Source organism: Chryseobacterium sp. c4a, from assembly GCF_009900745.1.
Classification (GTDB): Bacteria; Bacteroidota; Bacteroidia; order Flavobacteriales; family Weeksellaceae; genus Chryseobacterium.
Genome location: NZ_WXVU01000010.1, coordinates 1 through 57,671, shown reverse-complemented (window position 1 = coordinate 57,671; position 57,671 = coordinate 1). Strand labels below are relative to the sequence as shown.

The following is a 57,671-nucleotide window of genomic DNA, read 5'->3' as shown; positions in this document are numbered from 1 at the left end:
CGTATTGCTTATTATTTGAATTTAAAAGGCCCTGCAGTAGCGATCGATACCGCATGCTCCAGTGCCTTGGTTGCCATTCACATGGCCTGTCAAAGTTTATGGACTGGCGAAATTGAGATGGCCATTGCCGGTGGCGTTTACATTCAAACCACGCCTTGGTTTTATCTTTCTGCGAACAAAGCCGATATGCTTTCTCCCAAAGGATATTGCCATAGTTTCGACGACGGAGCGGATGGATTTGTGCCAGGTGAGGGTGTGGGTGCTATCATTTTAAAACCACTATCTAAAGCAAAAGCCGATGGTGACCAAATTTATGGCGTTATAAAGGGTTCAGCAGTGAATCAAGATGGAGCAACCAACGGACTCACGGCGCCTAGTGCGGTATCCCAGGAAAAGCTCGAGTGCATGGTGTATGATAAGTTTAACATCAATCCAATTGATATTTCGATGGTGGAAGCACACGGTACAGGAACACGCTTGGGAGATCCTATCGAATTTAATGCGTTGACAAATGCATTTCGTAGATATACCGATAAGAAGCAATATTGTGCCCTAGGCTCAGTAAAAACCAATATGGGACATGCTGCGGCTGCGGCTGGAGTAGGTGGCTTGATAAAGGTTTTGCTATCGATGAAAAACAAGAAGATTCCGGCCTCCCTGCATTATGAAAAGGGGAATAGCAGCATAGATTTTGAAAACAGTCCATTTTATGTTAACACAACCTTACAAGATTGGGAGGTGCCAATAGGGAAGCGAAGATGCGCTGCCATTAGCTCGTTTGGCTTTAGTGGAACGAATGCACACCTCGTGCTCGAGGAAGTAATAGAAAATCGAAAACCTGCACCCATTCGCCCTGGCTATATGATTGTACTCTCCGGTAGAACATCAAATGAGCTTCGTCAACGTGTGGTCGATTTAGTAACCGCATTGGATGTTTCCGATATACCCGACTTGGCCGATATTAGCTATACGCTCTTGACAGGCCGAAAGCATTTATGGCATCGCTTAGCTTGTGTGGTGCGGAGTAAAGATGAATTGATCGTGTTTTTCCGAAAATGGTTAGAAAAGAAAAAAGTAGCACAATTGTATACTTCTGATTTGTCCGACACAGAAATTCGCGAGCAAACATTGTTAAAAAAGTATGGTAACGACTGCATTCAGCAATGTGCAACTACAGATGAGAGTAGTTTCTTTCTAGAGCATTTAGCCACCGTTGCCGAACTGTATGTACAAGGCTATAGCTTAAATTACGAACCATTATTTAAAGGTTGCTGCAAAGTTTCCTTACCAACTTATCCATTTGCAAGAGAACGGTATTGGGTAGAAGAAGACTCCAAATCAACTAGCTATTTGCAGAATAATGAAAAAGTATCGGTTATTCATCCGGTAGTACATCAGGATCATTCATCGCCGGAAGGACAGTTTTTTTCGACCACGTTTACCGGTAACGAATTTTTTCTGAAGGATCATCAAATACAAAAGGAAAAAATACTTCCGGGAGTGGTATATCTGGAAATGGCTAGAGCTGCTTTCGAATATACGAGTGGAGAAGGGGCAAGGGGAATAGAATTAACAGGTTGCACATGGTTAAAACCTACTAAAATAAACGGTAATCCAGTAAGCTTAACAACCGCGCTCACTCTTAAGCCTGATGGAAGTGTTTATTTTACTATTGGTGACCGTTCGGGGACTACTGAACACGATGGAGTAATCCACGCCGAAGGCCGTATCCAAAGAGAAATTCTACTTCCTACAGTAAAAAGTGACATTGAAGATCTGAAAAAACGTTGTGTAAACGATTTCATCGATTCAGAAGAATTTTACTCGATATATTCTGCTATGAATATAGACTACGGACCTTCACATCGAGCAATCAAAAACATTTATGTAGGCGACAACATAGCATTAGCGCAGATTGTATTGGATACCTATGTAAGCAATTCCCTTCATGATTTTGTGTTGCATCCTGCAATTATGGATGCTGCATTACAAGCTACCCTTTGTTTTGATCTGCGTTCAGCAAGTATTCCGTCCTCCTTACCATATGCCGTAGAAGAAGTACAAATATATAGCCCTTGTACAGAAAAGATGTGGGCGATTATAAAACCAACAACCGAACAAGTAGCCGAATCTAAAATAAAGACATTCAATATTGAAGTTTGCAACGAAACAGGTCAAGTTTGTATTAACATAAAAGGATTTGCAGTAAGAATGCTCGATCGGTCAGCAGAACAATTGCAAACCATCTTCTTTGAGCCGTATTGGGAGGAAGAAAAAGTAATTAGTACCCACGCGGCACACGCATATAATTCACATACTTTGGTGTTTTGCAATGTAGCTGAAACATTCGTTCAAAAATTATCTAGCCACATAGCACAAGCAGATATTCATATCATAAATCCTTTAGGCGATAATTTAGATGAGAAGATTATTTCTTGCTCGTTGCGTCTCTTCGAACTGGTGAAAGAGATACTTGCTGCAGGCGCAAAAAATAAAGTGCTTTTACAATTTTTCACTTCGGTTGATAAGGAATCCGCTCTCTATGTTGCCATGACGGCATTATTGAGGTCGGCGGAAATGGAAAACCCGATGTTGAAAGTTCAAGTAATCCAAACTGATAACGCCTTTCCTAGTTCGCAGATACTGCCCATAAGCCAATCAGAATATGTGAATGTTAAATACATGAAGAATAAACAATTGGTGTTAAAGTGGAGGGAGCTGGCAGTAAAGGTAGAAAACAACTCATTGCCTTGGCGGGATAATGGAGTTTATTTAATCAGCGGAGGAATCGGTGGAATAGCTTTACTTTTTGCAAATGAAATAGTAAAACAAGTTGATAAACCGGTGTTGATTTTATTTGGCCGCTCAGTCTTGAGTAGCGAAAAACAACATGAGATTGATCGCTTGATAGAACAAGGAGCTGTGGTAGAATACCACATGGTCGATATTACCGAAAAGTCTGGCGTACAACAATTAGTCAATCAGGTTGCATCAAGTTACGGCCAAATTAATGGGGTTTTGCATTGTGCGGGGATTGTAAAGGATGGTTTAATTCTTCATAAGAGCGATTTAACTTTTAGAGAAGTGTTAGAACCTAAAGTTAGCGGACTTGTTCATTTAGATGAAGCCACAAAATACCAAGCCTTAGATCTCTTTATCTGTTTTTCGTCGGTAGCCTCTATCATCGGGAACATTGGTCAAGCCGATTACGCTACGGCGAATGCCTTCATGGATGCCTATGCTGAATATAGAAATGCGCAATGTAAGTTAGGGGAAAAGAATGGCAGAACAATGTCCATTAGTTGGGCACTTTGGAAAGAAGGCGGTATGAAATTGGATAACAATACCCAAAAAGCAATACAATACAGCACCGGTATGGCAGCAATGTCGACACAAGAAGGGGTACAAGCATTTTATACCGCTTGGAACAGCAATCAAGATCACCTTTTGGTTGTAAATGGAGATAAAGAAAAATTACGCAATTCCATATTAGGTTCTTTACTGCCACGTTCAAATAAAATGCCTTCTGGTATGCATTCGCAGTGCTTAAACAACAAAATGCTGGAGGGGAAATCAACAGAAAAATCAATCGAAATTTTCTTAATAGGCGAATTATCCTCACTCATTAAAATTCCTCCACAACAAATTGTAGCCAGTGCTGCTTTCGAAAATTACGGTATGGACTCTTTAATGATTGTGCAGTTTACCAATCAGCTTGAACAATTTTTTGGTCCCCTTTCAAAGACCTTATTGTTTGAATGCCAGAATATTTTAGAACTGAGTACATTTTTTAGAGAGAATTATCCGGAGCAATTGGAAAAATTATTTGAAAAAAATGTTCAACAAGAAGAAAATAAAGTAAAATCATTTTCGGACCGTATACCAGAAGATAAGCCTATTCTAGAGCAGAGCCGTTACAAGGGTTCAGAAGAGGAAAAAGAACTGCCTGAATCAGCCTCCTCATGGCGAGAAGAGGATATCGCTATAATTGGCTTGTCTGGTACTTACCCCGGCGCAGAGAACGCGATGGAATACTGGAAAAATCTTTGCGAAGCGAAAGACTCAGTATCGGAAATTCCAGCGAATCGATGGGATCATTCCATATATTTTGATGAGGATAAAAATACCCCCGGAAAAACTTATGCTAAGTGGGGTGGATTTTTAGACGGAGTAGATAAGTTTGATCCTGCTTTTTTCAATATTTCACCCAGGGAAGCGGTGATAATGGACCCGCAGGAGCGACTATTCCTTCAATGTGTTTTTTCTACGTTCGAGGATGCAGGCTATACAAGAGCGCATGTATCAGAAGCGTATGCAAATGAAGTAGGGGTATTTGCCGGGGTTATGTATAGCGAATATCAGTTGTACGCACTATCCGAGGCTAAACAATCGACATTACTCCCCGGAAATTCGTCGTCAATCGCGAATAGGGTTTCCTATTTTTTCAATTTCAACGGGCCAAGCATGGTGGTTGATACCATGTGCTCTTCTTCACTAAGCACCCTACATTTAGCCTGCCAGAGTTTAAGGCAAGGAGAAAGTAAACTGGCTATAGCGGGCGGAGTAAACGTATCGGTACACCCAAATAAATTTTTAATGCTCGCTCAAGGGAACTTTGCTTCAACAAATGGTCGCTGTGTAAGCTTTGGAAGTGGAGGAGATGGCTATGTGCCTTCAGAGGGTGTAGGAGCGGTATTACTCAAGAAGCTGTCGCAAGCGGTAGCTGACAACGATCATATTTATGGGGTAATAAAAGGTTCTGCTATCAACCACGGAGGCAAAACAAACGGATTTACTGTGCCAAACCCTAAAGCGCAGGCCAACGTTATTAAAAAAGCGCTCGATAATGCAGGTGTATCGGCACGCGATATTAGTTATATTGAAGCACACGGCACCGGAACTTCTTTAGGCGATCCTATAGAAATAGCCGGGCTTATTAAAGCATTTAAGTTGTTTACAAAAGAGGAGCAATTTTGTGCTATAGGCTCAGTAAAGTCCAATATAGGGCATTGTGAAAGTGCCTCGGGAGTAGCCGGATTAACGAAAGTGCTCTTGCAATTTAAGTATGAGAAATTGGTGCCTTCTTTGCATTCAGAATCACTCAATCCAAATATAAACTTCAGTCAAACTCCTTTTAAAGTGCAACAACACTTAGAAGAATGGAAGAGTACTAAAAGAACGTTAAACGGTAAAACGAGCGTAGAAACAAGAAAAGCAGGTTTGTCATCTTTTGGTGCTGGTGGTTCAAATGCTCATGTCATTGTAGAAGAGTATATTCCCAAGCCAAAACCTTCAATGAATCACGATGATGTACCCCTGATAATCTTGTTATCGGCCAAGGATCATAGTCGTTTAAAAGAATGTGCTCAACAGTTGATTAGGTATATAGCAGAAGATGAATTAAAAGAAGAACAATTACTTGATATTGCCTTTACATTACAGACTGGACGTGAGGAAATGGAGGAACGCTTAGGCTTTGTCATTTTTTCACTTTCAGATCTGCAAGTCAAGCTTCAACAGTTTTTAGATAAAAATGAGTCATCAGATGGGTTGTTTGCAGGAAGAGTAACTGCTCTTGATAAGGAGGTAGTTCTTCCTCAGGGCTTTACCTCTCTTGAAGATTGGACACAAACATTAATACAAGAAAAGAAATTTGAAGCGCTTATTAAATTATGGATTCAAGGCGTTAAATTAAATTGGAACCTGCTGTATGGAGCAAATAAACCGATGCGCGTGAGTTTACCAACTTATCCATTTGCTCAAAAAACGTACTGGATTATTTCAAACAGGGAAGAGAACGATAAGAAAAGTTATAAATCATCGAATGGTGTCATCCAAGCATTGGATTCGACCAAAGGAATTCGACTGAGAGAACTTTCGGAACTAAGCGAAGAAAAATCGAAAACGCTTACCAAGAGAAGTCAATCTATAAACTTAACACCGTTAACCTTAAAACAAGAGCCGGAAGTTTTTGCAAGCCTTGAAGTTAAAGACGAACCTAAAGAGAAAGAGCTAAAGGAGAAATCAGAAACAAGTAAAGGACGAATACATTTAGCAGAAATTAGAAAGTACTTAAAGGAAAGTTTGGCAAAAGCGTTATTTATGAATGTTGATGAACTTCCGGATACTGCCGCATTTATAGAGCTGGGCCTCGATTCTATTGTAGGTGTAGAATGGATTAGCGATATAAATCAACATTTCAAATTGTCCATTCCGGCTACGAAGATATACGATACCCCTACATTGGCTGAATTTGCTCAATACATACAGACTGAACTACCGGAAAAGAGTTTAACGACTATACAAACGCCAAAAGTTGTACCCATAGAGGATAATAATAAAGAAGAAGAGATGCTTTTAACGTTAAAAAGAACCCTGGCAAAATCGTTGTTTATGTCGGAGGATGAACTCGACATACATAAAAACTTCGTTGAGCTCGGATTGGATTCAATCGTTGGAATTGAATGGGTAAATGAGATCAATGCTATTTATGGGATTTCCGTTACCGTTTCAAAACTTTACGATTACGCTACGCTCAAGGAATTAGCGAATTATTTCTATCAAACTGCAACCGTAACTGAGCCTGTTAAATCCGAAATGACCAAAATATCTCCAAAAATAGATTCACTCGACGAGCTGCTGCAACAGGTCAGTGATGGCGTATTAGATGTACAGAGCGCAGATCGAATTCTTAAAATAATGAACAATAGCTAAATATAAACAGATATGAATCAAGAAGAAATATTCCATTTAATAACCAAACATATAATAGAGGTAATACCTGAATTAGAAGACCATAATTTTAGCTACGAGGAAAGTTTAACAGATTTGGGGGCTAATTCGATGGATCGTGTCGAAATAGTTATTATGATTAAAGAAACCTTATCCATTGATATTCCTCAAACACAATTAATAAAAGTTAAAAATATCGGAGAATTAGCACAATTGTTTTATGAAAACTACCAAGCGTCATGAGATAGTAGTTACAGGAATAGGGATTACATCGGCCATTGGTCAAGGAAAATCGGCTTTTTTTGAAAACTTACTGCAAGGCCGCTCTGCCTTTCGTGTGATGGAGCGAGAGGGACGTCAAAAAGGAACTGCTTTTATTGGTGCAGAAATGCAGGAATTAATCCTTCCAGAACGCTTCTCAAAAAGGCTAATACGAAACACGTCATTGTCAGCAAAAGCAGCGCTCGTAACATTAGCAGAAGCTTGGGAAGAAGCAAATCTTCAAGACCTAGACCCCTATAACATTGGACTTGTAATAGGTGGATCGAATTTTCAACAAAGAGAACTCTTGCAAACCTTTGAGTCATTCAATAACAAACTACCATATTTAAAACCCAACTATGCACTTTCATTTATGGACACAGACGTTTGTGGAATGTGCACAGAACAGTTTGGTATAAAGGGTAGAGCTTATTCTGTTGGAGGAGCCTCCGCTAGTGGTCAAATGGCATTGATACAGGCGATTGAAGCAGTTCAGTCGGGTAGCCTGAAAGTTTGCATTGCAATTGGCGCATTGATGGACCTTTCCTATATGGAGCTGCAAGCTTTTAAAGTTGCGAATGCAATGGGATCAGAAGTATTTAAAAATGAACCACAAATGGCTTGTCGTCCTTTTGACAAGAAACACGATGGTTTTATTTACGGAGAATGCTGCGGTGCTATTGTAGTCGAATCCAAGGCGCATGCACAGGAAAGAAGCCAAGATTCCTACGCTCAATTTACCGGTTGGAGCATTGCGATGGACGCAAACAGAAACCCGAATCCCTCTTATGAAGGCGAATTGCATGTAATAAAAGATGCGCTAAAAATGGCAAAACTAAAAGCCGAAAACATCGATTATGTTAGTCCACACGGTACAGGATCTCCATTGGGCGATGAAACCGAACTTAAAGCGTTTATAGAGAGTGGTTTATCTGAGGCTTGTATCAATACCACAAAATCGATAATAGGCCACGGGCTTTCTGCCGCAGGGCTGGTAGAAATGATTGCCTTATTACTGCAAATGAAAGAAGGGCAACTACATCCCTCTTTGAATTTAGAGGACCCAATTAACACACATATGAAGTGGGTAAAAGAGAAGGCGATTCCCTGTTCAATTAAAAATGCCCTCAAGCTCAGTTATGGATTTGGCGGGATTAACACTGCGGTTTGCGTACAGAAAATAGAATCAAAAAAACTTAAAAGCTAATTAAAAGGCCTATAAATATGGGGTGTTCGAACCTTTTTTTCTATTAGTCGGGATTTTCGCTTCATAGCCAGCAAGCCTATTTTTAGCAGAAACCTCTAAATCGCTGTCATTGCGAACCGAAGGATTGGGCTTGTGGGAGGAAGTGAAGCAATCTATCATGCTATATTCATCTTTTATTTCTTAGTATGAAAGATTACTTCGTCGTGCCTCCTCGCAAAGACGGTATTTTTTTAAGCTCCGTAAGGTTTCGAACACTCCTACCTATAAATCTTAATCAGTTATCAATCGAGTATACCTAAAAATCAAAATCAAAATATGATCAATGTAGGAATAGAATCCATGAACGTTTATGCAGGGAGTGCTTTTTTAGATGTGAACAAGCTTGCCCTTCATAGACAGTTAGATACTAAAAGGTTCGTCAACTTAATGATGAAAGAGAAAGCAGTGGCAATGCCTTTCGAAGATCCCATATCGTTTGGGGTAAATGCGGCGAAGCCTATAGTGGATAAGTTATCCGAGGAAGAAAAACAAAAAATAGAATTGTTAATTACCTGTACTGAATCCGGAATCGATTTCGGTAAATCCGTCAGTACCTATATTCATAAATACCTAAACCTGAGTAAAAACTGTAGAATGATGGAGGTTAAACAAGCGTGTTATTCAGGTACGATTGGATTTCAAATGGCGGTTAACTTTATTCTCTCCAATACCTCGCCCGGTGCAAAGGCCTTGGTAATTGCCAGCGATATTTCCAGGTTTATGATTGTGCCGGGAATTTCTTTGGAAGAACAAGATTGGTCATTCGCCGAACCGAGTGGTGGAGCGGGAGCCGTAGCCATGTTGGTAAGTGATAGCCCTCATGTTTTTCAATTGGATCAAGGGGCTAGCGGATATTACGGCTATGAAATTATGGATACCTGTAGACCCGTTACCGATGGCGAAGCCGGCGATGTAGATATGTCGCTTTTGGCCTACTTAGATTGTTGTGAAAATGCATTTCTGGAATATCAAAAAAGAGTAATAGGAGCCTCGTATCGCGATAGCTTTCAATACCTGACTTTTCACACGCCATTTGGTGGAATGGTAAAGGGTGCACATAGAACCATGATGAGAAAGATGCTTAAAGCGGCGCCTTCCGATATAGAAAATGATTTCAACGAACGAGTGGTTCCGGGATTGAGCTATTGTCAACGCGTGGGAAATATTATGGGGGCCACGGTTTTTTTATCGCTATTGAGTACGATAGAAAAGGGAGCGTTTGAGCGTGCTAAACGTATTGGATGCTTTTCTTACGGCTCAGGTTGTTGTTCAGAATTTTATAGCGGCGTAGTTACATCCGCTGGCCAAAAACATGTTCAGCAGTATAACATTGAAAGGCAGCTCGATCAACGATATGAGCTATCCATGAGTGAATACGACGAGTTATTGAAGGGAAGCGATACGATAAAATTTGGAACACGCGATATTCAACTTAATTTAGATAGGGTACCTGAAATAATTTCAACCGACCAATCTGAACGTCTAATCTTAACAAATATAACGAACTTTCATCGCAATTATAAATGGATAACCTAAGGTATCAAACGCTCGAAGTTCAATTTCGCGGAACAATTTGCTTTATCAAATTTAATCGGCCGGAGGCAAAAAATACAATTGATGCAGTTATGGTGGATGAAATTGATCAGGTATTAGCCATATGCGAAGAAAAAAGTACAGTAGTTGTTTTCGAAGGAAGACCCGATATATTTTGTCTGGGTGCTGATTTAGATTCCATAGTATCAAATTTCGAGCAAATACCGATGTCGGATAAAATTCCCGATAAGCTATACTCAATTTGGCTAAAGTTAGCTACAGGACCTTACGTGTCTTTGGCACATGTAGAAGGAAGAGTAAATGCCGGAGGTTTAGGTTTTGTGGCCGCTTGTGATGTGGTACTAGCCAAAAATAGTGCTCAATTCGGTTTATCTGAGTTGTTATTTGGATTGTTTCCCGCTTGCGTGCTACCATTTCTTATTCGAAAAGTGGGTTACCAAAAATCGCACTATTTAACCTTAATGACCAAGTCCTTTTCGGCAGAAGTCGCTCAGCACTACGGCCTAGTGGATGCCTATGCGGCAGACAGCGATTCATTACTTAAAACACATATGCGTAGATTGGAAAAACTACCAAAAGAGGGAATTAGGAGATATAAAAAGTACAGAAAGGACTTAGATAATTTTCTTAGCGAGGTACAGGGATATGCCGTTAGCTCGAATCAAGCAATTTTCTCCGACCCCAAAATTCTGAGTGTTATTGCCGATTATATTCAAAATGAAAAGCTTCCATGGGAAAATAATTTAGGTAGTACGAGTTAATAACACCACGATATTTTAATACCGGAATATGGAAAAATCAGTGATTGAAACCTTAGAAATAACACCCAGCATTTTGCAGGTTGTGATGAAGGATGAAGAATATAAAAATGCATTTTCACCCGAATTAACGGATGCATTAGTCCGTGTATTTGAAAACATTGCTTCAAATGAGAAATACAAAGCCGTAATTCTTACCGGATATTCAAATTATTTTGCCTCAGGAGGGAGTATGCAGGGTCTGCTCGATATCTACGATAAGAAAATTAAATTTTCAGATTCCAATTTATACAGCCTGGCGCTTAATTGCCCCATTCCGGTAATATCGGCTATGCAAGGCCATGCCATTGGAGGAGGCTTTGTGATGGGGTTATTTGCCGATTTTGTTGTGTTAAGCAGAGAAAGTATATACACGACTAATTTTATGCGATACGGTTTCACTCCGGGTATGGGAGCCACCTATATTTTACCCAAAAAATTAGGATTAGCATTATCAGAGGAAATGCTCTTAAGCGGGAGCAACTTTCGAGGCGATGACCTCGAAAAAAGAGGAATTCCATTTAAGGTGTTGGCGAGAAGCGAGGTAGTGCCCTATGCACAACAACTCGCGAACCAACTCGCCGAGAAACCTCGATTGGCATTGGTAACCTTAAAGAATCATTTGGTGAAGCAAATACGCCAAGAACTTTCCAAAGTTATAGACGAAGAACTCACCATGCATGAAATAACTTTTCATCATCCCGAAGTGAAAGAACGAATTTTAAATTTTTTCGGAAAATAAAAACTATGAACGCACAGAACCTTAGAATATTAAAAGCTCTTCAATCTGGAAGCATTAGTGTAGAAGAGGCCAAACAACAGATCAGCAGCGCTGTAAACGTAAAAGCTTCGAGTAAAATAGAAGAAAAAAATAAAATCGCTATCATCGGCATGTCGGGTAGATATCCAGATGCGATGAATTTAGCGCAATACTGGGAGAACTTATCCGCAGGAAGAAATTCGATTAAAGAAGTACCTTCTTTCCGATGGAACATAGAAGACTATTACGATGCTACTCCATATAGAAAGGGAAAAACATATTGTAAGTGGTTAGGCGCAGTAGACGATATTGAGTATTTTGACCCATCCTTCTTTTCAATTCCGCCTGCCGAGGCAGAACTAATGGACCCTCAACACCGTTTATTTTTACAAGAAGCCTACAGCGCCTTTGAAGATGCCGGATATAACACGGAAACCCTTTCAAACAAGAAATGCGGCGTTTACCTCGGAATTATGAGTTTTGAATATGGGCTGATGCTTCACGGTAATAGTACCGGTATGTCGGCCACAATGGGCAATAGTTACTCCATTGCGGCAGCACGAATTGCCTACCATTTAAATTTAAAGGGGCCAGCCATTGCCTTAGATACCGCTTGTTCCTCTTCAATGGTCAGTATTCACCTGGCTTGTCAGGCTTTACTCAATAAGGAAACAGATATGGCATTGGCTGGCGGAGTGAGCTTGTACTTAACTCCAGATTCATACATAAGCATGTGTTCAGGAGGCATGTTGGCGAAAGATGGGCAATGCAAAACCCTGGATACCAGTGCTGATGGTTTTGTGCCCGGAGAAGGAGTGGGAGCGGTAGTACTAAAAAGGTTAAGCGATGCAATCAGGGATAAGGACAACATTCATGGGGTAATAATTGGCTCCGGAATTAATCAAGATGGAAGAACTAACGGCATTACTGCTCCAAGTGTTAAAAGCCAAACAGAACTTGAGCGCGATGTGTATTCGAGATTTAATATCCAACCCGAAAACATTCAATATGTAGAACTGCATGGAACGGGCACTAAATTAGGTGACCCAATTGAGTTGGAAGCCTTGTCTGCCGTATATACGGCCAATAGCCTGAAAAAGAATTATTGCGGTTTAGGTTCCGTGAAAAGCAATATCGGACATGCCTCAGCGGCGGCAGGTATAGCCGGTATACATAAAGTGTTGCTGTCAATGAAATACCGTAAAATAGCGCCAACACTTAATGTAGAAATCCCTACGCCGCATTTCGATTTTAAAGAATCACCTTTTTATATCAATAAAGAACTTAAAGATTGGAAAACAGATGATAACGTACCGATGAGAGCTGCCATTAGTTCTTTCGGGTTTAGTGGAACCAATGCCCATATGGTAATAGAAGCGTATGTGAATGGCAAGAAAAAAAATGATCAAGCCCAAAATTCGGAACTCATTATTTTATCGGCCAAAAGTTCAGCGCAATTGAATACACAGGCCCACAACATAGTAAGCTTTCTAAAAAAGGAAAATGAAATAGCGCTTCGCGATCTTGCCTATACCTTGCAAGTAGGAAGAGATGAAATGGAATATCGATTGGCATTTAATGCCCACACGATTAATGAAGTAGCTGAACATTTAACCTCATTTATACAAAATGATTCAGTAAGTCAGGTTAGTGTAGGAATGGTTGAATCGGCACTGAACGGACACGAAATCCTAGATGACAATTGGTATGCAAACATAGATAGACCCGATCGACTAGCAAAAATTGCGCAATTATGGCTGGAAGGCAAAAAAATAGATTGGTCACAATTGTATACCGATATTCCTCAGCGCATTAGTTTACCTACCTATCCCTTTGCACGAGAACGCTATTGGTTATCCACTGAAACGGCTAGTACCGTGCAAGAAAAGCCGTCAGTCAGTAGCACGAGGGAACCGAAATTTCTGGCCAAAAAATGGCTAGCCCTTGAAATGACCGAAAAGAACATAAAGGCGAACAAAGTGATTTTACTGTGTTCAACAGCAACCATGAGCTTGGCACAACAGATAGCCGAATATTTTAATGAAGCTGAAATTGTTGAATATAACCTTGCGGATGATTTTTGTACAAGTTGGAGCCGTTGGGTTGAATTTGATGGGTTGATTGATGTGCTAGGCTGCGGAGAAGAAAGAGATTATACATATAAACGGATACCCTTGATACAGCAATTAGTGGAGTTTGGTAAAAGGGAAGGACTAAAATTGATGGGCGTAACGCAAGGCTTAGAAGCTTTCGACGAAGCGTTTGGCTATTTTGCCGGAGCCGATACGGCCGCCTTATACCGAACCTTAGAACAGGAATACCGCCATTTAACCAGCCTTCATTTAGATGTAGCAGTAAACGAAGAAAGCTCCGTGTTGGCCAAGCAAATTGCGGATGAATTTTTTACTCCTAGCCATTCATCAGAAATAAGCATTCGCGAATCGATTCGTTACCAACCCATTTTAAAAGAGCAAAACATGGATATGGCTATCCGCAACATAACATTTTCTAGCGAGGATGTTTTGTGGATAACGGGAGGAACACGCGGGATAGGATTACAATGTGCATATCATTTTGTGAAGCACTCGGGATTGAAAAAAATAGTGTTAACAGGACGAGAAAAGATTCCACCTCGTACCGAATGGTCCTTGTATTTGAATGAAACTAGCTGTTTGTCCAATAAGTTGAAAGCAATTCAAGAATTGGAAGCCTTAGGAGCTCAAGTGCAGGTTGGCTCGGTACTGTTAACCGATAAGCAAGAGGTACAGAAGTTTCTAGTTGATGTGAAGCATACTTTGGGTAAAATCACTGCCTTTATTCATAGTGCAGGTGTAACCAATAAAAAGAATCCGGCATTTATTCGCAAGTCAAAACAAGAAATAGAAGAAATAACCAGCATAAAGACAATTGCCCTTGACACTGTATACGAATGTTTGAAAGAGGAAACGTTAAAATTCTTTATAATGTTTTCTTCGGTTGCCTCAGCCATACCTTCTTTGGGAACCGGACAAACCGATTACGCAATGGCCAACGCCTACATGGATTATTTTGCTACATCCTGCCAAGCTAAATTTCCGGTATTAAGCATACAATGGTCAAGTTGGCAAGAAACCGGATTTGGAGAAGTGAAAAGCAAGAGCTATTTACAAACGGGATTGCTTAGTCAAACAAATGAAGAAGGTCTTAAACTATTGGATATTTTACTTGCGAATAACATTCGTGGGGTAATTCTTCCGGCCATGGTGGATCGTTCATTATGGCATCCCGATAGCTTGTTAGAAAAATCGATCAAGTACCTTCCATTGACAATGGATAAAAATAGCTTGGTGCCTCCTTCTACCACAGCCCCATTTTCGAGTAAAACCTTAGAAGATGTTTTGGAGCTATTTGTCGATATATTATCACGAGAGCTAAAAATGGATAAGCTCAAGATTAAATTGGATACATCATTTCAACAACTCGGAATCGATTCCATTATACTGATACAACTGGTTGCCGAAATAGATAAAACCTTTGGTATAAGTTTAGATCCGACTACCTTTATAGAACAACCTACACCCCGCAGTTTTTGCGAGTATCTGGTTAAAACCCATTCAAAAGACATCGAGGAACAGTTTTTATCTTCAAAAGAAAAAGTGGAAGTTAAAACCTTTGCGAAAAAAGTGGCCATTGTTGGGATGGCTTGTCATTTTCCGGGAGCATCAAACATAACCGAGTTTTGGAACAACTTAAAAATTGGAAAAGATAGTATTAGTAAGGTGCCCGCAGGACGATGGAGCGAGGCCGAATTTTATCATCCTAGAGGGTATTTATCGGGGAAAAGTATATCCAATAGCGGAGGTTTTTTAGATAGAATCGAAGAATTTGATCCAGGCTATTTTAATATTCCGGAATCATTGGCTCCGTATATAGATCCGCTGCAACGACAATGGTTAGAGGTGAGTGTAGAGGCGCTAAACGATGCCGGTATAGAAAAAGAAACGTTGTCGGGAACAAGAGTAGGGGTATTTGCCGGAGCGAGAACATCGAATTTCGCAATGAAATATCCGGGAAGTGTAAAAGATCGAATCGTTGGAATTGGTCAGAATTTCATCACTGCACATTTAGCCCATATCTACAATTTTAAAGGGCCAAATATGGTTATCGATACAGCCTGTTCAAGCTCGCTAACAGCAATTCATCAAGCTGCCGCGAGTATTCTCAGTGGCGAGTCAGAAATAGCGCTTGCCGGAGGTGTCGATATCCTATTGGATGAAGGACTTTTTGTTGGCTTAAGCAATGCGAAAATTTTGTCTCCAGATGGTCGTTGCAAAACCTTCGATGCCGATGCAAATGGAATTGGAATTGGAGAAGGCTGTGGTGTGCTGGTTTTGAAGTCCTTAGAACAAGCTATTACAGACAATCAAAAAATCTATGCCCTTATAGATAGCTCGGTTATTAACAACGATGGAAATACCATGGGGGTAACCACCCCAAACCCCGAAGCTCAAACAGACTTGATTACGTCCGCAATCGAGAAAGCCAATATCAACCCTAAAACCATTACCTACGTGGAAACGCACGGTACCGGAACATTAATTGGCGATCCGATAGAATTGCGGGGCTTAACCAGGGCCTTAAACCACTCCGATTCAAAAGAACAATTTTGCGGTGTAGGAAGTGTAAAAAGTAATATCGGTCATTTATTATGCGCTGCAGGAGCAGCGAGTATTATCAAGGTCGCATTGTCTATAGTTAATCGGAATTTGCCGCCTACGTTGCATTGCGAAACTCCAAATCCCCGTTTCAATTTCAGTAACTCGCCGCTTTATCCTGTGCTCAAGTATCAGCCATGGGAGGCTGTAGAGGGCGTTTTAAGAGGAGGGATAAGTTCATTCGGTTTGGGAGGAAACAATGCGCATGTTATTATTAGCGACGAAGGGATACCGGAAACAAATCGAGCAGTAATGGATTCAAGAACTGAAACTGTGGTATTTAATAAACGATTTTTTTGGCCTTCATCTTCCAAAGAACAGCCTGCTTTAGATCTAGAGGCCAAGTCGTTAAAGACAACACAAGAAAATGATTTTATGCGATTTTTTATAATAGACGAAGATTAGCAATGATAAATTCAACTCAAAAAATTAAGAAATTTAAGCAATTAGTAACCCATACTAATTACATTGTTCGGGATCACCTTGTTTACGAAACGAGTACGCTTCCCGGAGTAACTTTTATAGATATTATTTACCGTTTGGCAATGAAATATCTGAATACTACCCAAATTGAACTGAGAGACATCCTGTTTAAAAAGCCCTTGATCACTTCTGTTGATTTTGACCAAATGCTAAGCATTACCATGATACTCGATGCAGCGCACTGGAGAGTTACGATTTCTAGCGAAAGAACCAAAAACGGACAGTCAATTTCTGAAGGATACGAAGAGAATATGGAGGCGCTAATTTATGTAAGCGACCATACAATCAGAACCAAGCAACTAGATATAAGCAACTTTATAGAAGAGAGCACGAACAAATCGGATGTGAGCAATTTGTACGCCATTGCCAAGCAAGGGGGGATTGAACATAAGGAATTCATGAAAACCCGAGGAGTGGTGTTTCATCAGGAAAAAGAGGTTTTAATGAATCTTCATTTAAGCGATCTTGCCGAAAAGCACCGAAATATGTTCCATGTGCACCCTGCCTTTTTGGATGGTTCTACACTCGCCGGTTTATCTTTTTATCATCAAGAAATGGAACAAGGGAACATTCAGGACGAGGCACCTTATATCCCCTTCATGATACGGAGAGTATGCGTATATCACCCATTGCCAGATTCCATTTATGTGCATAGCGTCAATGCTTTTTCCACTCAAGGAAACGTAAACCAAGATATTATTTATACCGATATCGATATTTACAACAAGGAAGGAGCGCTGTTGGTCGCTTTTGAACAGTTAACCGCCAAGCGAATTCGTCATCCAAAATTAATTACCCAACTGAAAGAAAGAACATCGGCAACACATAAAATACTCGGAACCGAAGGCAATGAACCTATTTCTCAAATCAATAAACTTGATTTGAACCAACGAGATGGGGATACAATGGCTACAGCAGATATTCTGACCGCAATTATTACCTATTTGCAAAACGAGTTGGGCAAAATTTTGCATAAGCAGCCTGCTGAAATAGTTGTTAACGATGGATTTTACAATCTTGGATTGGATTCTACAGATTTGATTACCATGGTCAATAAACTAGAGCAATATCTAAAAACAACATTATATCCAACACTATTATTCGAATATAGTACGATAAAATCGCTTGCCGAGTACATTAAAGAGAACTATTCCGCGAATTTTTTAGCGCAAGAACAGCGCCCTAAGAAAGCAGAAGCTGGTCAAGAAAAAAGTGCGTTAAATAATCAAATGGCAACCTTTCAGCCCCATTGGCAAGAGCAACCGTTCATTAAAATAACTGCTGAACAAAAAGAGATTACAAGATTGATAATCATGCTGAATGGCAGTGCCGGATTGAAGGATGCAATTCTAAATCATACGCCAGAGCAACAGTTTATTGCAATAGAATCTTCTCAAAATGAACTGGTAGAATGCTTTAAGGAGAATTTTATTGGCTTACTTTCCGAGGTGCAAAAGTTTGCAAAAGGGCCTGCATCTATCTTACTTCAAGTGCTGAGCGATTGTTCCGTAACCGGAAAATTTATTTTAGGTTATGCTGGATTACTAAAATCGGCATTTTTGGAACATCCCCATATTAACAGCCAAATTATCCAAATACAAACCGACGCATCCGTTTCCTTTTCTTTTTTGGCAGAACAACTGAACAAACAAGCAAAATGCTTTAAAACCGGGTATGAAGAAATAGTATTTACGGAGAATGGCCAAAGTAGATTCCTTAAAAAATTAAAGGAAGTATCCGTTGAAAGAGAAAATACTGGGTACTTTAAAAATAATTCGGTATATGTGATTACGGGTGGCTTCGGCGGTTTGGGCTATACCCTTGCACAGCACATTTCCAATTTGGCGAAGGTTACCTTAATATTGATAGGACGAAGCGCATTAAGCCCTGAAATGGAACTTCAAATAAAATCCATAGCAGAAAAAGGATGTACAGTACGCTACGTTTCAGTAAATATAAATAATGCAATAGCGGTTAAAGCTGCTTTAGACGATGTTAAAAAGGAATTTGGTTCTATCAATGGCATTATTCATTGTGCCGGGGTATTGCGAGATCAGTTTTTATTGCAAAAAGATCCGCAAGCTGTACACGAAGTTTTTGATCCTAAATTAAAAGGATTCATATCATTAGATGAAGCAACAAAAAATGAAATGCTTGATTTTTTTGTCTGTTTTTCGTCGCTTTCGGCCATTACAGGTAATTTGGCTCAGTCAGATTATTCAAGTGCGAATGCTTTTATGGATATTTTAGTTCAAGAAAGGCAGGAGAAGGTCGACTGTGGAGAGCGCTATGGAACTACTTTAACTATAAATTGGCCTTTATGGGAAAGCGGAGGTATGCAGATAAGCGAACAGCTAGCTAATTTAATGTTTGAAACATCCGGTTCAGCGCCGCTTCCTTCGAAACTTGGTTTAGAAACATTGGAGGCGCTGTTAGCTTCAAAAATGACGCAAGCGGTGGTTCTTTATGGATACAAACCCAAGCTGCATGCTAATTATAAATCTAATTTCGACTTTGATTCAGTCTCCATCCTTGATAATAAATTGGAAGTGCAGGGATCCGCTTTCTCCAATCAAAAGCAAGAAATGGATAGGGATGTGATAGACAAACAAGGTGATATAGCGATAATAGGTTTGGCGGGGCGTTATCCGAATTCAGCCTCGCTCGAAGAATTTTACGAAAACCTTAGCAAAGGATTGGATTGTATTGGCTCAATACCAATGGAGCGTTGGGAAGGCTACGATTTTTCGTATGATGTAGAAAAGTTATATAAGTATGGAGGCTTTATAGCCGATGTTGATAAATTTGATCCTTTGTTTTTCAATATCTCTCCTCATCAAGCCGAAATCATGGATCCTCAAGCAAGGCTTTTTTTAGAAATGTCTTGGAAGGCTTGTGAAGATGCTGGTTTCTATAACAATCGATCCGAACAATATTATGCTTCTTCGAGCCAACGAAGTGTAGGTGTTTTTGCTGGCGTATTTTGGAATCATTACGAGCTATTTGGTGCCGAATTAACCCAAACAGGCGATACTATTGCATTTGGTACCAGTGCATCGTCTATAGCGAACATGGTTTCGTATTGTTTAAATTTTCACGGTCCAAGTATGGCAATTGATACCATGTGTTCATCTGCCTTGACAAGTTTACATTTAGCGTGTGAAAGTATCCGAAAACAAGAATGTAGTTTCGCCATTGCTGGAGGTGTAAATGTGGTAACACACCCTCATAAATATTTATTTCTTAAAAAAGCTAAATTTTTGGCAGAGGATGGAAAGTGCAGAAGTTTTGGAGAAGGCGGCACCGGCTATGTGCCCAGTGAAGGAGTGGGGGTAGTATTGTTGACAAGTTTGGCCCGTGCCGAAAAAGAAGGCTATCCGATATATGGCGTAATTAAAGGCTCTTCAATTAACCATTCCGGCAAAACTTCTGGCGCCACTGTGCCCGACCCGAGGGCTCAAACCGAAGTGATAACAGAGGCGCTTAAACATGCAAATGTACATCCCCGTACCATAAGCTATGTAGAAGCACATGGAACTGGAACAGCATTAGGCGACCCTATTGAAATACAAGGATTAACCAGAGCTTATGAAAAATGGACAAGCGACAAGCAATATTGTGCGGTAGGTTCATCAAAATCTGCGATGGGGCATTCCGAAGCTGCGGCTGGCATTGCCGGATTAACCAAAATACTTTTACAATTTAAAAAGAAGGAAATTTTTCCTTCGCTTCATGCCGATACTATTAATCCTTTAATCCCATTTGAGCATACACCCTTTTATTTAGAACGTACGTTGAAAAAGTGGGAGGCAGCGGAAATTGAATTGAATGGAGAACAGGTAAAACCTCCATTAAGAGCAGGATTAAGTTCATTTGGAGCCAATGGAAGTAATGTACACATGATTATCGAGGAGTATGTAGTGAGCAGTGCCGGCACGAGAATTCCGAAAGAGAAAGTACCTAATTACTTTATCGTTCCACTGTCGGCCAAGAACCCAGAACGCTTGCAGACTTATGCCCTGGATGTATTGCGTTTTTTGAAAGAAGGAGAATCAATTTCTAATGTACATCTAGAGGAGGAAGAAAATAACCTCCTTCTGAATGAACTGATACCGTTGGTAGCAGAAGTGACCGGTTTTGATAGCAAGGACTTAGATCTGGAGCAAGATTTGAATGAACTCAATGTTGATGTAGTGGTGTTTAATAAGCTGCAAGTGCTTATCAAACAGAAAATGGGACATCAAGTCTTAGATATTCCTTTTCCGACTGAGCCCTTTAACATTAAATACTTAGCAGAAAAACTGAATAGATCGAATCAACAAAAGACAAACAGCATCCATGAATTAGATATTTTTAGCCTTGCATATACCCTGCAAGTAGGAAGAGAGCCGATGCCCGCGAGAGCAGCATTTGTGGTAAAAAACATTCAGGAACTGATAGAAAAATTAAGCGCTTTTGCCCAGAATGGACAATTGCTTGATGGCAGTTATTTTGGAACGGTTAATTCAAATCAAGAAATCATACTATCAAAAGACGATTACTTACCAACAAATAATCAACCTACAGAACAGGATAAAGCTAAGCAGTTGGCAGTAGTATGGGTAAAAGGGAAGGATATTGAATGGCAAAGCCTGTACGAAGAAATACAGCCAAAACGTATTCATTTGCCCACATATCCATTTTTGAAAGAACGGTATTGGGCCGCAACAAAAAATCAATTAAGTAATTTAAGTACCAAGGCAGCGAATGGATTAGAAAGTATGGCGCATAAGGAGGAACTATCGTTAATGACCTTTAGCGAAGAATGGGAAATAAAAGCGTTTCCAGAACTAAGCTCCTCTCAAAAGATAGAAACTATAGTTTGCTTTCTAAGTTCCGAGGAGCAACAGGCGTATATTTTAAAAGAAGTACAATCCAACTGTTCAGCTAGTACTCGAGTAATTTATATTTCTACTGCCGAAACGTATGAAAATACCTCAAAAGATAAGTATTTCATCAACCCTAAAAATAAAGAAGAGTATAGTCGCTTATTTTCAAGTCTTGTTCAGGATAAAATAGATGCCCTCTGGTATTTATGGCCTGTTGAAGATTCAACCTATCGGAAGGTATATGAACCGCTGTTATTTTTATTTCAAGCCATTCATGAGTCAACCATTAGTATTCCTAAAATAACGATTGGGGCCTGTTATGAAAATGATCATGAGCGCTGTTACGTTGAATCTTGGATTGGTTTTGAACGGTCATTAAAAGAAGTTTTTAGGAAAAGCTATATTCAGCTTATATTCCAAAAAACAGCCGAATTTTCGAATTGGATACATTCTTTGTTAAACGCACCAAGTACAGGCGATGGCCGTACGGTATTGTACAAGGAGGGTAAGAGTTTTGTTCCGGTGCTCAAAGGGCTTCCAGTTTCTGCCCAAAAGTCCTTATTAAGGGAGAAAGGAACTTATCTGATTACCGGAGGTTTAGGCGGCTTAGGCATACTAGTGGCTAAGTATCTGATTAAAAAGTATAAAGCCAATCTTATTTTAACCGGCCGTTCCGCGCTAAATTATGAGCAGGAAAACAAGCTAAAAGACTTGCAATTGTATGGTACCGAAGTGGTTTATATTTCCTGTAATGTTGCCGATGAGCAAAGTATGCAAAAGGCATTAAACAGTGTAGATAAGCTCGCTCAATCTGTAAAGGGTGTATTTCACTTGGCTGGAATACAGGAGTATACATCTTTTCAGAATAAAGAAATTGATCGATTTCTGGAAGTGCTTGCACCTAAAGTAGAAGGAACAGAGGTAATAGATCGAATATTCTCCAATCGGAGTTTAGATTTTATTTGCTTGTTTTCTTCCACTTCAGCCATATTAGGTGATTTTGGATTTTGTGATTATGCCGTTGGAAACCGGTATCAGCACGCCTATGCCAGTTGCAATGAATCGAGGGGTGGAACAAAAATTCGGACAATTTGTTGGCCATTATGGCGTGAAAGCCTAATGGGAGGGAAGGCCACTGAGGAGGTAGAAAATTATCTGGGAGTTACCGGACAAGGGTATTTGGAATCGACAAGGGGATTGGAATTAATGGAACAACTGATTTCGAGCACTTCCGCTTCAAGCTTGGTTATGGTAGGGAAAGCAACACGCATACATCAGATTTTGAAAATCGAAAATGAAGCACCCGAAATTTTACCACAGCATACTCAAGCCACTTCCGATTTTTATCAGGGTAGTGTTCCTTCTGAAATGGCAATGGAGAGGGTTTTAATAGACGATTTGAAGGAGCTAGTAAAAAGTATTTCTAAAATCGATACGAGCAAGTTAGAAACCGATGTAGCGCTTGCTGATTACGGATTTGATTCCGTAAGCCTATTAAATTTAGCCGACAGCATGACGGCCTGCTTTAAGGTAGAAATTAACCCCACTATGTTCTTTAGTCATGCAAACCTGTTTAAAATTAGTCGGTTTTTGATAGAAAATCATAAAGAAGCATTACAGAAAAAATACGACAGGCAAATTGTTCAAGAGTTAAGCAATCAGCACCTAAATAAACCGGTTTCGATTGAGGAAAAAGCAGCTATTCCGAAGCAAGAAGCAAATTTGATGGAAGCTTCCTTAGCGAACGAACCAATAGCCATTATTGGAATGAGCGGACGATTTCCGGGGGCTGATACTAAAGAAGACTTTTGGAACAATATACAAGCAGGTAAAAACACAATTACCGAAATTCCATTAAACAGATGGGATGTACACGAATATTACGAAACGGAGAATAATTCCACAGGAAAAAGCAATTGCAAATGGGGAGGCTTTATTTCAGGTGTGGATCAGTTTGACTCCTTGTTTTTCAATATATCCCCAAAAGAAGCGCGTTGCATGGACCCTAAACAGCGAATTTTTTTAGAAGAGGCTTGGCATGCGCTGGAAGACGCCGGGTATACTGGCAGTAAAATTAAGGGAAGTAAATGCGGGGTTTTTGTTGGAGTAGAAGAAAGCGAACATGGCTTTTTTAAGGATGAAAAAAACAACGTTATCAGCAATCAAAATGCCATATTATCGGCCCGTATTGCCTATTTATTAGACCTAAAGGGACCAAATATGTCCCTAACGGCCGCTTGTTCTTCGGGGCTTGTAGCGCTACATCAGGCCTGCTCAGCGCTTCGTAATGCTGAATGCGACGCTGCATTGGTGGCCGGAGTTAATTTACTATTATCTCCCTCTATTTATCAAGGATTAGGGAAAGTAGGAATGCTTTCTACGGATGGAAAATGTTCCGTTTTTGATCAGGAAGCTACCGGGATTGTACCCGCAGAATCGGTGGCGGTATTGCTACTCAAACCCTTGTCAAAAGCAATTAAGGACGGAGATTCTATTTACGCTAGTATTAAAGCCTCTGGGGTTAATTACGATGGAAAAACGAACGGTTTAACGAGCCCCGATCCAGTTAGTCAGGCAGAACTTATGGGAAGTATGTATGAAAAATATAACATCAACCCTGAAACAATTGGAATGGTTATGACGCACAGTACAGGTTCTAAGTTTGGCGATCCATTAGAAATACAAGCATTGAGTGCCGCTTTCAAAAACAAGACAACTAAAACTAATTTTTGTTCGCTCAGTTCTGTTAAACCTTTGGTAGGGCATACCTTTGCAGCTTCTGGCATTGTTAGCTTAATAGCAACTGTATTAGCGATAAAAAACAGAACGATACCGGGTGTTTCGCATCAATTTTTAAATGAGTACATTCAACTTAAAGATACTCCTTTTAACTTAAATACACGCAATATAGAATGGCAGGTAGCAGAGAATCAGCCGAGAATTGCTGTAGTAAGTACTTCAGGAATAAGCGGAACCAACGCTCATGCCGTAATAGAAGAGTATGTGCCTGCAGCGGATACGTTAATTGCTAAGACTTTACCGGTATTAATTATTTTGTCGGCAAAAACAAGCGATCAGCTAAAAGCAACTGCACAAAGGCTACAAGCATATATCTCAGAACATCGAGAGGTAAGTATAGAAGATTTGGCTTTTACACTCCAAACAGGGCGCGAAGAAATGGAAATCCGTATAGCTTTTGAGGTAAGTTCTACAGAAGAATGTTTAAAAGAACTTAATTTATTCCTTCAAAATAACGCGGCTAGTCATGAATACCAAGACAGCTTATACACGCAAAACCAAGCTAAGTTAATTTCAACTACTTCCTTGGGAGACTTGGCTAAACAATGGGTTATGGGAGCAGCTGTGGACTGGAGTAGTTTATACAACACCCAACCAAAAATACTTCATTTGCCCGGGTATCCATTCTCAACAGAAACCTATCCCGTGCCACTCGGAACCGGATTTGCTTCGCGTTTAGCTAAAGGAATTAAAGAAACGCTGCATCCTTTACTACATCAAAATTGCTCAACCCTGCATGAACAAAGGTTTACCACATCCCTAAACAGTACCGATTTTTTTCTTTCCGAGCATAAGATTAAAGGGAGAGGAGTGCTTCCTGCTGTAGCCTATTTGGAAATGGCACGAGTGGCTGCGATCGAATCGCTCCCACATTTGAAAGATACAACATCCTACCGATTACAGATTAAAAATGCGGTTTGGGCAAGGCCGGCAGAAGTTAAAAAAGAAAAATTGCTTTTGACAACAGAAATTAATCAAAACGACAAAGGAGAAATTTATTTTGAAATAAAAAGCAAAAGCGACGAAGATAACAGTTGGGTAGTCAATAGCCAAGGCAATATTTCAATACAAGAAAATAACGCGATTATTACAGATTTTAAGGCGGTGTTCGAGCGGCTTAGCCCATCCTCCGTTCCAGTTTCATTTTATTATACAACGTATGCGAAAATGGGGATCGAGTACGGGGATGTTTACCGCCTAATGAATGAAGTGTACCTAGCACCCAACGAAGTATTGGCAAAACTAGTTTTACCTCCTCATTTGGAGTATACACTGCAAGAATACAGCATACATCCGGGTTTAATGGATGCTGCATTACATGCATCTATTGGCCTTATGAATTTAGACGGTGATCATCAAGTTACCTTAACTTTGCCATTTGCTTTAGACGAGGTAGAGATTAGTAAGAAATGTACCCCTCACATGTGGTCATGGATCAGGTATGTAGACCCGAATTCGAACAAGGGAAATATCAAGAAACTGAATGTAGATTTGTACGACGATGCCGGTGAAATATGCATTCGCGTAAAAGGGCTGTCGATACGCGAGGTGGATAAAATGATTTCGGTTCAAAGCAACACTTCCGAAATACAATCCGTACAAGTAAACGAGTCTCCTTTAACGCAAAATAATCCTGAAGGAAAATTGGATAAAGTTTTGATGAAGAAAACGATTCTTTTTTTGAAGGAGCAAATTTCAAACGTAATAGATGTTCCTGTCAACCGTATAGATGCGGCCATGCCGATGGAAAAATACGGTATAGATTCGGTGATGGTGATGGAACTAACGAAAGAACTGGAACGGACTTTTGGTTCTTTGCCTAAAACACTTTTCTTTGAGTACCAAACCATTGCAGAATTAGCGGTACATTTTGTGGAGGCTTTTCCAGAGCTAATGCAGCAGGTAACTGGATATTCAGCCGATACAACCGCTCCAGCTGTAACTCGGATAGTGGAAATTAGAAATTCAAACATCCCTTATACTTCTAAGAAGGTTGTAAGGTCCGAAAATAATGGCAATTCAGAAGAAGATATAGCGGTAATAGGGCTTGCCGGAAAATATCCGGGCGCCGAAAACACAGATCTGTTTTGGCAGAACCTAAAAGAAGGAAAAGACAGCATTACCGAAGTACCCATAAATCGTTGGAATCATAGTTTGTATTATGACAAGGATAAAGAGGCAAAGAATAAAACGTATGCTAAATGGGGGGGATTTATCGAATCTGTAGATGAATTTGATCCTTTATTTTTTAACATCGTTCCTATAGAAGCAGAAATGATGGATCCTCAAGAACGATTATTTATGCAATGCGTCTACCATACTCTCGAAGATGCAGGGTACACACGCCAGTCAATCTCAAAAAAGTACAATGGAAACGTCGGGGTTTTTGCAGCTTCCATGTACAGCGAATATCAATTATACGGCATTTCAGAAACGCTTCAAGGTCGTCCGTTGGTGTTACCGGGAAATGCATCATCCATAGCAAATAGAATATCGTATTTCTGCAATTTCACCGGACCGAGCTTAACCATTGATACCATGTGTTCGTCTTCTCTAACGGCATTACACTTGGCTTGCCAAAGTATTCGCCAAGGCGATTGCCAACTGGCAATTGCGGGAGGTGTAAATGTATCCATTCATCCCAACAAATATTTTATTCTCGGTCAAGCCAGATTTGCCTCAAGCAAAGGGCGTTGTGAAACCTTTGGTAAAGATGGTGACGGATATGTTCCCGGAGAAGGAGTAGGTGCGGTATTGTTAAAGCCACTTTCACAGGCAATAGCAGACAAAGATCAGATATACGGCGTGATAAAAGCCACAGCAATTAATCACGGAGGAAAAACGAATGGATATACGGTGCCTAATCCGAAAGCACAGGCAGCGGTAATAAAGAAAGCGATCGAAAGATCGGGGATAGACCCTAGAACCATTAATTATATCGAAGCACATGGAACAGGTACCTCATTAGGCGACCCAATCGAGATTGCTGCCCTTACCATGATACTTAAAGAGTATACTACAGATTATCAATATTGTTCCATTGGTTCGGTAAAAACAAATATAGGCCATTGCGAAAGTGCGGCCGGTATAGCCGGATTGACCAAAGTGCTGCTTCAACTTAAACATAAACAATTAGTACCCTCTCTTCATTCTAAAATAGCAAATCCGAACATAGATTTTAGTCAAACACCTTTTCATGTACAACAGGAATTGGAGGACTGGAAATCTACCAGGACAGAAAAAAATGGAACGGCACAAATCCTTCCCAGAAGAGCAGGATTATCCGCTTTTGGAGCAGGAGGTTCTAATGGGCATGTAATTATCGAAGAATATATTCCTCCTGTAAACGAAAGGAGCGACTTGGCAACTGAGCCGGTTTTAATTGTTTTGTCGGCAAAAAATACAAAGCAGTTGAAAAAAAATGTAGAAAAACTGTTGCTGGCCATTAAAGCAGGATTAATTAAGGAGGATGAGCTAGTTTCTATGGCGTACACCTTGCAAACGGGTCGAGAAGAAATGGAGGAACGCTTAGGAATATTGGCTAAAACCCTCTCAGAATTAGAAGTGCAATTAGTGGCATTTTGTAAGGACGATAAAGCCGCAAATCAAGTATATACGGGACATGTTCAATTCAGAAAGGAAATGGAAACCTTATTGGATAAAGAGGAATTAAATGATTTAATCGTTAAATGGATTGGACAAAAAGAGTACGAGAAAGTATTAAAAATGTGGCTGAAGGGAGCATGGGTTGATTGGGAAAGTCTCTATAGGAACGAACGTCCATACAAGATGAGTTTGCCAGGCTATTCCTTTGCAACAGAGCGCTATTGGAAGCCTGAAAACACCCTTTATCATAAAATAGAGGATGTAAAAGAGAAGGGTAGCCAATCTTTGGAGCTTCATCCCTTGCTTCATACGAACATTTCAGATTTTTATTCGGTTAAATTTACTTCTTCCTTTACAGGAAAAGAGTTTTTTCTAGCAGACCATGTGGTCAATGACACAATCATATTGCCCGGCGTAGCGTACTTGGAGATGGTACTAGCAGGATTAAATCAAGCGTTTAGCTTAGAGAAAGACGAGTCTCCACTTGTTTGTTTTTCAAATGTATCCTGGCTTAGACCACTTGTGATTGAAGAAGGAGGACGAGAAACTTATTTAGAACTATCAGAAAATGAGGACGATGTTGTTAGCTTTGAAATTACGGGCAATAATGAAGCCGATAAAGTACTTCATGTACAAGGAAAAGTAACCATTTACGAGCCGGAAGCTCCGGTTATACTAGACCTTGAGCAGTTAAAGACGATTTGCAATAAGTCAAGCATTGATGGAGCGACTTGTTATACAGCATATCAGAATTTAGGAGTAAAGTATGGTCCTGCTTACCAAGCTATAGAGCGTGTATATAAAGGAGAAAATCAACTGCTGGTAAAATTAAAACTCCCCTCGTTTTTAAAGGAATCAATCAATGAATTTGCGCTGCATCCTTGTATGGTAGATGCAGCTGTACACGCTTCCCTAGCATTTACACTGAACGAATCGCTTAGCTCAACCAGAACAGGAGCTTTGCTATTTGGAATGGATAAAATGAAAATACATGGTAGCTGTAGCGAAGAAATGTGGGCGACTGTAAAATTTTCAAAGAATAGCAAAATAGAAGATAAAGTACAGAAGTTAGATATTGAAATTTGTACAAGCGAGGGGCTGCTGTGTGTAAGCATGCATGGCTTTTCATCTCGTTCATTGAATAACAACGAGGGTGCAAAATTGGATGCCGGACATTCCTCGGTTACTACAATCGAGGAACCTAGCCCCTTGAGCGGAGAGCCTAGGCTACTAAAGCCCATGTTAGAAAAGAGTAGAATTTCAGAAGGAACACTGTATCCCGAAGAAGATAAACAGGTGTTAATTGTTGGTGGAGCTGATGAAATCCAAGGAGTAGTTAAAGCGCAATACCCTTTGGCCAAAACCTTAAATATCAGAGTGGATGCCGAGATGGATGAAATGTTAGCTGAATTAAAAAAGATCGAGAAAATTGATCATATTGTATGGTTAACCCCAGAGAATTATCAAGATTTGACAGCACAAGACTCCATTATAAAGACGCAAAAGCGTATCGTAATGAGCTTCTTCAGGATGATTAAGGCACTTTTAGCCTTAAATTATGGAACATCGGAGCTGGGTTGGACAATTTTGACAGCTAAGGCTTATGCGTTGTTAAAAAATGAAGAGCTTAATCCGGCACATGCTTCTCTCCATGGGTTAATCGGTTCGCTGGCTAAAGAATATCCCAATTGGAAAATTAGGCTAATTGATTTGGCAAAAACCACAGAATTACCTCCTGGAAATCTATTTACCTTACCGGTTAATGCAATGGGCGATGCATGGGTATATCGACATAAGCAATGGTATCAGCCTAATCTAATACCCATTGAGCCACAAAGCCAGTCCGAAAACAGGTATAAAACCAATGGAGTATACGTGGTAATTGGCGGTGCTGGTGGGCTGGGCGAAGTCTGGACTAGCTACTTAATTAAACATTTTCAAGCGCAAGTGATTTGGATAGGACGACGACAAGAAGACGAACAGATAAGGCAAAAATGCGAAAATTTGAGCGTTCATGGGAAAGCTCCAATTTATATATCAGCCGATGCCACAAATATCGATGCGCTTCAGAAAGCGTATGAAAAAATAAAAGCTCAATACGAAACGATTAACGGGGTAATACATTCTGCAGTTGGTTCCTTAGACCGAAGTTTAGCCAAAATGGAAGAGGATCTTTTCAGCGAAGGTTTATCGGCAAATGTCGATATAAGCGTACATATTGCACAAGTATTTGGCAAGGAAAAGCTCGATTTTGTGCTCTTCTTTTCATCTATAGGTTCATTTGGCAAAGCTTTGGGTCAAAGCAGTTACGCAGCAGGTTGTACATTTAAAGATTCGTTTGCCATTAAGCTGGCAAATGAATGGACATGCCCGGTTAAAGTGATGAATTGGGGCTACTGGGGCAATATAGGTGTTGGGGGAGTGGTGCCCGAAGCATTTAAAACCCGATTGGCAAGATCAGGAATAGGTACCATTGAACCGAATGAAGCAATGGCCGCTTTAGATACCCTAATAATGTCGCCCCTAAATCAACTGGCACTGATAAAAGTAATTTCTCCTGCCAATTCTGGCACTTAGGAAAGAATAAAAGAATACATTTTCTCTAACCAATCTTTTAACCAATACGAACCGTCCCTCAATTACGAGAATTAAGCGGTCTGTCAGCTGCGATGTTTTATTTCCCAATCAACCTTTACAATTGGGGAATTTCCTTAACGAAAAATAGGACTATTCTTTTCAATTATATACAGAAATAGAACAGAGTGTTTGCAACAATTTAATAAATACAATTACTAGATATTAAACAATGAATATGAGTACGAACGTTGGAATAAATTTAAATACTAAAATAACAGTATATCCAGAACAAATACCCGGTATTATTCAGGAGATAAATGATTACTTGCCTTTCGATAGGTCTTACGTAGAAAATATGAAAGAAGAAGGTCAGGCGTATTCAAAACAACTGAACAAGTTATTGGTTCAAATGTTATGGTTGCAGTTGCGCTCAACAGGTATGTTTAGTCGAAAAAGCTTTACGCTAGCTGAGTTAAAGGCCGAGGTGATTTCTTTCAACGATTTTTATACACCCTGGTTAAATGAAACGATAGAGCTTTTTGTTAGAAGTAAATATTTAACTAGATCCGGGTACACCTATTCTGTTAATCAAGCCTCTATTCCAATCGAAGATCAGATACTATCGCGATGGGCTGACAAAAAAAAGCAATGGATTCAAGATCCAAATATGAATGCGCAAATTAACCTCGTGGAGAGCACATTATGGGCTCTTCCTGATTTAATAACCGGTAAACGAAGCGCTACAGAAGTAATTTTCCCCAATTCATCGATGAATCTAGTAGAAGGTATTTACAAAAACAATAAAGTAGCCGATTATTTTAATGAAGCGCTAGCCAATTTTGTGGTAGCGTATGTAGAAAAGCGGATTGAACTAGATTCGGAAGTCAAAATTAATATTTTTGAGGTCGGTGCAGGTACAGGGGGTACCAGCAATATTATTTTTAAAAAATTAGAGCCATTTCGTAAACATATAGGCGAATATTGTTATACCGATCTTTCGAGAGCATTTTTTTCGCTCGCAGAGCAGCAATACAGTACTCATTACGATTACATAACCTATAAAATTTTTGATGTAGAAAAACCGGTTTTAGCGCAAGGAATTAAAGCTGATAACTTTGACTTAGTTATTGCCGCAAATGTATTGCACGCCACAAGAGACATAAATACATCAATAGAAAATGTAAAAGCAATCTTGCGACACAATGGAGTTATATTGCTGAACGAAATTAGTCAAAATACCTTGTTTACCCACTTAACCTTTGGGCTACTCGAAGGTTGGTGGCTGGCACAAGATAGAGAACTGCGTATACCCGGCTCGCCAGGGCTTTTTCCAGATACCTGGAAGAATGTATTGGAAATAGAAGGATTCGAGCAAGTGAGCTTTCCAACGCATAGCGCACATGAACTAGGGCAGCAAATTGTATTAGCACAAAGCGATGGGATAGTGAAGCAAAAAGAGCAGTCTTCTCTTAAACCGATAGCGCCTAGCGCACCTAGAGCGAAAAAACAGCTAGAAACTGAAGAGAAATCGAGCCAAGCAAATCAGAATTTATTGCAAGCTAAAACTGTTGAATTTTTGACGCAGCTGATTAGCAGGACATTAAAAATTCCGGCCGATACGATAGATTCCTTTGAACCATTGGAAACCTACGGGATCGATTCTATTTTAATCATACAATTGAATAATGCATTTAACGAGATTTTTGAAGAGCTAAGCAACACGATTTTTTTCGAATATCAAACAATCGAAGCCCTGTCGAATTATTTTGTTGAAAACAGGGAAGAAGAATTGCGTAGGTTATTTAACAACAATGATTCCACAGAAAAATTAAACGGTAACCCCATCGCAACAACTAAAACAGAAGCATCGGGCCATTCAGTAAGTAAAAACAAACGTACCTTTAAAAAGAAGTCTTTTGAAAGTACGAACACGAATTCATTAACAGATGTAAACGAACCAATTGCAATTATTGGCATGTCAGGACGTTACCCCATGGCGGCTAATCTCGAAGAATTTTGGGATAACCTTAAGAATGGCAAAGATTGTGTAAGCGAAATACCAGCAGAGAGATGGTCTTTAGAAAATTTCTATTGTGAAAGTAAGCAAGAAGCATTAACAGAAGGGAAAAGCTATAGTAAATGGGGAGCATTCTTAGAAAATTTTGCGGAGTTTGATCCGCTGTTTTTTAATATATCGCCCAAAGAAGCAGTTAATATCGATCCCCAAGAACGACTTTTTATGCAAAGCTGTTGGGAAGTATTTGAAGATGCAGGCTATACGCGCCATCGATTATCAACCGATTTTAATAACCGGATAGGAATATTTACCGGGATTACCAGAACCGGATTTGAGCTATATGGCCCAGAGCTTTGGAAAAAAGGAATACCGCTTTTTCCTCATACCTCTTTCAGTTCGGTTGCCAATAGAGTGTCTTACTTCTTCAATCTTAAAGGCCCAAGCTTAGCCTTTGACACGATGTGTTCATCCTCTCTAACAGCCATTCACGAAGCCTGCCAACACTTACGACAAGGGGAATGTGAAATGGCGGTTGCAGGAGGGGTGAATCTGTACTTACATCCTTCAAGTTATAGGCTTTTTTCTTTGCAACAGATGTTATCCAGCGATGGCAAGTGCAAGAGTTTCGGAAAGGGAGGAAATGGCTTTGTGCCAGGAGAAGGAGTCGGCGCTATCCTCTTAAAGCCACTATCCAAGGCAATTAAAGACAACGATAACATATATGCCGTAATTCGTGCATCTTCCATAAATCACGGAGGAAAAACCAATGGATATACCGTTCCAAATCCGATGTCGCAGGGCGACCTCATTCGAGAAACCTTAGATAAAGCATCCATTAATGCAAGAACGGTAAGCTACATAGAAGCACACGGTACAGGCACAGAACTGGGAGATCCAATAGAAATTACAGGTCTTTCGCAAGCTTTTGAGAAGGATACTCTGGTAAAGCAGTTTTGCGCTATTGGATCGCTGAAATCCAACATTGGTCATTGCGAAGCCGCGGCAGGAATTGCAGGCTTAACCAAGGTGGTTCTTCAAATGAAGCATAAACAGCTTGTGCCCAGTTTACATACTGCTGAATTAAATCCAAATATCAATTTTGAAAAAACGCCATTTAAAGTACAGCAAAATTTGACTTCCTGGCTGGCTCCTTTAGAAGAAATCAACGACGAATCAAGAGAATTACCAAGAATAGCAGGAGTATCCTCATTCGGTGCGGGTGGAGCGAATGCGCATGTAATTCTCGAAGAATACGATGAAGAAGAACAACCTTCACTAACCGAACGTTCGCAGACGGTTGTTTTTGTATTATCGGCAAAAAATAAAGAAGCACTCAAAAAGTATGCTGAGGAAATGCTACGTGCTATCAATCAAAAGGGCTTAAATGACAGTCATTTGCAACGTATAATGTATACCTTGCTGCTACGACGTGAAGCCATGGAGGAGCGACTGGCAATAGTGCTGGATAACATCCTGGAATTAAAAGAAAAATTATCCACTTTTGTTAAGGACGAAAAAAACATAGCTAATCTTTATAGCGGTAGAGCAAATCGAAAAAAAGCAGCGGATGGCGAGGTAGCAATAAAGCTCAATGAGTATCTTTTTGAAGGAAAGCTTGATGATTTAGCCAAGTTTTGGTGTGAAGGGCAGGACATGGACTACGAAGAATTGTACCGGGATGCTATTCCTCGAAATATAAGCTTACCCACGTATCCTTTTGCTAATGAGTATTATTGGTTGCCTAATACCAACGATGAGGAGAAATTACCGGAGCTTTTCGAAGCTAAGAATACGGTAAATCAATTGATCGAAGCAAAAGTAGAAGAAATAGAGCCCTTAGAGGTGTTGTCGTTTACAGAGAGATGGAAGGAAGAAAGCTTGCCCAATGCCAAATCTGCTCATTTGAAAACTGTCTTATGTTTTGCAGATAATGCCTTAAGTCAGGAATTGATTGCGAATCAGTTTGCGAGTTGCACTGCCGAAGATAGGCCCAATCTACTATTTGTATCGCATCACAATCTGGGCACAGAAATAGATACTACTAACCACATTGGTATCGATAGAACATTAAAACAGGCTTATGAAAAGCTGTTTTCTGATCTTGAACATTTAACTCAAATAGATACAATTTGGTACTTATGGCCGCAAGAAGAAAGGATTTTGAGAAACCAGTATTCAGAAATTTTTCTACTATTTCAAGCGATCACCACCGCAAAATTAAAAGTAGACAGACTTCTAATAGCCGGCGCATACGACTCTTTTGAAGAATACTGTTATGTATCTTCTTGGATTGGTTTTGAGCGATCGATTAAACAAATAGTATCAAGAACCAAGGTGAAATTAGTGCTTCAGAAAGCCGGATCAATGTCGGAGTGGGTAGAGAAATTTTGGAAAGAACAAAACTTCGATACGAACCAAACAATCTGGTACAAAGAGAATACACGCCTAGTGTCGGTTATAGAACCCACTTTTCTAGCGAACCAAGCTTCTTCGGCAATTAAGCAGGACGGTTATTATGTAATTACAGGCGGGATGGGGAGTTTGGCGTTGGTATTTGCCGATTATCTCGCAAAGGTATACCAGGCAAACCTTATTTTAATTGGTCGCTCCCCATTGAATGAGAAAAATCAAACCGAACTTGAAAAATTAAAGCGCTATGAAACAAGTGTAACCTATTTTCAAGGAGATATAAGCAATTTAAATTCAATGCAAGAGCTATCAGCCAAATTAAAGCTTGAATCGATAAAAATAAATGGAATACTACACATGGCCGGAGTTCCAAGTCACACTGCTTTACAAAATAAAAATTTAGCCGATCTGCAAGAGGTTTTGTCGCCGAAAGTGAGAGGAACAGAAGTGTTGAACGAGACTTTTGTAAATGATGAATTGGACTTTTTTTGTGCTTTTTCTTCCTCATCGGCAATTCTAGGTGATTTTGGCTCTTGCGATTACGCTGTGGCCAATCGTTATCAGATGGATTATGCCACCTACCAAAATGAACAGCACAATAAAACAAAATTTATAGCCATTAACTGGCCGTTATGGCGATCAGGAGGGATGCATTTCGAGAGCAAACACGAAGAATCGTATCTAAAACTAAGCGGACAGGCGTATTTGGAGATTGATCAAGGGATAAAAGTATGGGAGCAATTATTGATGTCCGACGATTTGAGTCAGTTAATAATTGTTGGACAAAAAAATCGAGTACATCAGTTTTTAGGGATAGGGCAGTGGAGCAAGCCGCTTATTAATTTGGAGGAGCGTACGACCTATTCCGAGGAAAATAGAAGATTACCTATAATGAAAGGATGGGATTTAAAAGAATGCCTCCATTGGGAACTAAAAGAACAAATCAACCAATTATTAGGGATAGAGCGAGAGAGAATTAATAACGATGTTAATTTTATAGATTTTGGCTTTGACTCAATAGTGCTTACGCAATTTGCACAGGCATTGAGTACAATGTATACTATTGATGTAAGTCCAAGCGTATTTTTTGAACATACCACTATCGATGATTTCGCTAGTTATCTTTTAAACGAGTATCACGATACTTTAAGTAAATTTTATTCCGAAGAAAAAAATAAATCAGACAAAAAAGATGAATTATTCAGTGGTTCAGATACGAAACCAGTAGAAAATAACCAGAAAGATTCAGTAACGAATGCTGAAAATTTGTATGCAGCAGTCGATGAGCCAATCGCCATTATAGGTATGAGCGGTCGCTTTCCTAATGCTAGAAATATTCATCAAATGTGGGAAATCCTTGAAAAAGGAGAAAACGCGGTAACGGAGATTCCCATTGATCGATGGGATTGGAGACAATACTATAGTGAAACGAAGATTGAAGGGAAAATTAATTCAAAATGGATAGGACATATTCCTGGAATGAGAGAATTTGATCCGCTGTTTTTTGAGATATCGCCCTTAGAAGCCCAATACATGGACCCCAGACAGCGTTTACTACTGCAAGAAGCATGTGGCGCACTAGAAGATGCAGGTTATGGAGAAAAGCAACTTAAGGAAAATAAAATAGGTTTATTTGTGGGAGCTGAAGAAGGAGAATACCAGTTGGTTACAAGCGGAAGAGGGTCGATTACGTCCAATCATACGGCTATGCTTTCTGCCCGAATAGCTTATTTTCTCAATTTGAATGGCCCCAATTTAACAATCAATACAGCTTGTTCCTCAGGCTTGGTGGCGGCACATCAAGCATGTCAAAGTTTAATAAGCGGAGAATGCGATACCGCAATGGCGGCAGGTGTGAATCTTATTCTAACACCAATGGCCTACCTTCAAATGACGGAGGCGGGCATGCTTTCAACGAATGGCAAATGTGCCACCTTTGATGCCGATGCGAACGGAATTGTTCCCGGCGAAGCAGTAGTAGTGCTGGTATTAAAAAGGCTGTCAAAAGCACTAAAAGATGGAGATCCTGTTCATGCGGTAATCAAGGGTAGCGGAATTAATTACGATGGCAAAACAAATGGAATAACTGCACCAAGTGGAGCAGCGCAAGTTAATCTGCTTCAAAATATTTACGATCGTTATCAGATTAACCCACAAGATATAAAACATGTGGCAGCACATGGAACAGGTACAAAATTAGGAGACCCCATTGAAGTAAACGCACTTCGCCAGGCGTTTAAAAAATATACATCTGCAACGGCTTATTGTGCCTTAACGTCAAGTAAAACCAATTTCGGACATACTTTTGCTGCTTCGGGTTTAGTTAATTTAGTAGGATTGGTAAAAGGATTACAGCAGAATAAAATACCAGCAAGTTTGAATTGTAAAACAGAAAATGAGTTTATTAACTTAGATAACTCTCATTTTTATGTGAACAAAATAACGACTCCATGGCCCGAAGGAGTAAATAAAAAACGAATGGGAGCACTCAGTTCATTTGGGATGAGCGGAACAAATGCGCACATGGTGGTCGAAAACTATGACCTATTCAAGAGTTCAAAAAAACGAACAAAACCCTTCTATTTGTTGCTTCTTTCAGCAAAAACAGAAAATGCCCTGCTTGAAAGAGTGCAAGATATGATTCAATATCTTCAATCTTCGGATGCAAAGGATGCAGACTTGATGGAGATTAGTTATACCCTACAGGCGGGGCGTCAACACTTTTCGCATCGTTGTGCTATTGTAATTCAAGATGTGGAAAACGCTATTTCTGCATGGAAACATGTAGGTAAAAAAGATAAGTTACCGAATGTTTTTCAGCGTATATGTGCTCCAGATTTCGTAGAGCAAGTTTCTATTAATAAATATGCACATCACTTGATGCAAGAAATCGCTTTAAACGATGTAGAGGCAAGCACTTATAAAGAAGGATTGTTTGCATTAGCTGAGCTGTATTGTCAAGGATATGAATTTTCTTGGGCAGAACTATACGGTACGCAGCCCAGTCGTATTCACCTTCCTACGTATCCTTTTGAAAGAGAGGAATACTGGGCAAGTGCCGACGACTTACCAACAATTTCACCTAGCAAAAAAGGATCATCACTGTTGCATCCATTGCTGCAGCAAAATACATCCACATTAGAGGGAATATGTTTTGCGAGCACATTTAACGGAAATGAGCCATTTCTAAGCGATCATAAAGTTCAACAAGGAGCCGTACTTCCGGGGGTGGCATACCTTGAAATGGCTAGAACGGCCATAGAATACGCTGTTAAGGGGGATGAAGATGAAAACCAGAAAGAGTTGGCAATAAAACTCAACAATGTGGTATGGGTAAGACCTTGGTTAGTAGGTGTTTCTGCTCCTGAAATTCGAACGAAATTATTTCTAAACTATGAAGATCAAATAGACTTTGAAATGATTACCGACGAAAAGGAGGCCATCGTTCATTGTCAGGGAACAGCAAGCTTGTTGGAGAATCTAGAGGAGCGCTATATCACGATTCCAGAAGTAAAAGAACAATGCGCTCAAACCATTCTTTCAGGCAAGCAATGCTATGACGTTTTCGAAGAAATGGAAGTAAGCTACGGTGTTTCCCATAGATTGATAGAACAGGTTTACGTAGGAAATAACCAACTATTAGTGGAACTTTCATTGCCAGAATCATTAAAAGGGCAACTTAACGAGTATACATTGCACCCCGGAATATTGGACGCTGCACTACAAGGTGTTGTTGGTTTTTTATTAGCATCAGTAGATATATCCTTACCACAAAACCGAGCCATATTAAAACCAAAAGTACCTTTTGCACTTCGAGAACTCGTCATCCATCATAAGTGTAGTTCTAAGATGTTCGCCTTTGTTAGGTACTGCGAAGGAACAGACCAAAAACAAAACGTACAAAAATTTGATGTTGACATCTGCGACGAAAATGGAAAAGTATGTGTTCAATTTAAGGAATTTGCAACAAGGTCATTGGAAAACGAACTGGGAGCAACAAGCGCAGGAAGTAAACTAAATTCTTTATCAATCTTAGACAACAGCGGTAAAGTATACCTTAAACCGGTATGGGATACCTTTACAGGAGAAGAAGTTAACTACATAAAAGAATCAAAAGTATTGGTAGTCAGTATAGATGAAGTAGATAGAAAGGCAATCCAAAAGTATTATCCGGAAGCCCAATTCATTCAAATATCAAGCGAGAATACGGTAACTGAAATGGTAGATAAGTTCTCAGAATTTAAGGTGGAGGAGATAATTTACTGGAGTACAACAGAGCTGTTGAACTGCGAAGTTGCCACATCAGAAGAACAAATCAATCCGGTTATTACCTGCTTCCGCTTTATTAAAGCACTCTTGCAACACGGTTACGATACACAGCCTTTAGCTTGGACCATATTTACTAATCGGGCACAAGCAGTGCTTGATGATGAACAAGCTGATCCCGCACAAGCGGCAATTCATGGGCTTATCGGCTCAATGGCGAAGGAATATACCAATTGGAAAATCAGGTTGGTTGATGTAGAAAATATTCTTGAATGCCCACTGGAACAGGTGTTTAAGTTGCCATACGAAACACAAGGGAACGCCTATTTATATCGAAATCAACAATGGCTTTCTAGCCAGTTGGTGTCGTACAGACCTTCCGGATCAGTACCCAATTTACTTAAAATGAAAGGTGTTTATGTAATCATTGGGGGCGCAGGAGGTATAGGTGAAATTGTAAGCAAGTTTTTAATAACTACTTACCATGCACAGGTAATATGGATAGGACGTAGACAACTTGATGATGAAATACAGAACAAGATAGATACTTTAGGCAAACTGGGAACTAAACCAATCTATTTAGCAGCTGACGCGACAAACGAAAAACTACTACAAGAAGCCTATAAGAAGATTAAAAAGCAGTTTTCAGCCATAAATGCAGTCATTCATTCAGCAATAGATTTGTGCGATCAAAGGCTGGCTAAGATGGACGAAGCTACTTTCCGTGCAGGCTTAACCGCAAAAGCCGATGTGAGTATTAATATTGCGAAAATTTTTAAAAATGAACACCTGGATTTCGCTTTGTTCTTTTCGTCGATGACATCGTTTACAAAGGCCGCCGGACAAAGTAATTATGCAGCAGGATGTACATTTAAAGATAGCTACGCCCAACAACTTTTAAAGCAATGGACATGCCCGGTTAAAGTAATTAACTGGGGCTATTGGGGTAGCGTCGGAATTGTCGCTTCCGAACAATATAAAGAACGAATGGCAATGGCAGGATTCGCGTCAATTGAGCCAGAAGATGGTATAGAGGCCATAAAAGTGCTATTGGCTGAACCTGTAAATCAGCTAGCCTTTATCAAAATAAATAGGCCGATAGGAACAATGGGACTGAAAACAGATGAAGCAATTACAAGTTACCTGCCTTTAACCGAAACAGGCGGCTCACAAAGTCCAAATAGAGTGCCGTTAACGGGTAAACTAAAAGCTGCAATAGCCAATTTTCTAGCAGTAAGTATCGATGATATTGATGAATCAACAACCTGGAGCGAATATGGTTTAGATGGATCAAAGCAAATAGAATTTGAAGAATATCTACATAAGCAATTTGATACTGTAGATAAACCGTTCAATTTAATAGAATATACTTCATTAGGTTGTTTAACAGCATATTTAAGTCCTTCAAACTCAATGGAAGAAAAGGAAGCTACGGTTTTTATAGACCGCGATACCATTGCCTCCATAGAAACGAATCTGGTACCGCCAGCAATGGAAATGGACGAACTATTAGGGCGCCTGCTGTTTGCCGTTTTAAAGGAAAATGATTTTCTTAATCGTAATGAAGATGCTGTCGATGATCGATATAGTCATTGGATGGAGCATAGCATCAACCTGTTGGTAGAAAGAAATTACCTAAGTCCCACAGGAAAAGAATTGGAAGAGATAGAAAGCTCAAGTAAGATTTGGAATGACTGGGATTCAAAGAAAAAGGCCTGGCTATCAAATCCAAATTTAAAAGCTCAGGTAATTTTAGTAGAAACTACCTTAAAGGCACTTTCCGGTATAATGAAAGGAGAGCGTCTTGCAACAGACGTTATGTTTCCGGAATCATCCATGAAAATGGTCGAGGGAGTATATCGAGATAACTTAGTAGCCGACTATTTCAACGAAATTTTAGCAAATCAATTGCTCCTTTTAATAGAAGCGAAAATGGCTAAAGATCCGCGGGTAAAAATAAGAATACTAGAAATTGGTGCAGGAACCGGAGGGACGAGCATACTTGTTTTTGATAAGTTGAAAAAGTATCAAAACAACATAGAAGAGTATTGCTATACCGATATTTCAAAAGCTTTTCTACTCTATGCCGAAAAAACGTTTGAGGCAGGGCCTTCCTATATTAAGTATCGTTTATTTGATGTTGAAAAGCCGATAGCTTCACAAGGAATAGCCGCTAATAGCTACGATTTCGTAATTGCCACCAATGTGTTACACGCAACAAAAAACATACGCCAGTCTTTGCGAAATGCGAAGGCCGTATTACATTGTAAGGGACAATTACTATTGAATGAACTTGGTAGCAATACACTATTTTCGCACCTTACGTTTGGCTTGTTAGAAGGATGGTGGCGCTATGAAGACAATGAGCTGAGAATTTCAGGATCTCCGATATTGTCATCTAAAATGTGGAGTTTGGCAATGAAAAATGAAGGATTTTATGACATCGAGTTCCCGGCTTTAGTAGCTCAGCAATTGGGACAACAAATTGTGCTTGCAAAAAGCGATGGAATAATCAGACAGAAAGTGGTTGATAGTCAGTTTGTTAATGGTGAGGGTGTTTCGCTAGTGAAGGAGGTCGTAAAATCGCCTGTGGCAATTGCACAAAATACGGGAATAAATACGAATATCCCTGCTGGGGCAGTTAGACCGTATGAATTGAGAGAAAAAGGTATCTTATATTTTAAAGAACTTTTCTTTCGTGTTTTAAAAATACCCATTCATAGAATAGATGCGGTAACCTCGTTTGAATCATATGGTATAGATTCGATAATGGTGATTCAATTGAATAATGCTCTAGAAGAAGTGTTTGAAAATGTGAGCAGTACTTTATTTTTTGAGTATCAGACAATAGAGCAGCTTACCGATTATTTTATAGAGACTCAAAGAGATAATTTGGCTAAAATAGTCAATTTACAACCTGAGCAGAAAAGCACTAATTTGCCCAATTTAGCCGTAAATATTGATAATGCACGCTATAAGACAGTAAGCTTATCGAGGGGTTTAAATTTTAGCCGAGAAAAGGAGACTAAGACCTTAAATGAAGAAAAACATAGACCAGCTGACAGAGATTCGATAGCCATTATCGGGGTACAAGGTAAGTATGCTCAAGCTGATAATTTGATGCAGTTTTGGAACAATCTGAAGTCCGGAAAAAATTGCATTACCGAAATTCCGGAAGATCGATGGGATTGGAAAAAATACTTTAGCAATGAGAAGGGCGAATGGGGTACACATTATACTAAATGGGGTGGGTTTATTAAGGATATCGATAAATTTGATCCACTTTTTTTTAGAATTGCACCAACTGAAGTCGCCAGAATGGATCCACAAGAAAGGTTGTTTCTGGAAATTGCCTATACAGCTGTGCAAGATGCAGGTTATACCCCGCAGGAATTAAACGCGAAGAAGAAAGTGGGCGTTTTCGTTGGCGTAATGAACGGTAATTATCCTTCCGGAACCAGTTTCCATTCCATTGCCAATCGAGTGTCTTATGTTCTTGATTTTCAAGGGCCAAGTCTTGCGGTAGATACCGCCTGTTCATCTTCTTTAACAGCAATACATCTTGCAATCGAAAGTTTACGGGGAGGTTCATGTGAAGTGGCTATTGCGGGTGGTGTAAATCTTATCGTAGATCCAGTTCATTACAGTCGCCTTTGCGCTATGGGAATGTTGTCGGTTGACGATAAATGCAAAGCGTTTAGTAACGATGCCGATGGTTTCGTGGATGGAGAAGGAGTAGGAGCAGTAGTGCTGAAACCTTTATCAAAAGCTATTTTAGATAAAGATCATATTTACGGTGTTATTAAAGGCAGTGCAATTAATGCAGGAGGTAAAACGAATGGATACACCGTTCCGAATCCAAATGCGCAAGCAAGCGCAATTTCAGATGCCCTCGAAAGAGCAGGAGTAAAACCTGAACAACTTTCCTATGTAGAAACGCATGGAACAGGAACGGTTTTGGGAGACCCTATAGAAATGGCCGGGCTAAGTAAAGCATTTGCCAGAGCTACAACCGAAAAACAGTTTTGCGCAATTGGCTCAGTCAAATCCAACATCGGTCATTGCGAAAGCGCAGCAGGGATAGCAGGTTTAACTAAAATACTATTGCAAATGAAACACAAGCAATTAGTTCCTTCGTTAAACATAGCAGAATTGAATACCAAGATTAATTTTGGACAAACTCCGTTCAGCGTTCAACAAGAGCTTTCTGAATGGAACGTGCAGAAGTTTGATGGAAATACACAAGAAAAGATTCTACCAAGGATTGCGGGTATTTCATCGTTTGGAGCGGGAGGATCTAATGCACATTTAATTATTGAAGAGTATCCGATTAAAAACACACCGATTAACACGCTAGAGCAAAATATTGTGGTTCTATCGGCTAAAACCAAGGAAAGCCTTAAGGCCTACGCTCATCAGTTGTTGATTTATCTGGATGAAGAAATGCCTTCAGATGATATGCTTCCCTCAATAGCATTTACCTTGCAGGTCGGAAGAGAAGTGATGACCGAGCGAATGGCATTTATAGCCGATTCAATAGAGGAATTAACAATAAAGTTAAAAGGCTATTTAGAGGGTTTATTGGAGGAGATTTATGAAGGTAGTGCGGATAATATAGGGGAAACGATATCCTTATTTTCTACCGATGAAGAATTGCAACAAACGCTTTTAGAATGGCTGAAACGAAAAAAATACAACAAATTTCTCGATTTATGGGTAAGAGGTCTTGCCTTTGACTGGTGGAAAATCTATACCCAAGAAACTCCCCAGAGAATCAGTTTGCCTACATATTCCTTCTCAAAAGCCCGTTATTGGTTAGCCCCGCTAGAAACTACCCCCGATTTAGGTTCGTTTATTCAGGAAAGCGAGACAAAGGCGCATGGAATGCTTGTAGAGAATAAAGTAATTAATTTGACAGCCAGGTTGTTAGGTCTTCAAGAGGATGTGGTTTCACTAAGTATTTCCCTAAGCGAATATGGGATGGATTCGATTCTCTTTATGCAATTAGTGCAAAGACTGCAAGCGCATATATCACCAGCAATAACCGTACGACATTTGGAAAAATGCAACACCCTAAACGATATTGTGGAGGCTGTTAAAAATATTGAACCAATACTGCCGGCACAGAGCCCACAAGCAGAAGTTAATTTTGTGCCGAAAGCTTGGCCACAGTTTCCAGAACTCGTATTGCTTAATGAAGGTAAGCATGGCAGACCAGTTTTCTGGTTCCATGCAGGTGCGGGCGGTGTTGAAATTTACCAAGATTTGGCCCGATATTCTAGCCGCCCATTCTATGGTATTCAGGCTCGAGGCTATATGACCGAACGCGCTCCTTTAAATGGTATACAAGCAATGGCCGCGTATTATAGTCAAATTATTAAAGCGATTCAACCAAATGGTCCTTATGATTTAGGCGGTTATTCATTGGGTGGACTTACCGCCTATGAAGTTACCAGACAATTGCAAGAAATGGGAGACAAAGTAGAGTCAGTAGTTATGTTGGATACATTAATAGGACCGGAGCTTAAAAACGCAACCTTCAATAAGAAAGACGCATTGCTGCAAACCGTTAATATGCAGATTTTTACGAGCCTTCAATCGGATCCTGAAAAGTTATCCAATGAACTCATTCATTGCGAAGAACTGAATAAAAGACATTCTCCTGCGAATCTTTTAAAGCAGCTCATTAGTATAGCCAATAAACGAGGGTACATACGAGACAATGTGAAAGGTACGCAATGGATTGATAAAACGATACAAGTGCAAGAGGCATTCGAAGCTAGCTCTTATGTGGTCAAGCCACTCCTTAGACCTGAAGAGTTAACATGTTATTATTTTCGCAATCAGAGCGGACTATTTCTAGGAGAATTAAGACCTTATTTTTCTATAGATCCGAATAAAACTTATTTTGATCACGGTTTATATTGGCAAGAATGGGAACAACTATTTGTGAACTTCCAATTATACGAACTCGATACTCCGAATCATATGATGATACTGACCGACTTAAAATCGCTTGGTACAATCAAACATTTTTTTGGAACAATTTACGGTTAAAATTTTCGAAAATTCGATCCACTTGGGAATCAATATAGGTTTTGTAGATACTGAAAAACAAAAAGCCTGCAAACTTTCGCAGGATTAGGGTGGTCAATTTTGCAGGATTCTACATATTGCTAAGAAAACTACTGATGCTTTAGATAATGTTATTTCTTCTGAGAATGAAAGCGGTATTATTAACTTCTCTTATAATGCCGCGGGAGAGCAAATTAAAGCTCAGTATGGCAATATTATTGTAACCATCAAATACTTCTTTGGGGTAGAAAATCTGAATTCAATGACCCCTCAAACGGTGTGTACAAATATGAATATAATGGATTTGGTCAGGTAAAAAAAGAAATCAGTCCTAAAGGTTACAAGGAATATATTTATAATATCTAATGAATATGAGAACAAAAATAACTCTTCATGGAAAAAAATAAAAAGTTGTATTTCATATTAGATACTTCTAATAAGAGTGATTATAAAGAAATGAATTGTAAATAATTTAATAAAATGTTTCATATTTTGGGACTTCCATAAAAGTTGCATTTAAGTGAGGAAACAAACACTAAATTGTAATAAACCTACTTAATCAAATTAATGATTATTTAAAAGATATAGTTTATTACCAGAATTAAAAAGGTATATTCGTAAAATATAGAGAAGTAAAGATTTTCTAAACCTAAAACGATAATGAACCGAGCAATTTTTGAGAAAATTGCTCGGTTTTGATTTCCTTGGTATTGATTTTTCAAAAGTGAGATACTTTTTCGTGGAGAGGGAGCATAGTTTTCCCTATAATCGTTTTTGTATGTATCCGGATAGGATGAATTTCGTGTTATAAATAATGCTATGTAGGTACATTCGTAAAATACAGAGAAGTAAAGATTTTCTAAGCCTAAAAAGATAAAAAAACCGAGCAATTTTTTAAAAATTGCTCGGTTTTTTATTTCCTTGATACTGATTTCTCAAAATTGAGATAGTTTTCATGAAGTGAGAGCATAGCTTTTTGCGATACTAGTTTTATCTATATCAGTATGAGTTTTGCACTGTATTTAATTTAATTCTATGCAGCTTGTGCTTTCTGTATTCTTCTTCCAATTTCCAGGGCATTGGCGGTGTGGATACCAAAGAAAATCCAAAGTATTTCATTTTTTCTGGTTCGAGCCTTAATTTTTCTTAAGTGATAATGTTCCTTTTCTTTGCCAAAGCTCCCTTCCAGTCGTGAGGCCCGCTCCTTGGTGATAAGGGACTTTATCTTTCTCTCCTCCTTGTAATTTCTTGAAGCTCTGCCTTTGGGTTTAATTCATATCCCATATCCAATGCAACCACTCCGATATACAATAATAACATATTCAGAACAGATTCCCTGTTTTTGATAAGATAAAGTAATAAAGTGAGGGTGATAAGTGCTTGTAGTACAACTACCATAATGATGTATAGCATGATAACTGATATTTTGTCAAAATTATAGATAATATAAGCATGGTATCTTTAACAAATTATTAAATATCAGCCAGAAAAACAAAGAAGGAGGCTTTTGTGAAATTGAATAGTAATTATTATTTTAGCAAGTAAAGCCAAGTTGAATGTCAAAAAAGAAGTACATTTTATTATCAATTTTAAAGACGTGGTTAGTTTCAACAGTAGTTTCTATGATCCTTCTCATTATATTTATGAGCTGTACTAGGGAACCGGCGAGAGAACATCCAAGAAATTGCGATATGAGTGGTGTTGTGTATGGGCTTACTCTATTTTGGATAGTATTGATGAGTATGGTATCATTCAGTAGTTTGTTATCGCTTTTAAACCCATTTCAGACCAGAATGAAATCCGGTGTATGTTGGTTACTTCTTCCGATCCTTTCTTTGGGATATTATTTCTTTTTGGTGGCTGAATTGACCATTACGAGGGAGATGATTTTATTATTTTTGATTGTGAATTTGCCCTGGTTTGCCCTTTGGGTATTTTATTATTTTAAATTCAATACTCTTTACTTCAGTCAGAAAATGCAGCAATAACCTAGTCTGAAGTTGTATAATTAAATGTATAGAACAAAAAAATTACTGCCTTGTAGGACAGTAATAGTAAAAATCAGTGATATGGTGGTTGATCAGTTTGTAATTTAAAGCAGAGATTTATGCTGTTTAAAAGGCTGATCGTTTGGCGTTGCTTTTTAATTCGGTCAATTATTTAATATTTAGTCTGAATTAGGTGTCATTGTCTGAGTTATTTTACGATAAAAACTTGACGAATCAACTTTGTTTAGACCGAATTTTTGGCAACTTCTATATCATGGTTATTGATGACATTGTTGTGATAGCTTGTATGTAATGTTCTCCAAACCCTTTCTGGTAAAGTTTTTTTTGGAAAATGGTACAATCATGCAAATCATTTGCAAATGTATATCACAGCATTTTGAGAATTGCTACACTTTTGTGTAGATTTGTGGTATGAAAGCTAAAAACTATACTTTAGTGTAGTAGTGAAGAAAGCTTTAAAAGAATATGGAACAGATTAAAAGGTTTTTTAACGAACAAAATGATGTCAGTAAAGATGCTGACATTGATTTCAGCCAGGATGGAGATTATTTGGAAGCAGTGAAAGCTCTTGCCCGAACTACCTACCAGAGTTTGTATGTGATCAATTATCAGACTAAAGGTTTTGAATATGTTTCAGAAAACCCTCTTTTTTTATGTGGTAAAACCTCAGAAGAAGTAAAGAATCTTGGGTATGCTTTCTATTTTCAAAATGTGAAACCCGAAGATGTGGAAATGCTCATCAAGATCAACGAAGCAGGGTTTAAATTCTATGATAAAATTCCAATAGAAGATAGAAAGCTTTATTCTATTTCCTATGATTTCTATCTTATTAATAGTAAAAAAAATATGATTCTGGTGAATCATAAACTTGCTCCTATGTTTCTTACTGAAGACGGCCAGGTCTGGAAAGCTTTGTGTGCCGTTTCTCTTTCTAATAATACTTCTTCAGGAAATGTAGTACTCAGCAAGGAAGGTTCTAATGAAATCTGGAAATATGATCTTATAGAAGATAAATGGGAGAAAAAAGAAAAGATAAAATTATCTTCAAGAGAATATGAGATCCTAAGTTTGTATGCCAGTGGGCTGACTATCAGTGAAATTGCCGATAAACTTTTTATTACTGCAGATACTGTGAAATTTCATCGTAAAAAGCTTTTTGAAAAAATTGGAGTAAATAATATTGCAGAGGCTTTATCTTATGCTAAAACCAACAAATTGCTTTAAAAAAAACTAATGAAGCTCCGTTTTTTTACGGTATTTTTCAGAATGTCTTTTAGGATTCAATTTTAGGTCTGATATTTGTACTGGGTAGCCAAACTAAATGACCTGTTTTATTTATGAAGAACATATCTGTGAAAAAATCATTTCTATACGCCTGTTTATGTGCAGTGTCTCTTGTTTCCTGTAAAAAAGAAATAGAAAAGATAAGCGATACTTTTAAAGATACAGTTTCTGCCTCTGAAGCTCCTGAAGCAGAAAAAGATTCTATAAAAAAGGATTCTGTGCCTGTGGTTAAAAAAGAATCAGCTCCGCCCATGATGCAGGAGAATGGTTTTTATAATGCCTTTATCCTTCCAAAAGATAAAAAAATGAGGGATTCTGTATATGCAGAATTCAGCAAAAAATATGACGAGAAGGAACGTACTGCTATTTTAGCTTTAAACCGATTGGATTCTAAAAGCAAATGGAATGCAGACACCCTGGTGGTTCCTGCTAAAATAGATACTACTTTAATGGCCTACTCACCATTTCCTATGCAGCTTGATGTATTAAACGGGGTGAAAAAATTTGTCATCTTTTCCTACCCAATCCAGGCTTTTGCAGTTTATTCCAATGGAAGCCTTATTAAATGGGGGCCAACGAGTATGGGGAAAAAGACAGCGCAAACTACAAGAGGACTTACTTTTGCCAACTGGAAAAAGAAGCTGTCTATTTCAACAGTCAGCAGTGAGTGGAAACTTCCTTACAATTTTAATATTCACAATATTGGAGGGATTGGTTGGCATGAATATACTCTTCCCGGATACCCGGCTTCACATTCCTGTTTAAGATTATTGAGAAAAGATGCCCAATGGTTGTACTCTTATGCAGATACCTGGATTTTGAATCCGGGAGGTGCTACCACAAAAGCAAGAGGAACGGCAGTAATGGTATTTGGAGATTATAATTGGGGTGGAAGAAGACCATGGAAAAAACTTCTGGATGATCCGAATGCTAATAACATTTCTGTAGAAGAGCTAACGAAATTATTAGAAGGAGATGTCCCTAAGATGTTGAAAGAACAAGCTAACAGAGAAAAAGTAGCTGATTCTATCAAAACAGCAAGAGCAATGGCTACTCCCACTCAGAATGAAAGATCTAACGATACTTTGTCTAAGTAATTTTCTTCTCAAATTGTAAAGTAGATTCCTCCGCAAATTGTCTTAGCTTAAGCATTTCTTCTTTTCCTTTATGCTGGCCAAATCTCGCCGCAATATAAGTGAGAAGAATAAAAAATAACATAACAAAAGAAGCGCTCAGTGCCCAAGGGTATTCAGCGCTTTTTATTTGCTTTTCTACATAATACATGGTGAAGAAAGTCATCCAGAAAATAGAGAAGGAAAAGTAAAGGAACATAAAGAATGTCCACACTGCGGAGCTGGGGCCGAAGACTCCGCGTATTACGGTTTCGTCATCTTCTATTTCAACGCGTAAAGCAAGGCAGGGCTTCCAATAATTATCATCTTTTGTTTCCACCCAGATGGTAGCAACCTCTTTATTGATGTTGCCGGAAAATTCGCCTTTATGCTCAGCAAGATATTTTTTCAGATTTTCAGCATATTCTTCTTTGCTAAGATGAGTAAACATTTTAAATCTTGGCCGGGTTCTTATTCTGTCTAAGGTGGTTTCTTCAGTAGTCATAATAATATTTATTCTTGATAAGGGATAGGGTCTTCTAAATTAAATTGAAAAATCAAGTTGACTCCTTTTCGTTGAACAGTCATGGTAATGCTTTTTCCTTCAGACGACTTCATCATTTCTAAAATTCTTTCCAAGGTCATCTCTGATGTTTTACTTCCATTGATGCTGATTACTTTATCGTCTATTTTTAGACCTGCTTCATAAGCTGGTGAATCTTTTCTTACTCCTGCAATGGAAAAGATGGGTTTCAGATTGAACTTATATTGAAATGACTCCCCAAATACTTCATTTACTTTGCCTGTATTAATCATGGCCTGGGTTTCAATTCTTACCCTGTCTTCCTGCCATTCCAATCCATCTTGTTTGAAATCCAACCCACTCATATTAAAATGAAAGGGGTCATCAAAGTTTCTGTTTTTTTTCAAATATAGTTTATTGTTAGCATAATCAAAAATGAGCGAGAATCGTCTCATGATTTCTCCGCCTATAGAGCCTTTTCGATCTTTTACAAGATTAACATGCTGGATAGAGAATTCATCGGGCATTGCGGTAAGTGGTTTTTCAAACTTAAAATCACCCAAGTAAAAATTATGAATTCGACTTCTTTTACCATAAATATCTCCATTGAATCCACGACCCAGAAAATCATCAATATTGGGTCTGTTATAAACAAAGTCTTTAATAAGCGTAGGAAAGAGCCAGATAGGATCACTGTTTCCAAGATCAATCAAAAGTTTTGATTCTTTCTTTTCATTAGTCATTTCTACATAAGCATTGAGGTAAGGTTTGTCCTTTTCAATACTAATTGGAATTTCTTCATACCTTCTGATCTTATTTTTTAAGGCATCAATATTTTCATAGACTGTTAATTTTTTAGAAATATAGTCAATAGCAATAGGATAATCCTTAAAAAAATGATAACCAATAACACCATTTACAGGTATTCCCACATGGGAAGAGATATTGAACTCTTCATTAAGAATTACGTAAAGCGACATAGTAGAATTGATAATCTGATCTCCAATTTTACCAATATTACGATCCGACCTTAAACCATCAATACTTAAACTCCCTCCAAGGCCGGAAAATTTTATCTTCTGAACATTTCCCAATCTAATTTCCTTGTTGTCCAGACTGAATAAAATGGTTTCTGCTACTCCGGTATCCAGCATAAAAGTCAGTTCAGCTCCATTAATATTGATCGGGATAAAGATCAAATTGTTAATAAGCTTAAAAGGAATGACCGTTTTTTTAGTATTAATAAGCTGAAAAGAGTTCTGGGCATGAACAAAAATGCCTAATAATAAACTCAGTAAAAGAAGTTTTAGTTTCATTTACTGAATTTACTGAATTTATCTTTATTATAATAAAAAAACATCCCAAATACTGGAATGTTTGTATAAACTACAATGAAATGTAGGATTTTATTAAATTTAATTGATAGTGGATACTATTTGGAGAAAAATTCCATTAAGTCCATATAATTTTTCTGATTCACGCCATGTCCGCTCATATACTCTCTAAACGTAAAATAGCAGTTAAGGTCATAAAGCAGCTCAGCAGCTTTTCTTCCCCAATCAATTGGGATAACCGCATCATCGGTACCATGAGAAACAAAGAATCTTAATTTTTCCAGCTTCTTTTTATCTTTTATAATTCCGTCCAGAATTTTATCTTCCGTATAGGCACTTAAACAAGCAATTTTTGTAAACAGTTCAGGATATTTCAATGCCAGGGCATAGCATAATACTCCTCCCTGACTAAATCCGCATAAATGGACATTGCTTTCTGTGAGACCGTAATTATTAATGATTTTCAATATGCTTTCCAATGCAGCATTTAAAGACTCTTTAGCCTGAGGAACATCAATAAACTTTTCTGGATCATTGAAATCAATATCATACCATGAATACCCTTCAAATTGAGTGGCTCTTGGAGCTCTGAAACTGATGATGATCCAATCTTTCGGAAGTGTTTCTCTAAAGCTGAAAAGGTCTTGCTCATTGCTGCCATAGCCATGAAGCATAAAAAGTATAGGGGTAGTAGAGGTTATATTTTCTGGTTCTCTTACTATGTAATCTAAATTCATACAGCAAATATAACTAATAAATTACATTGTAAATTCTATCTTTTTTGATTCGTATAAGGGAATAGGATAATTTATTTTGCAGAAATATCTAAGGCTCATCATTACATAAGCATTATTGTTCGGTGTTTTTACTAAAGCTTTTATCAGTATTAAAATGATTTTGAATATAAAAGTGTTTTATGTTTAATAATTAATGGATTACATTGTATTATTAGATTTTTTAATGTAGTTTCTATTTTTATTAATTTGATATTTTTTGTAAAAAAATGTTGTAAAATTTTTATTAAAGATATTTTTATATTAATAAAAAACTTATATTTGAAACATTAAAAATCTATTTGGAGAAATGAAGCAATTTTACAATTTAAAAAGTCTGTTTAGGCTTTCTTCTTTATTCGTTTTATTATTTTCAGTGATTACTGTTGTAAATTCATGTAAAAAAGATGAGGATGAAGAATTTAAGGATCATGTGGTTCAATTCATAGCCAAAACCTCTACAGGAGGACAATTGATCTCTGTAGTAACTCAGGTAGGAACTGCTCAGAACATTATATATGATAAACCTACAGCACCTTTGAAGGAAAGTTGGACGAGTGGAGAGATGTGGGTGAATTCAAGCCAGGCACAGATCAATTTTGCAGCCAACGCGGTATTACCTCAAGATAATTCTGATCTTACCATTACGCTTTTGATAGATGGAGAAGTTGCCAGAACAATGAAGGTTACAGGTAAAGGAGATAACAAGGTTGCAAAAGTTGCTTACAGTTTCCTTGAACTATAATTAAAATATTTCATATAACATAAAAAAAACCGCTCTCAGAGCGGTTTTTTATTTTTCAATAAGGTTATATTCTATAGCTTGATTAACGAGTTCTGTAGAATTTTTAGCTTGAAATTTTTGAAGCAGATTTTTCCGATGGGTATCTACGGTAAGTGGACTTAAAAATAACTCTTCGGCAATTTTATTGCTTGTTTTACCTTGGGCTACCAGCTGTAGAATCTGTTTTTCCCTTTTAGTGAGCCTGGGAATGGGCAGATCATTTTGAGAAGGCTTACGGATGATCTGTTTGGTTTCATTGCAAAAAACAATATCTCCCAATAGAGCTCCTTTGATACAAATCACCAATTCATCAATAGAGGTGTTTTTAAGAATATACCCACTGGCTCCGTTTTGGATAGATTGCATGATAATGCTTCTCTCAGAGCGGTTACTGAACATAATTACAGAAGTATCAGGCGATATTTTTTTTATTTCTCTGCATAGTTCCGTGCCATTGGCATCAGGAAGTGTTATATCCAATAAAATGATATCTATCTTCTTGGAATCCATAAAAGCGATGATTTCTGAACCGGAGGTAAATGTTTCCGGAATATTGAAGGAAGGGTGGCTGTTCAGCATCGTTTTTAATCCTTCGATAACGATAGGGTGATCGTCAACGATGGCAATATTTATTCTTTCATTCTCCATCTATATTGAGTTCTATATTAATTGTTGTACCCTGGTTGTCTGAACTGATTTCCATATTTCCTTTCAGATAATCAACTCTGTTTTTTAAATTGCTAAGTCCCATGCTTTTGGTTTTTTGATGAATATCATTCTCAAAACCTTTACCATTATCTTCAATGGTGATGAAAAAGTCTTTTTCTGATTGAGAACATTGTAGTAAAATATTGCTGGCTTCAGCATGTTTGATTGCGTTGGCTAATAATTCCTGTACAATCCTGTAAATATTAAGTTGGATAGTAAGAGGGAGATTCTTTTCAATATTGATGGCTTGAAAATCTATTTCCAGATCTTTTCTGTTGTAGAATTCACAAAGGTCATTAAGGGCTGTTTCTAAACCGAAATTAAGCAGGGATTCAGGCATCAGGTTTCTTGCGACATGTCGAAGTTCACTTACGGAATTGTCTAATTGTCCCAAGATCTTATAAAATTCTTTATCCTTTTCAGAATCTAAATGGTTAGCAGACCATGTTGAAAAGTTGATTTTTACTCCAGCAAGCATTCCTCCCAAGCCATCATGAAGATCCCTGGCAATACGTTCTCTTTCTCTTTCTTCTCCATCAAGAATAGCTTTTGTTAAAGAGAGTTCTTCCTTTTGTTTTATTTCTTTTATTTTCTGTTCAGAAATCTTCTTATTCTTTCTAAAGATGATATAGAGGAAAATCAAAAGACTTATCACCAATAATAAAACCAGACTCAATCCCCATAAATAAGAGTTTTTCTTGTTGACTTCCAGTTCTTTTTGTTTCTTTTCTGTGTTTAACGTAGCTATTTTTCTTTCTTTTTCTGCAGTGTTAAATTTAGTTTCAATTTTATTGATTTCAAGTTTTACATTTTCAGTATTCAGACTGTCATTAAGATGAGAATATTTTTGTTCCCATGCCAAAGCTTCCTTGGGATTTCCCATTTCTTCACTTAAAGACGATAGCTGTTTATAAATGGTTTTTCTGTTATTAAGATCTATGGCGAGAGACTTTTCTGATAGAATAGCTTCCAAAGTACCTTTTGCCTCATTGTATTTCTTTAATTTTCTCAGAATATCATATTTATTGAAATAAAACATCTGAGCCAATAAATTTTGATTAAACCTTTTAGCATATAAAATCCCTTTATCGATCACCGATACGGCTTCTGAGTTTCTTTGTTGGGTAATATAATAAAGCGTTTTGCTGTAGTAATAAAAGGCATTTACGGAAGAATCGGGATAAGGACTGATGAGCATTTCTGCTTTGTCTAAAAACTTTTTAGCCTCTGTACTTTTGGCCTGATAACAGAAATTATTGGAAAAATTTAAATAATTGAAAAACAGTTCGGTAGAGTTTGGGTATTTCTTTTCAAGAATATTCAGTGCTTTTGTATTGTATTCCTCCGCTTTTTTAAATTCAGCATTATAAGTAAGAATTACAGCAAACTGGGTGTATAAAAAACCCAGATTTCTACTGCCTTCATATTTTTTAGCCAGTGGAATGCTTTTCTCAAGGATGATTTTTACCAAAAAAGGATATCCTTCCTTATCTTTTTGAGTCACTCCATAGCTGTACCATGCAGAAGCCTGAAGAAGATCAGATTCCTCATTTTTTATTTTGGATAGAGCTTTAATTGCTTTTTGATAGGAAGTCGCAGCCTTTGCTTTGTTGCGATCCAGATTATATTGTGCTGCATAGAAATCATATTTAGCAGAAAGAAAAGCATCTCCTTTAATGAGTAATTTGCCATTCTCTAAATATTTTTTACTTGAAAGAGAATCAATATTTCTGTAATAATTGGACAAAAGGAAGGCCGCATTGGCTTTTGCACTATGAGTTTCATTGCTTCTTATGATGCTTTGTAAACTGTCTAAATAAGGCTTCTCATTAAGAGGTATGATTTGTTGCGATTGTACACCAAAGGACAATAATATACTTAATAGGATCAGTAATCTCTTCATCAGATATCAGTTCGGTAGGATATATTTTTAATAAACGGACAATTTAATTAAAAATTTTAGCATAAAAAATACCTGAATTTAGGTAGAAAAAATCACACCATTTTCAGGATTGATAAAGTATGAAGACTCCAATAGCTTTGCAGATACAAATCACTAATCATAGAATATCATATAAAGTAACTAAAATTTAAACAAAAAGATTATGAAAAAAACGAGAATGAATCAACTTTTGAGAGGCACATTTGTGGTACTATTGGCAACCATGTTAATGGGATTTGTAGCTTCTTGCAGCAAAGATGATGATGATAATGTAAATGGTGCAAAAAAGAGTCATAAAGTAGTTTTTAAGGCAATTGCCTCTACAGGAACTAATATTGATGGGGCTGTATACGGAATTGATGGTAATCCTACAACGGCTACAAGTCTTAGTGGAACAACATGGTCAAGCCCTGAAGTAACATCAGAAGCGGGTGCTTACAATGCAAATGTGGTCGTAAACGCAATTGGAGTAGATGCTACTTCTACTTTAAAAGTTCAGATTTGGGTAGATGGTGAACTGAAAAAAGAAGGAACTTCCAGTGGTCAGTATTTATCTGCTTCCGCAAGTTATATATTTTAAAAAAACTAATACTTTCAAAATAAAATCCGGCGTTGAGACTTGTCTCAACGCCGGATTTGTTATGATAGCTAATTAATGAAAAATAAATCTATATTAATTTTTAGATAAATTTAATTTAAAATTTTTCACTTATGTGTGTGTTAATAATAAAAATTGTTATTTTTGATCATCAAATCACAATAAGATGAAACATCAGGAAACATCACGACAGATCAGAAAAGAGATTAATCAATCTTATCAACAGCTTAAAGAGGATTATCCGTTATTGAAAAGACAGGATAGTATTGGTTTTTTGATATTTTTATTTTCAATTATTGCCATTGTTGTAGTATCTTTAGCTTGGTATAAAGCTATTATTCCAACCTGGTTAATGATTATTATGAATGCCTTTTTTATGGGAGTTCTTCACGAGATTGAGCATGATCTTATTCATTGGCTTTATTTTAAAAAGCAAAAACCAGTACATCATTTTATGCTTTTAAGTGTCTGGATTTTGCGTCCATTAACAGTTAATCCCTGGATCAGACGTACCCTGCATTATCATCATCATAAATTTTCAGGAACATTGCATGATGTGGAGGAGCGTGCCGTAACGAATGGCGAACGCTGGTCCGTCAAACGATTGTTGACAATGGCTGATGTTGTTTTAGGAGGTCTTTTCCGTCTTCATCAGATGTTTAATGATATGGATAAGGAAGTGAAAAATGGAAACCTAAAAGAAGAAACGTCTACAACGTTGAAACGAATTACATTTTTAAGCTTAATCCCTCTAACGATCTTTGCGCATGTAATTTTATATTTCTTTTTTGCAGATTGGGTACTGGGTTTGATCAATATAGTATTTAAAACAGATATCAGTTTTCCTTCTTATATTGAAAATGTATTGAGTAGCTTAAACGTAGTTATTTATACAATTCTTCTCCCCAACTTGTTGCGTCAATTCTGTTTACATTTTATCACTTCCAATATGCATTATTTTGGTGATGTGGAGGAAGGAAATGTTATTGAACAGACACAAGTTTTGAATGTGTGGTGGACTTTTCCTATGCAGGTATTTTGTTTCTTTTTCGGATGGACACACAGTATTCATCATTTTGTAGTCAACGAAACATTTTATGTACGCCATATGGGAAGAAAACAGGCACATGAAGTATTGAGGAAATATGGGGTGAGGTTCAATGATCTGGGAACTTTTAGAAGAGCAAACCGTTTTCGGGAATTTTTAAAATCATGAGTCGTCCTAAAATAGGTTGACATAAATTAAACAATATTTAATCCGGAGAGATATTTTATTTCTTCGGATTTTTTATGCACTTTATCTGGCGTTTCCATATTAAGACTTAAATGTGGTCTTTTAGTATTATAAAGATAAATACTTTCTTTTACTAATAAGTTTAGATCTTGAMTATTCTTTGTTTTAGAAAAAAGGAATTCTTGTTTCAATATTCCATTAACCCTTTCTGCTAGCGCATTTTGAT

The 57,671-nt window shown here is 38.3% G+C and carries 22 protein-coding genes (1 of these 22 running past the window's edge); 15 read left to right on the top strand and 7 right to left on the bottom strand.

Going from position 1 to position 57,671, the window contains the following annotated elements:
- From GTR01_RS13850 to GTR01_RS13810, 9 genes are all read left to right on the top strand, one after another.
- Positions 1–6,714, top strand: partial view of an SDR family NAD(P)-dependent oxidoreductase gene (locus GTR01_RS13850; RefSeq protein WP_160138422.1) — the end only. Its footprint begins 11,052 nt before the window's first position; the window shows 6,714 of its 17,766 coding nt (coding positions 11,053–17,766); the start codon falls outside the window, past its left edge; its stop codon occupies positions 6,712–6,714.
- A gap of 12 nt (positions 6,715–6,726) precedes the next feature.
- Positions 6,727–6,975 (top strand): acyl carrier protein, encoded by a 249-nt coding sequence (locus GTR01_RS13845; protein WP_160138421.1) that lies wholly within the window; start codon positions 6,727–6,729, stop codon positions 6,973–6,975.
- Entirely contained in the window at positions 6,953–8,200 is a 1,248-nt protein-coding gene (locus tag GTR01_RS13840; protein ID WP_160138420.1) for a beta-ketoacyl synthase N-terminal-like domain-containing protein, read from the top strand. The genes GTR01_RS13845 and GTR01_RS13840 overlap by 23 nt, the downstream gene beginning before the upstream one ends.
- Before the next feature lie 315 nt (positions 8,201–8,515).
- On the top strand, positions 8,516–9,775 hold the full coding sequence (locus GTR01_RS13835) for a hydroxymethylglutaryl-CoA synthase family protein (RefSeq protein ID WP_160138419.1): 1,260 nt from the start codon (positions 8,516–8,518) through the stop codon (positions 9,773–9,775).
- The gene (locus GTR01_RS13830; protein ID WP_160138418.1) at positions 9,763–10,554 is read left to right on the top strand and encodes an enoyl-CoA hydratase/isomerase; all 792 of its coding nucleotides are present in this window, start codon (positions 9,763–9,765) and stop codon (positions 10,552–10,554) included. The genes GTR01_RS13835 and GTR01_RS13830 overlap by 13 nt, the downstream gene beginning before the upstream one ends.
- Before the next feature lie 28 nt (positions 10,555–10,582).
- Positions 10,583–11,332: a polyketide synthase gene (locus tag GTR01_RS13825; protein WP_160138417.1), complete on the top strand. Its 750-nt coding sequence runs from the start codon at positions 10,583–10,585 to the stop codon at positions 11,330–11,332.
- Positions 11,333–11,337: 5 nt separating this feature from the next.
- The gene (locus GTR01_RS13820) at positions 11,338–16,449 is read left to right on the top strand and encodes a type I polyketide synthase (RefSeq protein ID WP_160138416.1); all 5,112 of its coding nucleotides are present in this window, start codon (positions 11,338–11,340) and stop codon (positions 16,447–16,449) included.
- Between the two features lie 2 nt (positions 16,450–16,451).
- Positions 16,452–30,377, top strand: coding sequence for an SDR family NAD(P)-dependent oxidoreductase (locus GTR01_RS13815; protein WP_160138415.1), 13,926 nt, complete (start codon positions 16,452–16,454; stop codon positions 30,375–30,377).
- A 235-nt stretch (positions 30,378–30,612) separates the two neighbouring features.
- Entirely contained in the window at positions 30,613–45,126 is a 14,514-nt protein-coding gene (locus tag GTR01_RS13810; RefSeq protein ID WP_160138414.1) for an SDR family NAD(P)-dependent oxidoreductase, read from the top strand.
- Between the two features lie 1,239 nt (positions 45,127–46,365).
- On the opposite strand, the gene GTR01_RS13805 is transcribed toward GTR01_RS13810, so the two are convergent.
- Positions 46,366–46,557 carry a hypothetical protein gene (locus tag GTR01_RS13805; protein WP_160138413.1) on the bottom strand — a complete coding sequence of 64 codons (192 nt, stop codon included), beginning with the start codon at positions 46,555–46,557 and terminating at the stop codon, positions 46,366–46,368.
- Positions 46,558–46,787: 230 nt separating this feature from the next.
- Between GTR01_RS13805 and GTR01_RS13800 the strand changes: the two genes are divergently transcribed.
- From GTR01_RS13800 to GTR01_RS13790, 3 genes are all read left to right on the top strand, one after another.
- Entirely contained in the window at positions 46,788–47,132 is a 345-nt protein-coding gene (locus GTR01_RS13800; protein ID WP_160138412.1) for a hypothetical protein, read from the top strand.
- Positions 47,133–47,618: 486 nt separating this feature from the next.
- On the top strand, positions 47,619–48,377 hold the full coding sequence (locus tag GTR01_RS13795; protein ID WP_160138411.1) for a response regulator transcription factor: 759 nt from the start codon (positions 47,619–47,621) through the stop codon (positions 48,375–48,377).
- A 113-nt stretch (positions 48,378–48,490) separates the two neighbouring features.
- Complete coding sequence (locus tag GTR01_RS13790; protein WP_185155132.1) at positions 48,491–49,534, top strand: L,D-transpeptidase; 1,044 nt, start codon at positions 48,491–48,493, stop codon at positions 49,532–49,534.
- Here the strand turns inward: GTR01_RS13790 and GTR01_RS13785 are convergent.
- The 3 genes from GTR01_RS13785 to GTR01_RS13775 all read right to left on the bottom strand — a co-directional run bounded on the left by GTR01_RS13785 (position 49,527) and on the right by GTR01_RS13775 (position 52,143).
- Positions 49,527–50,054, bottom strand: coding sequence for a hypothetical protein (locus GTR01_RS13785; protein ID WP_160138410.1), 528 nt, complete (start codon positions 50,052–50,054; stop codon positions 49,527–49,529). The genes GTR01_RS13790 and GTR01_RS13785 overlap by 8 nt on opposite strands.
- An 8-nt stretch (positions 50,055–50,062) precedes the next feature.
- Positions 50,063–51,388, bottom strand: a complete 1,326-nt coding sequence (locus tag GTR01_RS13780) for a PDZ domain-containing protein (RefSeq protein ID WP_160138409.1) — start codon at positions 51,386–51,388, stop codon at positions 50,063–50,065.
- Between the two features lie 116 nt (positions 51,389–51,504).
- Complete coding sequence (locus tag GTR01_RS13775) at positions 51,505–52,143, bottom strand: alpha/beta hydrolase (RefSeq protein ID WP_160138408.1); 639 nt, start codon at positions 52,141–52,143, stop codon at positions 51,505–51,507.
- 346 nt (positions 52,144–52,489) lie between these two features.
- Between GTR01_RS13775 and GTR01_RS13770 the strand changes: the two genes are divergently transcribed.
- Positions 52,490–52,924, top strand: coding sequence for a hypothetical protein (locus GTR01_RS13770; protein ID WP_160138407.1), 435 nt, complete (start codon positions 52,490–52,492; stop codon positions 52,922–52,924).
- Positions 52,925–52,972: 48 nt separating this feature from the next.
- Here GTR01_RS13770 and GTR01_RS13765 read toward each other — a convergent pair whose 3' ends face one another.
- Both GTR01_RS13765 and GTR01_RS13760 read right to left on the bottom strand, forming a co-directional pair.
- A complete protein-coding gene (locus tag GTR01_RS13765) occupies positions 52,973–53,611 on the bottom strand; it encodes a response regulator (RefSeq protein ID WP_160138406.1) in 639 nt (212 codons plus the stop codon).
- Positions 53,601–55,574, bottom strand: coding sequence for an ATP-binding protein (locus tag GTR01_RS13760; protein ID WP_160138405.1), 1,974 nt, complete (start codon positions 55,572–55,574; stop codon positions 53,601–53,603). The genes GTR01_RS13765 and GTR01_RS13760 overlap by 11 nt, the downstream gene beginning before the upstream one ends.
- Before the next feature lie 202 nt (positions 55,575–55,776).
- On the opposite strand from GTR01_RS13760, the gene GTR01_RS13755 reads away from it, so the two are divergent.
- Both GTR01_RS13755 and GTR01_RS13750 read left to right on the top strand, forming a co-directional pair.
- Positions 55,777–56,193, top strand: coding sequence for a hypothetical protein (locus tag GTR01_RS13755; protein WP_160138404.1), 417 nt, complete (start codon positions 55,777–55,779; stop codon positions 56,191–56,193).
- A 184-nt stretch (positions 56,194–56,377) separates the two neighbouring features.
- Positions 56,378–57,427 carry a fatty acid desaturase gene (locus GTR01_RS13750; RefSeq protein WP_160138403.1) on the top strand — a complete coding sequence of 350 codons (1,050 nt, stop codon included), beginning with the start codon at positions 56,378–56,380 and terminating at the stop codon, positions 57,425–57,427.
- A 26-nt stretch (positions 57,428–57,453) separates the two neighbouring features.
- On the opposite strand, the gene GTR01_RS13745 is transcribed toward GTR01_RS13750, so the two are convergent.
- Positions 57,454–57,671 (bottom strand): integrase core domain-containing protein (locus tag GTR01_RS13745; protein WP_160138402.1); only part of this gene is annotated, 218 nt, incomplete at its 5' end.

Excerpts from the sequence above, each read along its gene's own strand:
- GTR01_RS13790 (WP_185155132.1), top strand. The coding sequence starts at position 48,491 with ATGAAGAACATATCTGTGAAAAAATCATTTCTATACGCCTGTTTATGT.
- GTR01_RS13770 (WP_160138407.1), top strand. The coding sequence starts at position 52,490 with ATGAAGCAATTTTACAATTTAAAAAGTCTGTTTAGGCTTTCTTCTTTA.
- GTR01_RS13835 (WP_160138419.1), top strand. The coding sequence starts at position 8,516 with ATGATCAATGTAGGAATAGAATCCATGAACGTTTATGCAGGGAGTGCT.
- GTR01_RS13825 (WP_160138417.1), top strand. The coding sequence starts at position 10,583 with ATGGAAAAATCAGTGATTGAAACCTTAGAAATAACACCCAGCATTTTG.
- GTR01_RS13810 (WP_160138414.1), top strand. The coding sequence starts at position 30,613 with ATGAGTACGAACGTTGGAATAAATTTAAATACTAAAATAACAGTATAT.
- GTR01_RS13785 (WP_160138410.1), bottom strand. The coding sequence starts at position 50,054 with ATGACTACTGAAGAAACCACCTTAGACAGAATAAGAACCCGGCCAAGA.
- GTR01_RS13750 (WP_160138403.1), top strand. The coding sequence starts at position 56,378 with ATGAAACATCAGGAAACATCACGACAGATCAGAAAAGAGATTAATCAA.
- GTR01_RS13755 (WP_160138404.1), top strand. The coding sequence starts at position 55,777 with ATGAAAAAAACGAGAATGAATCAACTTTTGAGAGGCACATTTGTGGTA.
- GTR01_RS13805 (WP_160138413.1), bottom strand. The coding sequence starts at position 46,557 with ATGCTATACATCATTATGGTAGTTGTACTACAAGCACTTATCACCCTC.
- GTR01_RS13820 (WP_160138416.1), top strand. The coding sequence starts at position 11,338 with ATGAACGCACAGAACCTTAGAATATTAAAAGCTCTTCAATCTGGAAGC.
- GTR01_RS13845 (WP_160138421.1), top strand. The coding sequence starts at position 6,727 with ATGAATCAAGAAGAAATATTCCATTTAATAACCAAACATATAATAGAG.
- GTR01_RS13800 (WP_160138412.1), top strand. The coding sequence starts at position 46,788 with ATGAGCTGTACTAGGGAACCGGCGAGAGAACATCCAAGAAATTGCGAT.
- GTR01_RS13780 (WP_160138409.1), bottom strand. The coding sequence starts at position 51,388 with ATGAAACTAAAACTTCTTTTACTGAGTTTATTATTAGGCATTTTTGTT.
- GTR01_RS13840 (WP_160138420.1), top strand. The coding sequence starts at position 6,953 with ATGAAAACTACCAAGCGTCATGAGATAGTAGTTACAGGAATAGGGATT.
- GTR01_RS13765 (WP_160138406.1), bottom strand. The coding sequence starts at position 53,611 with ATGGAGAATGAAAGAATAAATATTGCCATCGTTGACGATCACCCTATC.
- GTR01_RS13775 (WP_160138408.1), bottom strand. The coding sequence starts at position 52,143 with ATGAATTTAGATTACATAGTAAGAGAACCAGAAAATATAACCTCTACT.
- GTR01_RS13795 (WP_160138411.1), top strand. The coding sequence starts at position 47,619 with ATGGAACAGATTAAAAGGTTTTTTAACGAACAAAATGATGTCAGTAAA.
- GTR01_RS13815 (WP_160138415.1), top strand. The coding sequence starts at position 16,452 with ATGATAAATTCAACTCAAAAAATTAAGAAATTTAAGCAATTAGTAACC.
- GTR01_RS13830 (WP_160138418.1), top strand. The coding sequence starts at position 9,763 with ATGGATAACCTAAGGTATCAAACGCTCGAAGTTCAATTTCGCGGAACA.
- GTR01_RS13760 (WP_160138405.1), bottom strand. The coding sequence starts at position 55,574 with ATGAAGAGATTACTGATCCTATTAAGTATATTATTGTCCTTTGGTGTA.